This window comes from Pseudomonas sp. Snoq117.2, from assembly GCF_900110545.1.
GTDB classification, from domain to species: Bacteria; Pseudomonadota; Gammaproteobacteria; order Pseudomonadales; family Pseudomonadaceae; genus Chryseomonas; species Chryseomonas benzopyrenica.
In genome coordinates this window covers 1-55,704 of sequence record NZ_FOED01000002.1, presented here as the reverse complement: position 1 = coordinate 55,704, position 55,704 = coordinate 1, and the positions used below count along the sequence as shown (strand labels likewise).

Sequence of the window (55,704 nt, the reverse complement as noted above, 5' to 3'; positions counted from 1 at the left end):
CAGACGACTGGCGGTTTGCTGAAGTTGGCCTTGTAGGCGCTTGAGCCTACGAAGTCTTTGAATAATTTTCCATGTAGTTCGCCAAAATTTTCTGGGGTACTGAAGCCTTCTCTGTCCCTGTTGTGCTCGGAGAGCAGGATGCTGAAATCGTAATCACGCACATAGGACGAGAAGTTGTTTCCGGCTACGCCCTCTATGCGCTCTTCGGCGTGCCTGTCTAGGATGTTGGTCTTCAGGGTTTCGATCAAGGGGATAGTGGCTTCGCCACCTGTGCGGTCGAGCCTCACTGCGACGGAGATGATGTCGAGCTCGATGCTGTATCTGTCCCCTTGCGGATTGTCCCAGTCAGCCAGGGAGTTGAAGCGATTATTCATCATCTTCAATGTGTTTTTCAGGTTCTCCTGGCGATTGTCACCTCTCGCCAGGTTGGCGAAATTAGTGGTGATGCGGGTATTTTCCGAGGGGCGGTAGCGCTCGTCGAACGGTGTCTTTTTAATTAAATAATCGAAATTATGGCTCATCGCCAAATCGCTCCTTCTCAAACTTCAGGCAAAGAGCATCCGGTTGCCGGCATTGTCGTCATGATTCATTGCCGGAACTGGACTGACTAATATGAGCACTCAGTCTATTTCAGCGGTGACGCTATAGATAATGAATTGATTTCAAAAAAACTTTAGCGGGACTCATGATTAGGCGCAGGGCCGGATCGCCTGTGAAGCGCTTCGGCAGACACCCTCACTAGGCCGACGTTTTCTCGGCCGGCTGCTGCCACTCCCGCTCCACCATCCGCTTCGCCTTGGCTCTATTCCGGTGTCATAGCCGCCGCGGCTCGCTCTGGTCGCCTGCGTTATGCGGTGACCGAGCCCTGGGCCAGCTTGGTCTCCAAATTCAGGCGGCTACCAGGATCCGCTGCGCCTGGTTAAAGCCGAAGGGGAGGCCTTGGCGTAGGGAAAGGACCCGCCGCAGATGCGTTCCAACGCTGGGCGCCTTTGGTCATAGGCGCTCCGGCAAACCTCAGGTATCCATCCCTTGACCACCTTTACACAAGCCTACATGCCAATCCGTAGCTGCCCCGCCGGGCGAACGGCTAGCATGCGCATCCAGATCGTCCGACTGTTCAGGTAGCCCCGATGTCGCTGTCATCCGAATCCCCGCGCTGGACCTCGCGCATCCTGCTGGTGGATGACGATCCGTCGATCCGCGAGTTGATTTGCGGTTACCTGGCGCGCTTCAGCATTAGTGCCCGGGGCGTGGGTAACGGCCTAGAAATGCGTCGGGCGCTGGCGGGGGAGGCCTTCGACCTGGTGGTGCTGGATCTGATGCTGCCGGGGGAGGATGGGCTTTCCCTCTGTCGTTCGCTGCGGCGCGACAGTGGCATTCCCATCCTGATGCTGACCGCCCAGTGCGAGCCGGCGGATCGCATCATCGGCCTGGAGCTGGGCGCCGACGACTACATGGCCAAACCTTTCGAACCGCGGGAGCTGGTGGCACGGATCCAGTCGGTACTGCGGCGGACCCAGGAGGGGCAGGTGACCCAACGCAAGGCGCCGCGGACCAGTGTCAGCTTCGATGGCTGGAAACTGGATGGTGTCCTGCACCAGTTGCATTCGCCCGCCGGGGTGATGGTGCCCCTGTCCAATGCCGAGGTGCGGCTGCTTTGGGTCTTCATCGAGCAGCCGCGCCAGGTGCTGAGCCGTGAGCAGTTGCTCGATGCCACCCGGGGACGGGCGATCGAGGCCTTCGATCGCAGCATCGATCTGCAGGTGTCGCGGCTGCGCAGCAAGTTGGGCGACGATCCCCGGGCGCCGCAGTTGATCAAGACCGTGCGCGGCGAGGGCTATCTGTTCGATGCCAGGCAGATAGGGCACTAGCCATGCGCCGCCTGGATACCTTGTTCGCCCGGCTGTTCGGGGTCTTTCTGCTGGCCATCCTGCTGGGCCATCTGCTGGCCTTCTTCTGGTTTCGTCATGGGCTCGGCGAGCGTCCGCCACCACCTCCACCGCCCATGGCGGGCGAGGTCGCCTTCGATCGGCCACCGCCGCCTGGGCCTTTTCCCCATCGGGAGCCCGGCGTCTGGCAGCGCATCGAGTGGTTCCTCGGCGGCCCCTTGATCTTCCAGCTGGGCTCGCTGGTGATCGCGGCCTGGCTCGGGGCGCGGCTGCTGACCCGGCCGCTGCGCCAGTTGACCGAGACCGCCGAGCACCTGAGCCACAACCTCGACGGTTCGCCCATTCCGGTCACCGGCCCCTGGGAGACCCGGGAAGCCGCGCGGGCGCTCAATCGCATGCACCAGCACCTGCTCGAACAGCTCCAGCAGCGTGGGCGCATGCTCACGGCCATCTCCCATGATCTGCGCACGCCCCTGGCGCGGGTGAAGCTGCGCATCGAGGACATCGACGATCCACGCCTACATGCCCGGGTCAGCCAGGACGTGGACGACATGATCGAGTTGCTCGACGGCACCCTGAGGTATCTGCGCGAACAGCACCGCCAGGAGCGTCCCATCCTTTGCGATGTCCAGGCGCTGGTCGAGGCCATGGCCGAAGATGCGGCCGAGGAGGGCGCCCAGGTCGCAGTCCAGGGATGTTGCCAGCCACTGAAGGTGGCGCCCATGGCGTTGCGCTCCTGTCTCGGCAATCTGCTGCAGAACGCCTTGCGCTACGCCGGCCAGGCGGAGATCCAGCTGAGCGAACAGCCGGGGCGGCTGATCATCTCCATCCTCGATCGCGGCCCTGGGATACCGGCCCAGTATCGTGAGGCGGTGTTCGAACCCTTCTATCGCCTGGAGGGCTCGCGCAACAGATCCTCCGGGGGGACCGGGCTGGGGCTGGCCATCGCCCGGGAAGCGGCGGCGCACATGGGGGGCGAGCTGACGCTTGGCGAAACCCCCGGTGGCGGACTGACCTGTCAGGTGGTGCTACCGCGCCCCTGATGTATCGCCGGGCATACAAAGTGGCCAAATGGCCGACATCCAGGCGGCGGATACTGGCAAGTGCGGAACATCGATGTCCGCATTTCCCAGGAGAGATATTCATGATCAGCGGAATAGGCAGTGGCTACTCCAGCTACTACAGCAGTGCCAGCGCGATCAAAGGCACAGCTACGACAGCGTCCGGCAACAGCGTCAGCGGGGGTAAAGACGGCAACCCGTTGAAGAAGCTGTTCAGCAAGCTCGACAGCGATGGCGACGGCGCCATCAGCAAGAGCGAACTCACCGCCGCCGCCAGTGCGGCGAGCGATACCCAGACGGCTACCGACGAAAGCGGAGATATCGACATCGACAAGTTGCTCGGCATGCTGGACCAGGATGGCGATGGCAGCGTCGGCGAGAGCGAATTTGCCTCGGCCTTCGCACCGCCGCCGGGTGCACCTGGCGCTCCCCAGGGGCAGAGGGGCACGGAGGAATCCAGCGATTCCAGCGTCGCGGGGCTGGGCGGTTCAGCGCGCCCGCCCATGCCTCCACCGCCGCCCCAGGGTACGAGCGGGCAAGGGGACACCGAGGCCGAGGCTAGCACTGGGACGGCGTCGAGCCCCTATGCGCAACTGGTTCAGGCGGTATTGCGCCAGTACCAGAGCATTGGCAGCAACGGCACCAGTAGCGCCACGGGTAGTACCTTGAACGTCGCTGCCTGAACGTAGGTCGATAGCGCAGGGCAGGGCGGCCAGGGGCCGTCCAGTCTGCACCCACTCAGGCTTCACGCGACTCCTTTCTCCGCGCCGCTCCCCGTGAGGGGTGAACCCCTTACCCCTCGACACCAGGTCCCTGGGTGCCGTCAGCTGGCTGCATCCCGGGCTAATTTCTTAGCTGTTTCAAGATGTTGCCATCACGGCTTGGCTTTGGATTCTCGCGGAAATGTTATGATATAACGTGCGCCTTCATTGGCTTGGCCGAGACCTAGGTGTCAGCAGCGGGTATCGGCGTTTTCGCTTTGCTAAGGACTGTCATGCTTTCATCCCGCCCCCTCCGCACGGCCCTGACCGCTTCGGCCTTGGCCACCCTGGTCGCGTTCGTGCCGACCCTTTCCAGCGCTCAGGAACGCGTCTTCGATGTGGTTGGCCCCTTCGAGATCGGTGGTCTGGACCCGTCGATTTCCGGCTTCGTCTTCCAGCGCATGCAGATCGCCGAGACCCTGCTCGAAACCTATGGCCAGGGCAAGCCGATCGCTGGACTGGCAGAGCGCTGGACGGAATCGGCAGATGGCCTGACCTGGCGGCTCGCCATTCGCCAGGGGGTGAAATTCCATGACGGCAGCGACCTCACGGCGGAAGCCGCGGCCGCTGCGCTCAATGCGGCACGCGGCAAGCCCGGAGTACTCAAGCAGGCAGGCATGGAATCGGTCACTGCCGAGGGTAACGAGGTGGTGATCCGCCTGGCGAAACCCTTCAAGCCCTTGCTGGCCCTGTTGGCGCATTCCTCCACCAATATCCTGGCGCCCGCCGCCTATGATGCCGATGGCAAGGTGCAGAAGATCATCGGCACGGGACCGTACCAGCTGACCCTGCTGGAGCCGCCCCAGCGTCTGGCCGCCGAGCGCTTCGCCGGCTACTGGGGCACCCAGCCGGAGATCGCCAAGACCACCTACCTGGCCGCCGGCCGCGGCGAGACCCGCACCCTGATGGCTGAAAGCGGCGATGCCGAACTGGTGTTCCAGCTTGATCCGCCCAGCATCGCGCGACTCAAGCGCTCCAGCAATCTCAAGGTACTGATCGAGCCGGTTCCGCGGGTGGTGTTGCTGACCCCCAACTCCGGCGCTGGCGCCACCGCGCCGGTCGAGGTGCGGCAGGCGCTCAGTCTGGCCATCCAGCGTGAGGGCGTCGCCGCCGCCGTGTTACGCGCCCCGGGTACCGGTGCGACCCAGCTGTTCGCCAAGAACGTGCCCGCCTGGCATGACCCCGAGCTGGCGCCGCTCGCCTATGATCCGGCGGCGTCGCGCAAGCTGCTGGCCGGCCAGGGCTGGACTGCGGGAGCCGATGGCATCCTGCAGAAGGACGGCAAGCCGCTCAGGCTCAAGCTGCTGACCTATTCGGATCGTCCCGAGTTGCCGCTGATCGCTACCGCCCTGCAGGCGCAGTTGCGCGAAGTGGGCGTGGACGTGGAAGTCGCAGTGCAGAACTCCAGCGCCATCCCCGCCGCCCACAACGACGGCTCGCTGCAGCTGGCGCTCTATGGTCGCAACTTCGCACTGGTGCCCGATCCCCTGGTCACCCTGCTCAATGACTTCAGCCACGGTGGCGCCGAATGGGGCCCGCTGGGGTGGCAGAATCCGGCCTTCGATCAGGCCTTGGCCGCGCTGCTGGCCAGCGATGATCCGGCCGAGCAACAGCGTCAGCGCTACGCCGCCATGGCCCAGGTGCAAAAGGACCTGCCGGTGATCCCGGTGGCCTGGTATCGCCAGACCATGGCCGTGTCCAATGCCGTCCAAGGCGCCGCCATCGATCCCTTCGAGCGCACCTTTGGCCTGAGCAAGATGCGGTGGAGCCAATGACCCGCCTGCTCGCCTTTCGCCTGCTGCAGGCGGGCCTGGTCGCCCTGCTGGTCGGGGGGCTCACCTTCCTGTTCATGAACCTGCTGCCGGGCGACGCCGCCTACCGCATCGCCGCCGGACGTTACGGTTACGATCTGGTGGATACCGCGGCGGCCGAGGCCGTGCGGGCCGAGCTCAATCTGGATCAGCCGCTGCTGTGGCGCTTCTTCGCCTGGATCGGCGATCTGCTGACCCTGGATCTCGGCCATTCGCTGGTCTCCGGCAAGCCGGTGATGGATGTCGTCGCCCACGAACTGGGCAGCTCCATCCGCCTGGCCATTGGCGCCGTCTGCCTGTCGCTGCTGCTGGGGCCGCCGCTGGGGGTGGTAGCCGGTCTGCGTCCGGGCAGCCTGCTGGACCGCGGCCTGCTGCTGCTGACCACCGCGATCCGCGCGCTGCCGCAATTCGTCCTGGGCGTTATCTTCGTGCTGTTGTTCGCCATCTCCTGGCAGCTGTTCCCGGCGGCCGGGCACGGCACCTTCTGGCACAGCGTGCTGCCCACGCTGACCCTGGCCCTGGGGCTGGCCGCCGTGTCGTCCCGGGTCGCCCGGGATGCCACCGTGGAGGTCGCGGCCTCCGCCTATTACAGCTTCGGCCGCCTCAAGGGCCTGAGAGGCGCCGGGGTCTTCCTGCGCCACGGCCTGCGCAATATCGGCGTGCCGGTGGTGACCTACCTGGGCGTGCAGCTGGTGTATCTCATCGAAGGCGTGGTGGTGGTGGAGACGCTGTTCGCCTGGCCGGGCATCGGTCACGGCCTGGTCCACGCCATCGTTCAGCGCGACGTGCCCATGGTGCAGGGCACCGCCCTGGCGATGGGACTGCTGTTCGTCATCCTCAATACCCTGGTCGATCTCGCCAATCACCTGATCGACCCGCGTGGGAGAAACGCATGAATCTCGACGCTACCGCTGCCCTGGCGGCGCCTCCAGTGAAGTCTTCCGCGCGCGGACTGGGCCTGGCTCTGCTGGCCGCCATGATCGCCTTCGCCGTGCTCACCCCGCTGCTCTGGCAGGGCGACATCGCCCGCCAGGACTATATGGCGATCCTCGCGGCACCCACCAGCGCCTATCCCCTGGGCACCGATCACCTGGGTCGTGACATGCTGGCGCGGCTGTCGGTAGCCATCCGCTTCTCGCTGGGGCTGGCCTTCATCAGCGTCTGCACCGCCGCCATCCCGGGCGTGCTGCTGGGCATCCTGGCCGCCTGGAAGGGCGGGCTGGTCGACAAGCTGCTGGGCGGACTGGCCGAGTTGTTCCTGGCCCTGCCAGGTCTGCTGCTGGTCCTGCTGATCGTCGCGGTGTTTCCCGGTTCCTTCGTCGCCCTCTATAGCGCCGTGGCCCTGGTGCTGTGGGTGGAGTACTTCCGCATGACCCGCGCGCTGTCGCGCACCGTACTGGCTTCGCCGGCGGTAGCCGCTAGCCAGCTGCTGGGCTTCGGGCCGGTCTACATCGTGCGCCGCCATCTCTGGCCGCAACTGGCACCGGTTCTCCTGACCATCGCTGCCTTTGGCGCCGCCTCGACCATCATGGCCATCGCCGCCCTGGGCTTCGTCAGCATCGGCGTACGGCCGCCCACCGCCGAGCTGGGGCTGATGATCACCGAATTGCTGCCTTATTACGCCGAAGCGCCGCTGGTCATCGCCCTGCCGATCCTCGCGATCTTTCTGACCGTGCTGTCGCTGCTGCTCATCACCGGAGGACGCAAGCCATGACCGCCTTGCTCACTACCACGGCGCTGGAGATCCGTACCGCCGAGGCTCAGTTGGTGGAACCACTGTCCATCCGCCTGGCGCCGGGTCAGGTGTTGTCCATCATCGGCGAGACCGGCTCGGGCAAGAGTCTGTTCGCCCAGGGGGTGGTCGGTAACCTGCCGGCAGGACTGCAGGCCCACGGGCAGATCGGCCTGGCGGACGGCTTCAGCGAAGAGGGCCGCCAGGCCGGTCGCCGCGAGCATTGGGGCAGGGGGCTGGCGGTGCTGCCCCAGGAACCCTGGCTGAGCCTGGACCCGACCATGAAGGCCCTGTCCCAGGTCACCGAGACCTATACCCAGGTGGTTGGCCTCAGCCGTGCCGAAGCCCGCGCCAAGGCCAGCGCGGATCTGGCGCGCCTGGGTCTGGCCGGCGCCGAGCGCAAGTATCCCTTCCAGCTGTCCGGGGGCATGGCCCAGCGCCTGGCCTTTGCCGCCACCCATGCCGGTGGCTCGCCGGTACTCATCGCCGACGAGCCCACCAAGGGCCTGGATCGCGATCGCATCGACGAGGTGATCGACCTGCTCAAGGCCATGCTGGCCGAGGGCGGCAGCCTGCTCATCATTACCCACGACCTGGAAGTCGCGCGCCGGCTGGGTGGCGAGGTGATGATCATGCTCAAGGGGCGGGTGATCGAATCGGGCACGGCTGAGCAGGTACTGGGCCAGCCGCAGCATGCCTATACCCGCCAGTTGCTGGCTGCCGATCCCGCGCAATGGTCGAAACGTGCCGCGCGACCGCTCGCCGATGACGCCGTGGTCGCGGTGGAAGGCCTGTCCGCCCAGCGCGGCGGCAAGCAGCTGTTCGAAGAGCTGTCCTTTACCGTCCGGCCCGGCGAGATCCTCGGCGTGACCGGGCCGTCTGGCTGCGGCAAGTCGACCCTGGGCGACATCCTGCTCGGCTTGGCCGCGCCCAGTAGCGGGGCGATTCGGCGCCAGCCTGGTCTGAGTCGCTGCGCTTTCCAGAAGCTGCACCAGGACCCGGTGGCCGCTTTCGCGCCCTCGGTGACCCTCCGTCAATTGCTGGCGGATCTGGTGCGGCTGCATCGCCTGGAGGCGGCACGGATTGGCCGGCTGATGCAGCGCCTGCGGCTCGATGAGCGGCTGCTGGATCGCTTGCCCGGCAACATCTCCGGCGGCGAATTGCAGCGTTTTTCCCTGCTGCGCGTGCTCTTGCTCGATCCAGCGCTGATCTTTGCCGACGAACCCAGCTCGCGGCTGGATCTCATCACCCAGCAGGAGATGATCGAGCTGCTGGTCGAGACAGCTGAGGAGTCCGGAACCGTCATCCTTCTGGTCAGCCATGACGAGCACCTGGTGGAGGCCGTCGCCGATCGGCGCATCCACCTGGGCACCCACACCAGACCCCTGCAGGACCAAGCGCCGGCACGGGAGCAGGGCAGCCGCCTGGCTGAATCCCTGACCTGAGATCAGGGCCCGCACGGGGGTGCGGGCCTGCCAACAGACGTCGCCAAGGCCGTGGTGCGATGCCACTGCCTTCGTGCGCGCGTCTTTCCAACAACTAGATCACCCACACTCCGCAGAGGACTTCATGGAACGCTTGCGCTATCAGAAAGGATTACCCCGAGCCAGTCGCTGGTTGCACGGCAGGCGCCTGGCCGCGCCGCTGGCACTGGGCGTATTGGGCGGCTGTATGGGGCTGCTGACGGGCGAGGAGGCCAGGGCCGACGGCTTCCTGGACGACAGCAAGCTCACCCTGACCCTGCGCAACTATTATTTCGGCAGCGATCGCCGCAACGGCCGGGCCGATCAGAAGGATTGGACCCAGGGCTTTCTGCTCGACTACCAGTCCGGCTTCACCCAGGGCACGGTCGGGTTGGGCGTCGACGCGTTCGGCTACCTGGGCCTGAAGCTCGATGGCGGTCCCGGGCGCCGAGGAACCGGCAATCTACCCGTCCATGCCGGCAACCAACCGGCGGACGAGTATTCCCGCGCCGGCGCGGCGGCCAAGCTGCGTCTGGGACAGACGGTGGTGCGCTACGGTCAGCAACTGCCCACGGCACCGGTCTTCGCCATCAGCACCAGCCGCCTGCTGCCCCAGAGTGCCACCGGCTGGAGCATCCTCAGCACGGACATCTCCGGCCTGACGCTGGAAGCCGGACATTTCACCTCGGGTACCGATCAGGTCAGCACCAACCGGGACGGTGATCTCTGGGCCGGTTATGCCCGGCGCCGCGCGGATCACGTCGACTTCGCCGGGGGCAAGTACGCCTTGGCCAAGGGTGTCAGCCTGTCGCTCTACGCGGCCCAGCTCGACGACATCTGGAATCAGTACTACGGCAACTTCAACCTGGTGCAGCCATTGTCGGCGAGCCAGTCGCTGACCTTCGATGCCAACCTGTACCGGACCCTCGATACCGGTGCCGCCAACGCCGGTCCCATCGACAATACGGCGTACAGCTTCGCCGCAGCCTACAGCCTCGGTCCGCAGACCTTTACCCTGGGCTGGCAGCGGATCGATGGGGGTACGCCCTTCGACTACATCGGCATGGGCGACAACGGGCGCACCGGCGGCGGGCTGTTCCTCGGCAATGCCTCGATGTTCTCCGACTTCAACGCACCCGGCGAGCGCTCCTGGCAAGCGCGCTACGACCTCAACTTCAAGACCCTGGGCGTACCCGGTCTCAGCCTCATGACCCGCTACATCAACGGCAGTGACATCGATGGCAGCAACCTGCCCGTCACCAGCGCCTATCGCGGGCTGTACGGCGCCGACGACCGGGAGCGGGAGCTGAATCTGGAAGGGCGCTATGTCGTGCAATCCGGCTCGGCCAAGGGTCTGTCCATCCGGGTGCGCCAGGCCTGGCATCGCGGCTCGCTGTCCACCGGCGGTTCGGTCGATCAGCTGCGGGTGATCGTCGACTATCCGCTGCGCCTGCTCTAGCGCCGGCAATCGTTATTGTGAGGGGCGACGAACCGACCGCTAGCAGCCGGTTCGCTGTCGCCCGTCGCGCCTGGCTTAAGAGGACTCTGTTGCGCCGATAGCTCTAATAGTCACTTTATTAGGGATGCCCAACTCATGAGTCTGCGCAGTCTGAACGTCGCCCCCCGCGCCGTCCTGTTCTTTTCCGTGATCGTCCTGATTGTCTTCGGGCTCGGCGCCGTCGCCGTGGTACAGATGGGCAAGCTCTACGAGGCGGAACAGGACGTGGAGACCAGTTGGCTACCAGGTAATCAGTTGGCAGCGAAGATGGGCGGCGGACTGCTGCGTTTGCGTCTGGAAAGTCTGAGGGGCACCACCACGCCGGATCCGCAGCTGCGCGCCCAGACCGTCGCGGCCTTTCCCGGCTATCGCGATGCCTTCTTCATGGCGGTGAAAGAGTACGAGGCGACCCTGGCCAGCGACGAAGACCGCCAGTTGTACGCGGCCGTGGTCAAGGGGGCGGAAGGCTACCGGACCTTGCTGGAAGCCTTCGAGCAGAAACTGCGCACAGGTGACAACGAAGGTGCCATCGTCCTGATCAATACGTCGATACGCCCGCTCACCAATGCTCTGGAAAAGCACATCGCCGAGCTGAGTGCCTTCAACGAGCGCGGCGCCAAGGCCGCCGGAATCGCGGCAAAGGCCACCTTCACCACGGGCCTGTACTGGGTTTATGGCCTCATCGCCCTGACCGTTCTGGCCACCGTAGTGCTGGCCGCCCTGCTGATCCGCAGCATCACGCGACCGGTTGGCGAAGCCCTGCGCATCGCCCAACGGATCGCCCGCAAGGATCTGACCGAGCGGATCACCGTGGTCGGTCGTGACGAGGCGGCCGGCATGCTGCAGGCCCTGGCCCAGATGCAGGGCAATCTGCGCGACACCGTTTCCCATATCGCCGACAGCTCGACCCAGTTGGCCTCCGCGGCAGAGGAGATGACCGCCGTGATCGACGAAGCCAGCCGGGGTTATGTACGGCAGAACGACGAGGTCAACCAGGCGGCCAGCGCCGTAACCGAGATGAGTTCGGCGGTGGAGGAGGTCGCGCGGAATGCCGCCGATGCGGCCAGCACCTCGCTGCACACCCAGACCCTGACCAGCGAAGGCCTGGACAAGGTCACCCGCACGGTCCAGTCGATCGAGGCGCTGGCCCAGAACGTGGCCAGTACCAGTGAGCAGATCCAGGCGCTGTCGTCCCGCGCCCAGGACATCAACGCCGTGGTCGAAGTCATTCGCGCCATCGCCGAACAGACCAACCTGCTGGCACTGAACGCCGCCATCGAGGCGGCCCGAGCGGGCGAGCAGGGACGCGGCTTCGCCGTGGTCGCCGACGAGGTCCGGGCGCTGGCCCATCGTACCCAGCAGTCGACCCGCGAGATCGAACAGATGATCGGCGCCATCCAGAGCGATTCGTCGTTGGCCGTCAAGGCCATGGCCGAGAGTCAGCAACTGGCCGGGGAATCCACGTCGGTCGCCCAACTGGCCAATGTATCCCTGGAGCAGATCGCCGAGTCCATCTCCCAGATCAACGACCGCAATGCGGTCATCGCCACCGCCGCCGAAGAGCAGGCGCAGGTGGCCCGGGAAATCGATCGCAACATCACCAGCATCCGGGATCTGGCGACCCAAAGCGCGACCGGTGCCACCCAGACCGCCAGCGCCAGCGCCGAGGTATCCAAGCTCGCTACCGGCCTGAATCGCGTGGTTCGCGAATTCGCCGTCTAGGCAGGGTGCGGAGGCGGGAAGGGCTTGCAGCGTCCAGCTGCAGGTTCTTCGCTCTAATAGCTCGACTAATGAGGGCCGCAGCCTGTTCGCCGGTACCGGTGCACGCACTCCGGCAGCGTGGCTTGCCGCTGGAATGCCTGAGGCACAATCTTTAGTATTCGGTTACATCGCCTCTGTTATCGGGTAGAGAACGAATCGGCGCTTGGCCTGCCTAAACAGTGTCCAAACAACCCGGAGTCCTACCATGAACGCGAAGAAAATCTCTGCTTTGATGTTTGCTGGTCTGATCGCTGCCAGTGGCGCTGCATTCGCCACCGAAGGTGCAGGCAATCCGCCGAAAGCCAACAGTGCCGGCATGGGCACCCCGGCTGGCCAGAAGACCGGTGAAGGCGCAGGTGCTGCGACCGGTGCCGGCAAGACCACGCTCAATGAGCAAGGTCAGAAGCAGCAGCAGTAAGGGTCTAGGGCCGCTGGTGCGTCTGGCGGCCCCTAACCTCTGTCTAGAATGGAACTTTATAGGCCTCCTCTGTCCAACGGGGCCGAGCGCGTGGGTACAGGGGTTAGATGGTGAGTGCGGAACAGAGCAAGGTTGTCCTGGTCGTCGAGGATGAGCCGCAGATTTTGATGATTCTGGCGGATTATCTTGCCGAGCTGGGTTACACCGTCCTACAGGCTCCCTCGTCGCTCGAAGCCTTTCGTATCCTGGCCGGTCGGCCGCGTCTCGATCTGCTGATCACCGACTTTCGCCTGCCCGATGACGTCTCCGGCGTGATGATCGCCGAGCCCGCCCTCAAGTTGCGTCCCGACCTCAAGGTCCTGTTCATCAGTGGTTATCCCGCCGAAATCATCGATACCGGTTCGCCGTTGCTGGGCAAGGTCCCCTTGCTGACCAAGCCCTTCTCCCTCGAGCGTCTCCACCTGCAGGTGCAGAAGCTGCTCGGCGCCTGATCCGCTACTTTCCCATAGATCGTTTTTCCGCCAGGACAGTCTATTGATCAGGTGCGACCAGTTCGGTCGCCTCAGGTTGGGAGACAACGGCGTCCATGGCCATCAAGCATTTCACTCATCACGAAGCGATCTCGTCCGCCGTTCCGGCTGAACAGGGTTTTGAAGCGGTCATCGCCGTCAAGGCGCGGCGCGAAGATGCCCATCCGACCTTTCACAAGGTCGCGACGGAGCGTCACTTCGATCTCGCCTCCGAAGCGGAGGAGGCCGCCGATGCCGCGCTCAATCGCGTGACGGAGATCGGCGACGACGATGAACTCCTCTGGGACGAGCAGGCCGTCTGATGAAGAGAGACCAGGAGCGGGACGAAGAACCGCGACAGAGCCAAGAGTCCACGCCGGATGACCCGGAGCTGAGTCGCGAAGAAGAAGAGGACGTCGACGAAAACCAGTTGCCACGCGCCGTGGTGCTCCATGAGATCATCCGCACCCAGGGTGATCACGAATTGGAACGGACCATCGCGGCGTTGTTCTGGTCGGCGCTGGCCGCCGGCCTGACCATGGGGCTCTCGCTGATGGCGATGGGGCTGCTCAACGCCAATCTGCCCGAGGGCGGCTACAGCAAGGTCATCGCCAGCTTTGGCTATTCGGCCGGCTTCCTGGCGGTAATCCTGGCTCGTCAGCAACTGTTCACCGAAAACACCCTGACGGCGGTGCTGCCGGTGATGAGCGAACCCACCCTGCATAACTTCGGTCGCCTGGGCCGGCTGTGGGGGGTGGTACTGGTGGGTAATCTCCTCGGGACCATCCTGGTCGCCTATGTGATCCTCCATCTGCCGCTGTTCGATGCCAAGGCCGACGCGAAATTCTTGGAGATAGGAACCAAGGTGATGGAAAACGATGCCTCGGCGATGTTCGCCAAGGGCATCGTATCCGGCTGGATGATCGCCACCATGGTCTGGATGCTGCCGGCTGCGGAGCACGCCAGGATCTGGATCATCGTGCTCATCACCTACCTGATGGCTCTGGGCGACTTTACCCACATCGTGGTGGGTAGCCTTGAGGTGGCCTATCTGGTGTTCGCCGGGGAAGCGAGCTGGGGCGACTTCTGGCTGACCTTCGCCGGGCCGACATTGGCCGGCAATATCGTCGGCGGCAGCCTGATCTTTGCGCTGATCAGCCACGCCCAGGTGCGCAGCGACGCTTGAAAGCGAAAGGGCCGGCAAATTGCCGGCCCTTCGCGGTGATCAGGCAGTTGCTTCGATCACTCGTCGTCGTTGAGCTGACCCATGGCGGTGGTGTTGAAGCCGCCGTCGACATAGAGGATCTCGCCGCTGATACCCGACGCCAGGTCGGAGCAGAGGAAGGCGCCGGCGTTGCCGACTTCGTCGATGGTCACGTTGCGGCGCAGGGGCGTCTGACGCTCGTTGGCGGCCAACATCTTGCGGAAGCTCTTGATGCCCGAGGCGGCCAGGGTGCGGATCGGACCGGCGGACACGGCGTTGACGCGGGTGCCTTCCGGGCCGAGGCTGCCGGCCAGGTAGCGGACGCCGGCCTCCAGACTGGCCTTGGCCATGCCCATGACGTTGTAGTTGGGCATGGTGCGCTCGGCGCCCAGGTAGGACAGGGTGAGCAGGCTGCCGTTACGGCCACGCATCATCTCGCGACCGGCCTTGGCCAGGGCGACGAAGCTGTAGGCGCTGATGTCGTGGGCGATCTTGAAGCCGTCACGGGTGGTCACCGCGGTGAAGTCGCCGTCCAGCTGGTCACCAGGGGCGAAGCCGACCGAGTGAACGATGCAATCCAGACCGTCCCACTTCTTCGCCAGCTCGGTGAACACGGCTTCGATCTGGGCGTCATCGGCGACATCGCACGGAAAGCACAGCTCGGGATTAGAACCCCAGCCCGCGGCGAACTCTTCGACGCGACCCTTGAGCTTCTCGTTCTGGTAGGTGAAGGCCAGCTCGGCGCCTTCGCGGTGCATGGCGGCGGCGATGCCGGAGGCGATGGACAGCTTGCTGGCGACGCCGACGATGAGAACGCGCTTACCGGCGAGAAATCCCATGGTTTTTTCCTCTTCTGTGTTGAATCCCGGGCAGCCGCCAAGGGCTTAGGTCCGGGTTGGGCATGGCTCTGCGCAGGTCAGAGCGAGATCTGGCCTGGCTCCGCTAGGGGTCAGGCACGGGTGGGGCGGTAAGGTAGCAGGTCGATACCCGGGACAAAAGCGCTGGTTGACCGCTGCGGTGAGCGGTCGCGCCTCAGTTGAGGAACAGCGTCAGGGTCTGGCCGGGGGTCAGGGCGGAGGCCACGCGTGGATTCCAGTCCTGCAGCGCCTGCACGCCGATGTTGTAGCGCTTGGCGATCTGGTAGAGCGAATCGCCCGCCTTGACCCGGTAGTAGGTGGGCGCGGCCTTGGCGTTCTTGGTCGTCTTGACAGCTGCCTGGGTGGCCTTGACGGTATAGGATGCCGGCATCGCCACGGCCGTGGCGGTGCCGCTGCTGGTACCGTGCAGCTTCAGGGTCTCACCGACCTTGAGGCCGCGTTTGCCGAGATCGTTCCAGCGCTTGAGATCGCCCAGCTCCACCTCGTTGGCCCGGGCGATGGACCAGAGGCTGTCGCCGGTGCGCACCTTGTAGGTCCGTACCACGGGCTCTTCGGCCACGGCGATGGTTTCCAGGGGCGTGGTGGTCTTGCCGGTCTCGCGCCGTGGGATCAGCAATTCCCGGCCAGCGGCCAGGCGGCTGCTGCCACTGAGCTTGTTGAGGGCGACGAGTTGCTCGACGCTCACGCGATTGCGCTTGGCGACGCTGCGCAGGGTATCGCCGCGGCGAACCCGGTATTCCTGCCACTGCACCACGGCCTCGGGGGCGATGTCGGGCAGGGTCGCGACCAGGCGCTGGGCCTTTTCCGCCGGCACCAGCAGGTGCTTGGGGCCGTCCATGGTCACGCGCTGGGTGTAGGCGGGATTCAGGCGATAGAGTTCGTTGGCGTCCAGATCCGCCAGTTCCGCGACCCGGGCCAGGTCCAGGTGCTGCTTGATGTCCACCACTTCGAAGTAGGGCTCGTTCGGGATGGACTCCAGGGCCAGGCCGTAGGCGTCCGGATTGCGCACGATCTGGGAAACGGCGAGCAGCTTGGGTACGTAGTCCTGGGTCTCCGGCGGCAGGGAGGACAGGTTCCAGTAGTCGGTCGGCAGACCCAGTGACTGGTTGCGTTCGATGGCACGACCGACCGTGCCTTCGCCGGCATTGTAGGCAGCCAGGGCCAGTAGCCAGTCGCCGCCGAACATGTCATGCAGCTTGCTCAGGTAGTCCAGGGCGGCATTGGTCGAGGCGGTGATGTCGCGGCGACCGTCATAGAAGCGGGTCTGGCGCAGATTGAAATACTTGCCGGTGGTGGGAATGAACTGCCACAGACCGGAGGCCGCACTGCGCGAAAGGGCATTAGGATTGAAGGAGCTTTCCACTACCGGTAGCAGAGCCAGTTCCAGCGGCATGTTGCGCTCTTCGAGGCGCTCGACGATGTAGTGCAGGTAGGGCGCGCCGCGGCTGCAGGATTGGGCGAGGGCGGCTTCATGGCTCGCATACCAGAGGCGCTGGCGATCGATGCGCGGATTGGTACCGTTGTCGCCTGCACCCTGGAGCTGATAGCCGTCCCGCACCCGGTCCCAGATGTCGCCGCTGGTCGCCGCTGTGGTCGGCGCCTTGCGCAGCCATTCCGGGGGACGCTGCATCTTGCTTTGCGTCATGTGCAGATCGGCCTGATAGGCGCGATTCTCCGGCTGCGAGTTGCTTTGACAGCCGGCGAGAAAGACCGCGAGGCAAAGCGCCGAGACTTTGAAGGAGGTGGCCAGAACGTCTAATTCGCGGGTCTTCGGCGTCGCTGGCGGCATTGGTCTGGGCTTTCCGGGAGCTGGAGGATGGGCGATTCTAGGAACCGCATCCCGGGGGGTCAAGGAACAACCCCTTGGCCTGTGACCTGTACGACGACCGAAAACCGCGCGTTCCGGCGTGGTGACGGGGCCTGGGCAATAGGTGTCAGAACGTGTCCTTCCAGCCTCTCAGGGCGGCGAAATAGGTATCCTCCGACGCCTCCGCAGCCACTCCGCGCTCCTCCTGCAGGCGTTGGCGCACGCCGTTTTCGGCTGTGCGCAGAAAGGGATTGATGCGGCGCTCGCGCCCCAGGGTGGAGGGCAGGGTAGGCCGCTGGGCCTCCCGCAACCGCTGGGTCTCGGCCAGGGCCTGTTGGACCGTGACATTCTCCGGTTCCACGGCCTGGGCGAAGCGCAGGTTGCTCAAGGTGTATTCGTGGCCGCAGTAGATTTCGGTGGCGTCCGGCAGGCTGGCCAGGCGCTGCAGGGAGGCCAGCATCTGGCTGGGCGTGCCTTCGAAGAGCCGACCACAGCCCGCCGAGAACAGGGTATCGCCGCTGAACAGCAGGGGTCGTTCGCCAGCCACATAAAAGGCGATGTGGCCGGCGGTATGGCCGGGCACGCGCAGCACCTCGAACGCGATCCCCAGGACTTCCAGCCGCTGGCCGTCGGCCAGGGGCAGGTCGACCGCGGCGATGCGCTCGTCGGCCGGCGCGCTCACCCGGGCGCCGCTACGCTGCTTGAGCGCGGCGATGCCGCCGGTATGGTCGTTATGATGATGTGTGATCAGGATATCGGTCAGGCGCCAGTCGGGGTTCGCGTCGAGCCAGGCGAGTACGGGCGCGGCATCGCCGGGATCGACCACGACCGCCTGTCTTGTCGCCGCGTCCTTGATCAGCCAGATGTAGTTATCGTTGAAGGCGGGCAGCGGAAGGATGTCGAACATGGATGAGCTCTCGGGTCGGACTGCAGGCCGCTAGGGTAGCAGTGGGTGGTAGGGCATAGGCTTCAGTATGAGAGGACCAGACGATGCACGATGAATTCTCCGCCCAGGTCGATCCGCGCTGGCTGAAGTTGATGACTTCGGCGCGGGAGTGGCTGGCAGGCCCCCTGGGCCAGTTGCTGCTGGAGCAGGAGCGGGTGCTGATCGATGAAGAACTCAAGCGCCATTTTGGCAGCTATCTCGTCCATTACGGTCCGCACCCCACGGCACCGGCCAATTGCGGTCAGCTCAGGCACGCGGTGCGCATCGGGCCGCCGCTGGGCGATGTCGACATCGTCTGTGAGGAAGGCGCCTGGCCGCTGAGTGAGCATGCGGCCGACGTGGTCCTGCTGCAGCATGGCCTGGATTTCTCCCTGGCGCCCCACCGGCTGTTGCGCGAAGCGGCGTTGAGCGTCCGGCCCGGCGGCCATCTGGTCGTAGTGGGCATCAACCCCTGGAGCCTTTGGGGCGTGCGTCATTACCTGGCCCGGGATGCGCTGCGCAAGGCCCGCTGTTTCGGCCCCAGTCGGGTCGGCGACTGGCTGTCGGTGCTGGGTTTCGCGCTGGAGAAACGCCGCTTCGGGTGTTATCGTCCGCCGCTTTCATCCCCCAAGTGGCAACAGCGGCTGGCCTGGATGGAGCAGGGCGAAGCCGAACCCAACTGCGAACAAGCAGCGGGTGCGGGTTTCTATCTGCTCTCGGCGCGCAAGCTGATGTTCGGCCTGCGTCCGGTGCCCCAGGCGCGCAAGGAACCGCGTGGCAAGCTGGTGCCCATGCCGGTGGCCAAGATCAGCCGCCGCGAATCGAGTGAATCCAATGAGTGACGACATCGTCGAGGTCTTTACCGACGGCGCCTGCAAGGGCAATCCCGGCCCCGGTGGCTGGGGTGCCCTGCTGAAATTCAAGGGTGCGGAGCGCGAGCTCTGGGGCGGCGAAGCCAACACCACCAACAATCGCATGGAGCTGATGGCGGCCATCCAGGCCCTGGCGGCGCTCAAGCGCCCCTGCCAGATCCGCCTGACCACCGACTCCGAGTACGTGATGAAGGGCATCACCCAATGGCTGGTGAACTGGAAGAAGCGCGGCTGGCAGACCGCCGCCAAGCAGCCAGTGAAGAATGCCGAGCTATGGCAGGCCCTGGATGAGCAGGTGCAGCGCCATCAGGTGGAGTGGCGCTGGGTGCGTGGCCATACCGGCCATCCCGAGAACGAGCGGGCCGACCAGTTGGCCAACCGCGGTGTCGATGAAGTCCGGCAGGCCAAGCAGGCCGCCAAGGCGTAACCAGCCAAGAGGTTAGCGATGAGATATGTAGTTCTGGATACCGAAACCACCGGCATGCCGATGACCGATGGCCATCGGATCATCGAGATCGGTGGGGTGGAAGTCATCGGTCGGCGACTGACCGGGCGGCATTTCCATGTCTATCTCAATCCGGATCGGCAGATCGACGAAGGTGCCATCGCGGTCCACGGCATCACCGATGAATATGTCGCCGACAAGCCGCGCTTCGCCGAAATCGCCGACAGCTTCTTCGAATTCATCGAAGGCGCCGAACTGGTCATCCACAACGCGCCCTTCGATGTGGGCTTCATCAACATGGAGTTCGCCCGGCTGGGTGTCCATCCCGAGCGCGCCGACATCACCCAGCACTGCTCGGTGCTCGACACCCTGGTCATGGCGCGCGGTCGGCACCCCGGTCAGCGCAACAGTCTGGATGCGCTCTGCAAGCGCTACGGCGTAGACAACTCCAACCGTGAGTTGCACGGCGCCTTGCTGGACGCCGAGATCCTCGCGGACGTCTACCTGGCCATGACCGGTGGCCAGACCAGCCTGTCGCTGGCGGCCCACGGCCAGGAAGGCAACGGCGATGGCAACTACGTCATGCCGATCAGGCGCCTGCCGGCCGAGCGCCCGCGGACCCGGGTGATCAGTGCGACCAGCACCGACCTCGATGCCCATGCGGCGCGCATGGCGGCCATCGAGAAGAGCTGTGGCCGAACCCCGCTCTGGCTGGCGGGCGCTGGAACCGAATAACGCCTTCCTCCCTTCTCCCAAGCGCCCGGTCGGCCCCTGACCGGGCGTCCGCGTTCGTCTGAATAAGCTGAAAGACCTCACAATTTTCAGCTATCGTTCAACTAAGATGCTGCAGGCTGGTCATTTGAGCCCGCATGAAGCCTCGAATTTCGAATTGCGCGGAACTTTATTTCTCCCGCGAACTCGTATGACGATTCGGAATTATCGCTTCGCTTTTGTGGATTTACAGGTCTAGCGTTCCAGAGCAAGGTTCCCTGGCGTGGCGAGAGGTCAGATCCCCGTCCGCCTGGAATGATGAGGGTGGCCCGGTCAGGAAGACGCAGGTACCTAGGCTCCAGTTGGAATAGCAAGCCTTTCTTCCCGTTTTAAAATGGCGTTGGCGAGGTTGTAATGGCGCAGGAGGCGTAAGGCACCATGGTGACCGGAGCAAGAGCTTTGAGCTTGGTCCGCGAACAGCTGTTCGCGACCATCGAGGAAGCTGAATCCCATCTTGAACGCTTCATCGTCGAGCGGCACTGCAGCAGCCTGTTGCAGCGTGCGGTCGAGAGTCTTGGCCAGATTCGCGGCGCCTTGACGCTGATCGAACTGGCAGGCGCCCAGTTGCTCGCCCACCAGACCCTGCAGATCGCCAACGACATCCCTGCGGGTGCCGGTCCCGAACACGACGAGCACCTGATGGCGATCTGTCGTGGGTTGCATGTGCTGCGCCGCTATCTCGAACAGCTGCGCAGCGGCCAGGACGAGATGCCCGAACTGTTGCTGCCGGCGATCAATGCCCTGCGCCTGGCGGGCGGCGAGCCAGAACTTCCGGAAAGCTACTTCTTCAGCGTCCGTCTCGACCAACGCCCCCTGATCAGCGCGACCACGCGCCTGGGCCTGCGCGAGCGCCAGGCCCAGGCGCGCCGAATGCGTCAAACCTACCAGATCGGCCTGCTGGGCTTTCTGCGTGACGTCAACGGTGCGGCCAGCCTTAGACTGATGGCGAGAGCGCTGGAGCGCTCCGCCGCGTTGCTGCACGATCATGTCGGCGGCTACCTGCCGTGGGTTGCCGCGGCCACGGTCGAAGGCTTCGCCCAGGGTCGCCTGACCGCCACCCGTGAACGCAAGCAGCTGTTCGCCCGGGTCGATCGCGAATTACGTCAGATGCTGGGTAACGACCTGCACGAGCCGGCGCGTAGCACCCTCAAGGAACTCCTCTATCTCCTGGCGTTGGCTGGTGTCGAGGGCGCCCATCCGCAGGAGGTCATGAACGCCTACGGCTTCGAGCGCCTCGGATTCACCGATGCTCAGCTCGAAGCCGGCAAGAAGCGTCTCGCCGGTCCGGGCCATGGCGTGATGCATTCGCTGTCGGCCGCTATCCGCGAAGAGGTGGAAACGGTCAAGGATCTGATCGACCTCATCGAGGCCGAGCTGCGCACGGGCGCCGAGCAGCATCGCCTGCCGCGCTCCGATAATTTCTCCCGGCTGTATGTCCAGGTTGGCCTATTGGGCAAGACCCTGGAAATGGTCGGGCAGGAGAATGCCGGTCAGGTGCTGCAGCAGTGCCTGCCGAACATCTCTCAATTACGCGACAAGCCGCTCGTGCTCGAAGATCTCGCACCGCTGGCCGATGCCCTGTTGCTGGTGGAAAGCCTGCTGGGCCAGCCCGAAGGGCAAGGCTCGCTGATCGACGTGCCGCTGGAAGCCGAAGGCGTCCAGCTCAGTGTCGCCAACTACCAGTTGGGCGAGGCCCAGGCGCTACTGCACCGGGAAGCCTACAAGGGCCTGACCGATGCCAAGCGCGCCATTGGCGCCTTTCTCGATTCGCGGGGCGATACCCTGCACCTGGCCACCGTGCCGGCGCTGCTGGATACCGTCCGCGGCGCGCTGTTCTTCCTGGGCAATCCCCGCGCCGCTGAACTGGTCCGTGCCTGCACCGGCTATATCCAGCGCTGCCTGATCGAAGGTGGCCAGGCCTGCGAGCCGGCGACACTCGAGGTGCTGGCGGACGCTCTCAGCAGCATCGAGTTCTTTGTCGAAAGCGGTGGCACCGAGGGTCAGGACGGCACCCCGGAAATCCTCGATATCGCGGCGCAAAGCATTCGCGCCCTGGGCTGGACCTCGGCCGCGGCATGAGTCTCTGGCAACCTGGCTGGTTCCAGACCGCCCAACCCGCCGGCGGTTGGCTGGTCGTGCATAGCGGTCAGGCGTTTCTGACCGCGGGGGCGGAGGTGCTCTTCGCCCCGGACGATCCGCGCGTCCAGGGGTTCGCAGGTGAGCACCATGGTCTGGGTCAGTGGCAGGCCCAGCCGGTCACTCTGCTCGAAGTGGATACGCCGGCGGACGTCGAAGGCTGCGTCTGGCAGCCGCTGCGGCCGCTGATGCTGCAGTCGCCTCATGCGCTGTTCAAGTTGCTTGGCTACGCCAATCAGATCGGCACCTGGGCGCGGCAGCATCGCTTTTGCGGGCAGTGCGGTACTCGTACCTTCGCCCTCGATGGCCAGCGCGGCCTCAAATGTCCGAATTGCCAGCTCACCCAGTATCCACGGCTGTCGCCGAGCATGATCGCCCTGATCACGCGCGGTGATGAGGTGCTACTGGCGCGGTCGCCCCGCTTCGCGCCCGGGGTCTTCAGCACTCTGGCCGGCTTCGTCGAACCGGGCGAGTCGGCGGAGGCCTGCGTACACCGGGAGATCATGGAAGAGGTGGGCGTCTCGGTCACCAACCTGCGCTACCAGGGCAGCCAGAACTGGCCCTATCCGCATTCCCTGATGCTGGGTTATCACGTCGATTACCTGGGCGGCGACATCCGGTGCCAACCGGATGAAATCGAAGATGCCCGCTGGTTCCACCTGCGCGAGTTGCCGACGCTGCCGCCGGCCTTTTCCATCTCGCGCTTTCTGATCGATCGCTATCGGGTCGAGCGGCTAGGCGGCGCTGAACCAGTGCTGCCAGATTAGCTTGACGGTCAGCGCCAGCACGACGCAGATGAACACCGGGCGGATGAACTTGGCACCGCCGGCGATGGCGCTGCGCGCGCCCAGGTAGGCCCCCAGGGTCAGCGACAGACCCATGGTCAGGCCCAGCACCCACAGCACCTGCCCCAGGGCGATGAACATCACCAGGGCGACCCCGTTGCTGACGAAATTCATGGTGCGGGCCACGCCACTGGCCTTGAGCAGGTCCAGGGGGTAGAGCAGCAGGCTGCTGACCGTCCAGAAGGCGCCCGTGCCCGGTCCGAACAGGCCGTCGTAGGCGCCCAGCGTCAGCCCCTGCGGCCACTGGCGTCGCTGCGGTACGGACGCGTCGCTGAGTACCGGCGCCTTGGGTGTGCCACCGAACAGCAGATAGAGGGCGCAACTGAACACCACCACCGGCAGCAGCTGGTTGAGGAAGTCCGCGGAGAGATGGTGGGCAACCAGGGCGCCGATCCCCGCGCCGATGGCGGTAGCCACCAGGGCATGCCGCCACTGACGGGGATGGTACAGCTTGCGGCGGTAGAAGGTATAGGCAGCGGTGGCGCTGCCAAAGGTGGAGCTGAGCTTGTTGGTGCCGATCGCCAGGTGGGGCGGCACGCCGGCCATCAGCAGGGCGGGCACCGTGAGCAGGCCACCGCCGCCGGCGATGGCGTCGATGTAGCCGGCCAGGAAGGCGACCCCCGCCAGCAGCGTCAGGGTCATGGGGTCCAGGGTGAATTCGAGCATGGGGTAGGGCGCCAGGTGGAACGGGGGCGCCATCATGCATCAGACGCGCAGCCGTCACCACCTGCGGGCGATCCCGATCAATCCAGTGCGGGGAAGGGCAATCCGACGTAGTTTTCCGCAAGGGTCGTGCGACCCGCTCTGGAATCGAGCAGTGCCTGGAGTTCGGCGTCCTGCACCCGCTGGGTGAAGGCATCGGTATCCGGAAAGCGGTGCAGGGCGGTGGTCATCCACCAGGAGAAGCGCACTGCCGCCCAGATCCGCTTCAGGCAGAGCGCCGAGTAGCGTTCGAGGCAGCTGGCATCGCCGCTGCGATAGGCGCGTTCCAGCAGCAGGTGCAGATTGCGCACGTCGCCCAGGGCCAGGTTGAGCCCCTTGGCACCGGTGGGCGGGACGATATGGGCGGCATCGCCGACCAGGAACAGCCGGCCGTACTGCATGGGTTCGACCACATAGCTGCGCAGCGGGGCGATGCTCTTTTCCAGCGAGGGGCCGGTCACCAGCTGGGCCGCCGTCTCGGCCGGCAGGCGCGCCTTGAGTTCCGCCCAGAAACGCTCGTCCGACCAGTTCTCCACCGAATCCCCGGCTTCCACCTGCAGGTAGTAGCGGCTGCGGGTCGCCGATCTCATGCTGCACAGGGCAAAGCCGCGCGGGTGATTGACGTAGATGAGTTCATCGGCGGCGGGCGGCGTATCGCTCAGCAGACCCAGCCAGCCGAAAGGGTAGACCCGCTCGTATTCGGTGAGTACGCCGTCGGGGATGCTGCGGCGCGAGACACCGTGGAAACCGTCGCAGCCGGCGATGTAGTCGCAATCGATGCGCAGGGTTTCACCGGCGACCTGGCAGGTGACATAGGGGCGCTCGCCCTTGAGTTCGTGGGGCTGGACCTCGCAGGCCTGGTAGAAGGTAGGGGCGCCGCTGGCCTGGCGGGCGGCCATCAGATCGCGGGTCACCTCGGTCTGGCCATAGACGGTGACGCAGCGTCCGCCCAGCAGATCGTTCAGATCCAGGCGCTCGCGCTGGCCGTGGATGGCGAACTCCACGCCTTCATGCACCTGGCCTTCCTGTTCCAGCCGCTCGGCGACGCCGGCCTGGCGCAGCAGATCGACCGTGCCCTGTTCGAGCACGCCGGCACGGATCCGACTGAGTACGTGGTCGGCGCTCTGGCGCTCGACGATGACATTGTCGATACCCGAGCGGGTGAGCAGCTGGCCCAGCAGCAGCCCGGAGGGGCCCGCGCCGATGATGACGACTTGGGTGCGCATGGAGTCTGTCCTCTTGTCTGGCGTGATCGCCGTTTTGTTATGGGGCTCCGGTATTTTTGGACGGTTTTCGCCGGTATCGACAGCGACCTTTCCGATACTTTCTGGTACTTTTCAATGATTCGTGCGGCTATCGCCCAGGGACTGTCGATGACCACTGCCTTGCCACCCATCTTCAAGCTGTATGGCGAGGCCCAGGCCTGGCCGGCGCCGGACCTGCTGCACTGCGAAACCATCGAGAGTCGCAGTCGGCTGCATGCCTGGCATATCGAAACCCATCGCCATGCGGATCTCGCGCAACTGCTCTATGTGCGCACCGGCGGGGTGCGTCTGCAACTGGAAGACTGGCAGGGAGAAAGGCGCGGACCGCTGCTGGTGGTGCTGCCGGTGCTGTGCGTCCATGCCTTCGAATTCGAGCCCTCGGTGGAGGGCTTCGTGATCACCCTGCCGGTGCCCCAGCTGGAGCGCCTGAAGCAGCGCTGCCAGAGAGCCGGGCAGGGGCTGTTCCTCGGGGCCGAGTGCCTGGCCCTGACAGGGCCGGATGCCACCTGGATCGATCAGTTGGTCGGCCAGCTCGTCGCCGAGTACGAAGGGCACAAGCCGGGGCGCGAGGTGGTGCTCGAAGCCTTGCTCGACAGCCTGGCGATCTGGCTGCTGCGACAGCATCGCCAGGAACAGGGCGCGACCCTGCCACGGCGCGCCGAACAGCACCTGGGACGCTTTCTGGCCCTGGTGGAGCAGCACTATCGCGAGCACTGGAGCCTGGGGCGCTACGCGGCGGCGCTCGGGATCTCAGGCGTGCACCTGAACGGCCTCTGCCGGCAGCTGGCCGGCGCCTCGGCGCTGGCCATCGTGCACCAGCGCCTGCTGCTGGAGGCGCGCCGCACCCTGACCTACACCCAGGCATCGGTAGGCGAGATCGCCGACGCCCTGGGCTTTGCCGATCCGGCCTACTTCGCCCGGTTCTTCCGCCGTGGCACCGGCCAGAGTCCGCTCAACTATCGGCGTCTCGCGGGTCAGCCGCAGCGCTGACGGCCAGGCTATCGGCTGCCGCCAGGGTTTCGCCGACGCGTGCGGCCAGGGCGTCGAGATTGAAGGGCTTGGTGATCAGGGTCATGCCGGGGTCGAGATAGCCTTCCAGGTGCGCCCCCTCGGCGTAGCCGGTGGCGAACAGCACCTTGAGGCCAGGGCGGCGCTGTCGCGCGATCTCGGCCAACTGGCGGCCATTCATGCCTGGCAAGCCGACATCGGACAGCAGCAGGTCGATGGGGCGCCCGCTTTCCAGCAGCGGCAGGGCACCGCGGGCGTCTTCGGCCTGCAGGGTCGCGTAGCCCAGCTCCCTGAGCAGGTCCACCACCATCTGCCGGACCACGGGCTCGTCTTCCACCACGAGTACCGTCTTGCCCGCGCCCTGGGCCGTGACCGTGGGAGCGGCCAGCCGGGGTGGCTCGACATCGGCGCCCAGGTAGCGGGGCAGATAGAGGCCCACGGTGGTGCCCTGGCCCGGCAGGGAGTCGAGGCGGACATGACCCTTGGACTGCTTGGCATAGCCATAGATCATCGACAGCCCGAGACCGGTGCCCTGGCCGATGGGCTTGGTGGTGAAAAAGGGGTCGAAGGCCCGCGCCATGACTTCGGGCGGCATCCCGGTACCGTTGTCCGCCACCAGCAGCGCCACGTAGTCGCCCGCGCTCACGGCATCCAGGCCGTTGCCGCTGTCGGTCAGATAGACATTGTGGGTTTCGATGCGGATGTTGCCGCCATGGGGCAGGGCATCGCGGGCATTGATGACTAGGTTGAGCAGGGCGTTTTCCAGCTGGTGCCCATCGGTCAATGCCTGCCAGAGGCCCCCATCCAGATCGAGCTCCAGCACGATGTCACCGCGCAGGCTGCGCAGCAGCAGCTCCTCCATGGAACGCACGCAGTCGTTGACATGGATGGGCTGCAGATCGAGTGCCTGGCGCCGGGAAAAGGCCAGCAGGCGCTGGGTGAGGGCAGCCGCGCGTTGGGCCGAGGTCAGCGCCGAGTGCAGATACTGGTCGAACTTGTCCTGGCGACCGGCTTTCTGCTGCCGCTGCAGCATGTCGAGACTGCCCATGATACCAGTGAGCAGATTGTTGAAATCGTGCGCGATGCCGCCGGTGAGCTGGCCCACCGCCTCCATCTTCTGCGCCTGGCGCAGTTGCTCCTGCAGCTCCTGCTGCTCGGTGACGTCACGCCCCACGGCGTAGATGAGATCGTCCTCGGCGCTGGCCGTCCAGTCGAGGATGCGATAGCTGCCATCGCGGGCACGCACCCGCGCCCTGAGGCCCGCCGAGCCCTGCTGGCGGCCCAGGCAGCGCAGGGTATCGAAGACCTGGCGCTGATCGTCGGGATGGATCAGTTCGGTGAGCTGGACGCTGGCCAGATCGGTCTCCCGCCGTCCCAGCAGGCGGGCGGCGGCGCTGTTCACGGTCTTCACCTCGCCATCCGCCCGGCAGATCACCATCAGGTCATGGCTGATGCGCCACATCCGATCACGTTCGCGGGTGCGCAGCTCAATCTGCTGTTCCAGCTCCTGGCGCGAGCGGGTGAGGACTTCCCGCGCATCGACGATGCTCTGGATGTCGGTGCAGGTGCCGAACCATTGTTCGATGCGCCCCTTGGCGTCGCGCACCGGCTGGGCGCGGCCGAGCACCCAGCGATAGCGCCCCGAGCGGTGCCGCAGGCGGTATTCGATATGGTAGGGCTCGCCAGTGCTGAGGCTGTGATGCCAGACCTTCCAGGTCCGTTCCTGGTCGTCGGGATGAAAGACGTTGGCCCAGCCTTCGCCCTCCGTGGAGCCTTCCGGCACACCGGTGAACTCGTACCAGCGATCGTTGAAATAGAAGTGGTGGCCGTCGGGTCGCGTGGCCCAGACCATCTGGTCGATGGAATTGATAATGGCGCGCAGCTGCGCCTCGTTGCGGGCCAGTTCCTGGGCCTGGCGGCGATGTCCGCTGATGTCGATGAACAGCACCGCGAAGCGATCGCCAGGCAGCTTGTGGGCGCGCACCTCGTACCAGTGTTCATGCTGCAGGTGCAGCAGGATGTCGAACTGGATGAACTCCGCATCGCCATTCATGAAGTCGATGTAGGCGGGCAGCAGATCGGCCTCCAGTTGCGGCAGAGAGGCACGCAGGGTCCGCCCCAGGACCTGATCCAAGGGAATGCCCGTCAGGGTGGCAAAGACCGGATTGACCTCCAGGAAGAGGAAATCCTCCATTCGGCCACTGGCATCGCGGATCGCCTGGGCCATGTAGAAGCCCTCGCGCATGCCGTGGTACAGCTCCTGCAGCCAGATATCACGCTCGGTGATGGCAGCTTCGTTGAGCTTGCGTTCGGTGATGTCGTAGCACACGCCCAGGTAGCGATCACTGCCGTGGCTGGCCATCAACTGGCCGCGCCGACCGAGCCAGCGTTCTTCGCCGGTATCGGCGCGGCGGATGCGGTATTCGAGATAGTCCAGGGCGTCGTCGCCCGGCGTCGCGGTGAGGGTCCGCAGGCTGGCGACATCATCGGGATGCAGTTGCCGGACCAGTTCGTCGAGGGAATAGCTACGTCGAACCGGGAGGCCCCAGAGCTGGCAAAAGCCCGAGGACACCAGCAGCCGGGCTTCCCCCGGCAACAGTTCGAAGGTGCCGACACGGCCGACCTCCTGGGCCAGCCGCACCCGTTCTTCGGCCACCAGCTGTTCGGTGCGATCCTGCAGGACGTGCACGAAGCCGAGCGTTTCTTCGGCGTCCTTCAGCGCCGTGGTGGCGATTTCCACCCAGCGCGGCGTGCCGCCCTGAACCGCGATCCAACCCGCGCCCTGGCCATGCTCGTCAGCCAGGGCCTGGTGCTGAGCGGTGGTCAGGAAGGCGGCATCGCGGCCCGCCGTCAGCAGCTCGATGAAGCGCTGACCCTGGGCTTCGCCGGCTGACCAGCCACACAGCAGTTCGGCCCCCCGATTCCAGCGCTCGATGCAGCCCTGGCGGTCGGTGATGACCAGGGCATGGGAGGTCAACTGCAGGAGCGCCTGCTGTTCGAGCAGAGAGATCGGCATGCGGGGATTCCATTCAGCGAGCGGGCGTGTGGCGAGCGTTTCCTAGGGCTTGCTGAAAAGTCGCCGAGCGCAGGCACTTTTCAGACAACGCCTAGGCTTCGATACCCTCGCTCAACTGGACGTTCAAACTACGCAGGGCATTCCAGTACTCAGGATAGGTCTTGCCGACGCATTCGGGGTCCAGGATGCGGATACCGGCTATTTTCAGGCCTGCGAGGGCGAAGCACATGGCGATCCGGTGGTCGGCATGGGTCTCGATCACGGCATCGGTCCGGGTGCCGGCCAGGGCGGGATCCGCCGCCACCAGCAGGTCATCGCCCTCGACGCTGGCGAGCCCGGCACGAATGGCGTTCAGGCCATCGTGCAACGCTGCGACCCGGTCGCATTCCTTGACCCGCAGGTTGGCCAGGCCTACGAAGCGCACGGGCGTCTCGTTGAAGGCGGCCAGCACCGCCAGGGTAGGGATGGCGTCCTGCATCTGCGAACCGTCGATGACCGCCGGCAGCCGGGGGAAGGCGGCGATATGGTCATGGGCCTTGGCATCGGGCTGGGTAAAGGCGTCATCGGCCACGCCCAGGTCGATGGCGCCCCCGGTCAGGGCCTGGGCCGCCCAGAGATAGGTGGCGGCGGAAGCGTCCGGCTCGATGAAGTAATCGCGGGCGACATAGCCGGTCGGGGCCACCCGCCAGGTGGCGGCGTCCAGTTGCTCGACCTGGGCACCGAAGGCGCGCATCGCCTCGACGGTCAGGTCCACATAACCGCGGGCACCGATGTCGCTGCCGCGCAAGGCGACATCCACCGGTTCGCTGCCCAGCGCTGCCAGCATCAGCAGCGCCGAGACGTATTGGCTGGAAAGCCCGGCATCCACCTCGAAGCGGCGAGCGGTGAGACGTCCCTGACCCGTGACGGTCACGGGCGGGCAGCCGCTAGGGGCCTCGACCTGGATGCCGTTGGCGCTCAGGGTTTCCAGCAGGGGACCGATAGGCCGCTTCTGCATATAGGCATCGCCGGTGAGGGTGACGGCGCCATCGACGGTGGCGACCGCGGCGGTCAGAAAGCGCACCGCAGTGCCGGCATTGCCGAGAAACAGCGGTGCGGCCGGTTGCTGCAGGCGCCCGGAGCTGGTCACCACGAAGGTGGTGGCATCGGGCTCGTCCACGGTGACACCCATCTGCCGCAGGGCCTCGGACATGTGGCGAGTGTCATCGCTCTTGAGCGCGCCGGTCAGGCGACTGGTGCCCTTGGCCAGAGCCGCTAGCAGCAGGGCGCGGTTGGTGATGGACTTGGAGCCGGGTGGGGCGATCCGACCATGCAGCGCGACGTTGGGCGGGGTAACGGTGATGTAGGGTCTGGCGGACATGGGGGCTCCAAGCAACTTCGCGACGGCCGAAACGGCGGATCGTAACAAGGCCGCCATGATGCCATTTCAGGCCTCCCAGACCAAAGTGTCCATTTATTAATACCACCCCTATATGACTGATCAGCCTTGCCTGATACCTCCTATGTCACGAACAAGTCATCAAGGCGGGGTAGTGCTAACGGTTTTCCGCCAGAGGCCGCCGCCACCATGTCCCTTATTCGTCCCGATCGTCGTCGTGTTCTGCAAGGCCTGGGAGCCACGCTGCTGTTACCGGCCCTGGGCCAGCGGACCTGGGCCGCACCGGCAGGGCGCCCGGGCATACCCGATGGTGTCCAGGCGGGTGATGTCACCGAGGGCCGGGCACTGATCTGGAGTCGTACGGATCGCCCGGCGCGGCTACTGGTGGAGTGGGATACCCAGGAAAGCTTTCGCACGCTACGCAAAGCGGCGGGGCCGATCACCACGGCCGCCCAGGACTACACCGCCCGTATCGATCTGGCAGGGCTGCCCGCCGATCAACATATCTTCTACCGGGTGCGCTTCGAGGACCTAGACAGCGGTGCGCTCAGCGAGCCCATCATCGGCCACTTGCGCTCGGCCCCCAGCCAGCGCGGCGACATCCGCTTCGTCTGGGGTGGTGACACCGTTGGCCAGGGCTTTGGCATCAACCCTGACATCGGCGGCATGCGCATCTACAACGCCATGCGCGAGCGGCGCCCGGATTTCTTTCTGCACAACGGCGACACCATCTATGCGGACGGCCCCGTTCCGGCGCAATTGACAGTGGAAGAGGGACGCATCTGGCGCAACCTCACCACCGAGGCCAAAAGCAAGGTCGCGGAAACCCTGGACGAATTCCGCGGCAACTATCGCTACAACCTGATTGACACTCACCTGAAGAGATTCAATGCCGAGGTGCCCCAGGTATGGCAGTGGGACGACCACGAGACAACCAACAACTGGTCGCCGAGCAAGACGCTGGACGAGCGCTACCAGGTCAAGGACATCAATGTCCTGAGTGGTAGGGCACGCCAGGCCTTTCTGGAGTACGCACCCATGCGCGGCGTCTCGGCAGACGGGGCAGGGCGCATCTACCGCCGCATCGCCTACGGCCCCTTGCTGGATGTCTTCGTGCTGGACATGCGCAGCTATCGTGCCGGCAATGACAGGAACCTGGGTGACGAGGAGGGCGGTCAGGGTGCCTTCCTCGGTCAGGAGCAACTCGACTGGCTGAAGAAGAAGCTGCAGGCGTCCAGGGCGACCTGGAAAGTCATCGCGGCCGATATGCCCATCGGGCTGCAGGTCCCGGACGGCAAGGATGCGCAGGGCCAGGCGCGCTGGGAGGCCATCGCCAATGGCGATCCCGGAGCCCCCAAGGGGCGCGAGCTGGAAACGGCCGATCTGCTGAGCTTCATCGCAAGGCAGGGGATTCGCAATACCGTCTGGCTTACCGCTGATGTGCACTATTGCGCCGCGCATCACTATCACCCGGACAGGGCAGCGTTCCAGGATTTCGAACCCTTCTGGGAATTCGTGGCAGGCCCGCTCAATGCAGGCAGCTTCGGGCCCAATCCACTGGATGCCACCTTTGGTCCCGAGGTGGTTTTCCAGAAGGCACCGCCCCAGGCCAACACCTCGCCGCTAAGTAACTTCCAATTCTTCGGCGAGGTCGAGATCGACGGGAAGACCGCCGAGCTGCAGGTCACCCTGAGAGATCAGGACGGCCGTCCGCAGTTCAGCCAGAAGTTGCAGTCGGTCTAGATCAATACCACCCCTATACAGGTACTGCTGCTAGGATATCCCTCTGCAAGGTAATCAATAAGAAGGGTGAAGTTCGTGCAAATGCTACAATCTGGTAGATATCAGGCTGGAGTTGGCTATGCACGAAGACATCAAGAACGCGTTCGAAGACCTCAAGCTGAGCATCGCGACTTTCAACGAGCGCTGGCCAGGCAAGGTGGTGGCTGCCCGGGTCTGGCGGCTGCCTTTGTTGGCGCAGCAGCGAGTGCCGGATCACATCGCCGCAGAGGCTTTCGAGGGCAGCGCCGCGGTGGAGCTCACCCGCGACGCCTTGCTGGCTTTCCACCTGCAGCCAGGGCAGGCACCAGGCACCGTCAGTCGCTTGCCAGGCTATATCGCGCTGGCCGAGCCGTTGATGGAGGAGATCCTGGCCATCAATAGCTGCAAGGCGGCCTTCAGTGCCGCCATCGAGCAGACGCGTCTGGAGCTGGAACTGGCGCCCGAGGCGCGACCGCGCATCATGCGCAAGGCGCTGGGAGGGGCCTTCAATACCAAGCAGCTGATCCGCAAGGTGCACGGCTTTCCCGATCCGGTCCGCCAGCTGACCTTCACCTGGGCCGGTCATACCGCCGGAGGAGAGCGGGTAAAGGTGTCCAAGGTACGGGAACAACTGAAAACCCTGGCCATGGCGCGCGCCGACCGCGAGCGAATCGCCCTGGATCGCACCCCGGAATGGCAGGAACACCAGGCGCTCAATCGCATGGCGGATGACGACATCCTGGTCCGGCACAAGAAGATCGCCCCGCATCCACGGGCGATGCTCTGGTTCGGTGAGGAAAGCCGTTATGACGCCATGATCCACGCGAACCTGCCGGTCTTCGTGGTACCGACCGAGGACGGCATGCAGGTCGTCGATCTGCGCGATTTCGACCGTACCCAGCGCGGCGCGCTGCGACCCGACATCAAGCCGCGTCGTGAGGTCCTGGCCACGCGGCTGCTATACCTGCCCACCGACAATCCGGAACGTCCCGCCGCTCAGCGCAACAACGAGGCGACCCTCAAGCGCTCGACCTACAGTCGTTGAGGGTCAGTGGCGTTACCGAGGAGATGAATGTCGTAACCAGATCCTTCGCCGCCGAGTGAAAAGGTAACGAAATCCTCCGCAACAACTGCGTGAACGCCGAGCCCGAATCTATGAAACCTAGAAATTTCAATGGCTTATGAATGTTGGCACGGCGAGTGCTTTATTACTGGCACAAGAACAATAAGATGCGCCGCTAACCGCCCACAACAAGAACAAGACGGCCAAGGCTCGCGAACCGATCATTTTGGAACTCGCCAGAGCGACCAAAGTAATCTGTTCACTTCCCACCTCCTTGGTGGGGCGTACCAAAGATCGATGACGTTGACGTCCGACAACAAGAACAAGAGGACAGCAGACGTACTTGAACAGGGGAGCCTTAGGGCTCCCTTTTTTCATGCCTGCCAAAACGCTCCAATACCACTTGCAAGACGTCAAGCAGCCACATCTAGCCCCGCCTGCCTTAAGCCCATCCCCCCGTCCTGAGAAAGCGTTGCTCTTGGCCGGTGCTCCCGTCCTTGTTGGCCTATGCTCACAGGAAGGGCGTCGCCAGAGAGGCTGACGACACGGCTTGGCTGGAAAGGGGAGCGGGTACTGGTGAGTTTGAACGTGATGGTAGTGGGAGCGTATGGAAATTTCGGCTCCATCATCAGCCGCCGTCTGGCGCGAGTGGACGGGATCGAGCTTGTGCTCGCAGGGCGCGGAGCGCAGATAGCCCAGTTGGCGCAGGAACTAGGCACCCGATTTTGGCAGGGCGATGTGCTCGGCACTGACTTCGCCAAAGCGCTAAGCGCGTTCCAGGTCGGACTCGTCATTCACACTGCGGGGCCTTTTCAAGGGCAGGACTATGCGGTGGCCAGGGCCTGCATAGCCGCGGGCGCGCATTACTGTGATCTATCCGATGCACGGGAATTCGTCGCGGGCATCACCCAGCTCGACGAGTCCGCAAGGTCTCGCGGCGTGGCCGTGCTCAGTGGCTGCAGCTCTGTTCCTACGCTGTCCGCCGCCGTCATTGAGGCTTTTCTCGCGAAGGCAGGTGGCGGTTTTTGCGCGCACAGCCTGCGCTACGGCATCACGTCCTCTGCCAAGATGCCCGGGCTTTCCACCGTCCAGGGCGTACTCAGCTATGCCGGACGTCCCGTTCCCCAGCAACGCAATGGACGGCTGGAGCAGGTGCCTGGCTGGTATGGCCTGCAGTGGGTATCCATAACAGGCATGCGTGGTCGGCGTCTCGTGGCCAACGTGGATGTGCCTGACATGGCGGTATTTCCAGAGCGCTATGGTCTTCGTGACGTCTGCTTCAAGGCCGGTCCAGGTCTCGCCTTGGGCACCTTCGCCAATCATCTGTTGGCACGCGCCATACGGAGTGGACTCATCAGCCGACCTGATGGCATCGCCAGCAGGCTGCATTGCCTGGGCCGCCGGTTTGAGGCTTTTGGCAACGGTAAAAGCGCCTTCTATCTGGAGCTGGGCGGTGTCAAAGGTGAGCAACCATCGCGCTACCGTTGGGAGCTTCTGGCTACGCACGACAAGGGCCCGCAGATACCCTGCTGTGCAGCCATTGCCTTGGCTTGCAAGATGGCAACAGGCTTCCAGCCCACGCCAGGCGCTCGCGTCTGTGTGGGCGAAATAGATCTGCAGGAGTATCTGGAGGCGATAGGGCCTTCGTTCATCACGGTCACGGAGTGGTCGCGATGACCTATCTGGTACTGAAGTACCTGCATATCCTGGCCGCGGTGTTCCTGTTCGGATTCGGCATGGGCTCCTACCTTTATCTGATCGCTGCCACACGCAGTCGTATACCTCAGGTCATTGCCCAGGTCGCACGCATGGTGGTGTTCTTCGATACCTGGATCACCACACCCGCCGGCTTTCTGCAGTTGGGCACAGGCATCGCATTGGTCACGCTGATGGGATTGTCGGCATCCTCCGGCTGGGTATTCGGCTCACTCCTGGTATTTTTCGCCGTAGGAGCGCTCTGGTTGCCGGTGCTCTGGCTGCAGGGGCGAATGCTGAAGCTTGCACGGCAAGCCTCGGAGCGCGGCGAGGCGCTTGGCCCGGATTTTCAGCGAGCCTACAGACTCTGGTTCTGGATGGGTGTCGCCGGCTTCCTCGGGATGTTCGTCATCCTGCTGATGATGGTCACCAAGCTCTATCCCCATCAGCTGCTGGCGTTGTATCGCTAGGGATTCACGGTCCGAGTTTGGCGCATCCCGCGTCCTTGATCTATCGTGTGCGCAGCCCATCAGCCGCGGATACCTGTCCATGAGCCTTGCGAAGACCTTGCCTGCCCAGTGGCTGAACGAACCGACTCACTGGTCCGATACGGATGGTCTGCTGCACATCAGTACCGATAGCGAAACCGACTTCTGGCAGAAGACCCAATACGGCTTCGAGCGTGACAGCGGGCATTTCCGCGGTTATGCGGCCGGTGCGGATTTCACCGTGCAGGTACGGATCACCGGGACCTTCACCGAGCTGTACGATCAGGCTGGCCTGATGGTACGGCAGGGTAGCGATCGCTGGTGCAAGACGGGCCTGGAGATCAACGATGGCATCGCCCATCTGGGCAGTGTCCTCACCCTGGGGCATTCCGACTGGGCCCTGGGGCCGATGCCCGATGCCGTCCGCGGCTTCTGGCTGCGCATGACGCTGCATGGCGAGGTGCTGCGCCTGCAGTATTCCCTGGATGGCCTGAGTTGGCCGCTGTTGCGGCTGTGTCGATTCGCCAGCGAAGAGGGTGCGGACCTACGAGTTGGCCCCTATTGCTGCTCGCCGCAGCGCGAGGGCTTGGAGGTCAGCTTTGCCGACCTCCAGATAGGGCCGGCGATCGTCAAGGAACTGCACGACCTGAGCTGACCGAGCGGCGATCAGCTCATCCAGTTGCCGCCGTCGACGTTGTAGGTCTGGGCCACCACGAAGTCGCTGTCACTGGACGCCAGGAACAGCGCCATGCCGACCAGGTCCTCGGCGGTTCCCATGCGGCCGTAGGGCACGGCTTCGCCGACCAGGCGCTTCTTCTCGCCGAGCGGTCGCTGCTCGTAGTGGGCGAAGAGGGCGTCCACGCCTTCCCAATGCTCACCATCGACCACGCCCGGGGCGATGGCATTGACGTTGATGCGGTGCTTGATGAGGTCGAGGCCGGCCGACTGGGTCAGGCTGATCACCGCCGCCTTGGTCGCGCAATAGACCGCAACCAGTGCTTCGCCACGACGCCCGGCCTGACTGGCCATGTTGATGATCTTGCCGCCATGACCCTGGGCGATCATCTGCCGGGCAGCGGCTTGCAGGGTGAACAGGGGACCGGCCACGTTGATGGCGAACAGCCGGTCATAGCTTTCCCGCGAGATCTCGACGATGGGTGCCAGGTCGAACAAAGCGGCGTTGTTGACCAGGATGTCGAGCTTGCCAGCGGTAGCGACCACTTGGGAGATGGCCGTGTCGATGGAGGCCTGGTCGGTGACGTCCATGGCCAGGGCATAGGCGCGCTCGCCCAGTTCCTCGGCCGTTTCGCGGGCTCTTTCGATATTGATGTCGGCGATGGCCACCGTCGCGCCTTCTTTTAGGTAGGCCCGGGCGAAGGCCTTGCCGATACCGCGTGCGGCGCCGGTGATCAGCGCGCTCTTTCCTTGCAGTCTGTTCATGGTCTGGCTCCAATCGAGAGACTGACCGCGCGGTGCAGTGCGCGATCATGTCCTGGATAAAGGGACGTTACTTGAGATAGCCCGCGCGTTTCATTTCGCGGGTCGTCGAGGTCTGGGCCGCGTTAAGGGCCTGCTCGACGCTCATCTGGCCGGTGAGGGCGGCGGAGAACAGCTTGCCGACCGAGGTGCCGATGGCCTGGAACTCGGGAATGGTCACGTACTGGATGCCGACATAGGGCACCGGCTTGGCCGAGGGATGGGCCGGGTCGGCGTGCTGCATCATCTCCAGGGTGATCTTGGCGAAGGGCGCAGCGCTCAGGTAGGCCTGGCTGTAGGTGGACTGGCGAGTGCCCGGCGGGACGTTGGAGATGCCGTCCTGGTCGGCCACCAGTTGGATGTATTCCTTGGAAGTCGCCCAGGTGATGAAGGTCTTGGCCGCCTCCTTGTGCTTGGCGCTCGCCGGGATCGCCAGCGACCAGGCGTACAGCCAGGAGGAGCCCTTGTCGGTGACCTCGTGGGGCGAGGCGGCGAAGCCGACCTCATCGACCACCTTGCTCTGGCCCTTGTCGGTGGTGAAGGAGCCGGCGACGCTGGCATCCACCCAGAGCGCGCACTTGCCGCTGTTGAACAGCGCCAGGTTCTCGTTGAAACCGTTGCTGGAAGCCCCGGGTGGCCCGTACTTCTTCATGTTGTCGACGTAGAAGTTGGCCGCTGCCGTCCACTCGGGACTGGTCAGTTCGGGGTGCCATTGCTCGTCGAACCAGCGCGCGCCGAAGGCGTTGCCCATCAGGCTGAGCAGCGCGACGTTTTCCCCCCAGCCGGCCTTGCCCCTCAGGCAGAGACCGTATTGCTCCTTGTCCGGCTGGTTGAGCTGGCTGGCGAACGCGGCGAGTTGCGACCAGGTCGGCTTGTCGGGCATCTGCAGGCCGGCGGCCTTGAACAGGTCCTTGCGGTAGTAGGTGACGGTGCTTTCGCCATAGAACGGCAGGGCATAGAGATGGTTGTTGACCGACAGTCCCTGGCGGACCGCCGGGAAGATGTCTTCGACGTCATAGCTGGCAGGCAGGTTGTCGAGCGGCTCCAGCCAGTTCTTGGCCCCCCAGAGCGGGGTTTCGTAGGTGCCGATGGTCAGGACATCGAATTGGCCACCCCCGGTGGTGATGTCGGTGGTCAGCCGCTGCCGCAGCACGTTTTCTTCCAGCACCACCCAGTTGAGCTTGATATCGGGGTGCTGTTTTTCGAAGACCTGGGACAGCCGCTGCATGCGCACCATGTCGCTGTTGTTGACGGTGGCAACGGTGACCGATTCGACGGCCTGGGCAATACCGGTCAACCCGAGACCGGCCAACAGCAGCAAGGCGATAGGGCGCTTCATCTTCTTCTCTCCGTGACTGCCACGACGGGCAGCTTGTTGTTGTTATGAATGGCAGGCCGCCGATATAAATCTGATCTCGACAGGCCCGCTGGAGAGGATTACAACAGCAGGGCCAAGCCGCTGGCTAACCTGGCATTGACCAGTTGCCGATACATTTTTGACCTTGATCGCCGAGCGCAACCAGGTCAAAAAAGCATCGATAGCCAGGCCGACCGGTGTGGGCCTACAAGAACAAGCAGAGGTACATCATGAAGGCGACCGCCTTCCTCGAGGCGCGACCGGCAGAGCTGGAAGTGATCCTTGCCGCGCCCGACCAGAGTTTTCGCTGGTACGAGCACGACTATCCCTATGCCTTGGCGCGTTGGAATCACCATCCCGAGTACGAGATCCATCTGATCCGCCAGGGTAGCGGACGGCTACTGGCCGGCGACTATGTCGGGCCGTTCGCGGCTGGCCACGTGGCCATGATCGGGCCGGACCTGCCGCACGACTGGATCGGCGATCTGCCACCCGGCGAGGTGCTCGCCGGGCGCGATGTGGTCATCCAGTTCAATGGCGAGCTGTTGCGCTCGCTGAGCACCGTGGCTCCCGAGCTGGGCGACTATCTACCTTTGCTGGAACAGGCCAGGCGCGGCCTGGAGTTCAGGGCCAACACGGCCCGGCAGGCGGCTGAATTGATCGAAGCGATGGGCCAGGCCCAGGGCGCCGAGCGCCTGCTCAAGCTATTCGCTTTGCTGGGCCTGCTGTCGCGGGCGCCGGAAAGCGAGCGGATCGTCCTGGCCAGTGCCTGTTATGCGCCGGCGCTGGACGCCCGTAGCGCCGCCCGGGTGCACCAGGCCTTCGACTATCTGCTGAGCGAGCTCACCGAAGATATCCGGCTGCCGGTGATCGCCAGGCGCGTCGGCATGAGCGAGGCGGGGTTTTCACGCTTCTTCAAGAAGGTTACCGGCCACGGCTTCATCGAACTGGCGCGCAAGCTGCGCATCCAGCGGGCCTGTCGTCTGCTGCGGCAGGCGGAGCTGTCCATTGCCACCATCTGCTTCGAGGTGGGCTATTCCAATCTGTCCAATTTCAACCGGCATTTTCGCAACGAGACCGGACAGACGCCCAGCCAGTATCGCCAGGAGCAGATCGGGACGCGGCGTCGGCAGCCGCCTGGGTGAGAGCAGGTGAGGGTGGTTATGCCCTGCGAGGATCCTATAAAGGTAGGCGTAGCTGACGCTCGAGCATCAGCTACGCCAAGCGGAGCCTTATTCCGCGCTGGACGGCTTGGCCCAGAGATTGATATCGCCTTCGACCGCATGGGTATCGATCTCGGCCAGTTCCTCGGCGGTAAAGGTCAGGTTGTCCAGAGCTGCCACGTTTTCCACGATCTGCTCGGGCCGACTGGCGCCGATCAGGGCGCTGGTGATGCGCGGATCGCGCAGGGTCCAGGCCAGGGCCAGCTGCGCCAGGCTCTGGCCGCGGCGCTTGGCGATGGTATCCAGGGCGCGTACTCGGGCCAGGTTCTCGTCGGACAGATGGCCTTGCTGCAGCGACTGGCCACCGGGCTGATTAACCCGGGCCTCGGCCGGAACGCCATTGAGGTACTTGTCGGTCAGCAACCCCTGGGCCAGCGGCGTAAAGGCGATCACGCCACTGCCGATGTCCTCGGTCGCATCCAGCAGATCCTTTTCGATCCAACGATTGAGCAGGTTGTAGGCCGGCTGGTGGATCAGCAGCGGGATCTTCCAGTCGGCCAGCAACTTGGCCATTTCCCGGGTCTTGGTGCCCGAATAGGAGCTGATGCCGATATAGAGCGCCTTGCCTTGCTGGACCGCCGTGGCCAGGGCACTGGCGGTTTCTTCCAGCGGCGTGTGCTCGTCGAAACGGTGCGAATAGAAGATGTCGACGTAATCCAGACCAAGACGCTTGAGGCTCTGATCCAGGCTGGCCAGGACGTATTTGCGCGAGCCGCCACCTTGGCCATAGGGTCCGGGCCACATGTCCCAACCGGCCTTGCTGGAGATGATGAGTTCGTCGCGGTAGGCCGCGAAGTCTTCGCGCAGCAGCCGACCGAAATTGATCTCGGCGCTGCCATAGGGCGGCCCGTAGTTGTTGGCCAGGTCGAAGTGATTGATGCCCAGATCGAAGGCAGTGCGCAGCAAGGCGCGTTGACGATCCAGCGGCGTGGTGTCGCCGAAGTTGTGCCACAGGCCCAGCGACAGCGCCGGCAGCACGAGACCGCTGCGACCCACGCGGCGGTAAGGAATACGGTCATAGCGATCGGAAGCGGCTTGATAAGCCATTGAAAACTCCTCGGGATGGAATACGTGTTGGAAACCCAGGACATTCGCGCGTGGTGATACAGGCAGAGGCGCGACAACCAGAAAGAGCTCCGGGAAAGGACGCCATCCGATTAAAGCTGTCGACGGCGTCTTGTACAAACGGGCGCTGCGGAATTTGCGGTACGGGTGTGGCAAGCGGCGATCTAAATGCCCGAAGCCGTAATGCCAGGCAAAATGACCAGATCGCAGGAAATGGAAGAAAGCAGCCAACGTGAAAAGGCAGCCACTCGATGCAGCACTCCATAACCATAACTTCGCATAATGTATATTATGTTAAATTGGATATGGACGGGAGCTGGTCATTGCCCTTTGCCATCCAATTAGCCCACTGCCTTTCTCCCTTACTGCCAGACCAGGCTCGGCTTCGACTTCCCTACCCTGGCATCGTCGACCAGCTTGTTTTCAATTGCAGCAATTGCTGCTTGTGACGAATCTTCGCTGTGCGAACAAAACCGTCTTTGGCTTGCACCGCTGGACCTGTACACGGCTGCAGAACAATTTCTCGCCGGCATCCAGTGTCACCCGCACGCATCGCTGCTCAGCGTTTCTGCTAAAGGTCGTTCAGCGACGATCCTGAAGACGCGCCTGTTACCGACCGCGCCTTCAGGATCTTTTAGCTCACCGCTGAACGTTCTGGCTGATTGCCGCCAGTCATCCAGCCAAGGCCTGCTCCAGGCGCTGCAAGCGTTTCTGGTAGATCCGACGTGCCGCTAATGCATCTTCCAACGTTACGGCGACGAACCGCGCCTTCTGATTCGGCTGCAGCTGGCCGATCAGATCCAGGTCGCTGCTGATGACCGTGCCGATCATGGCGTAGCCGCCGCCCGACACCGCGTCTCGGTGCAGGACGATAGGTTCGAGGCCCGCCGGTACCTGGATCGATCCGATGGGATAACAGCTGTCGACGATATTGGACGGATCCGAGCCGGCACCAAAGGGTTGTTCGCGCGGCGTGAATGCCAGCGGTCGACCGCCCTTGAATCTATAGCCGATGCGATCAGCTTCGGAGCCCACCGTCCAGGTATCGGCGAAAAAGGCTTCGGCCCCGTCCGCGGTCAGGCGGTGATGATAGAGACCGGGTACGACACGCAAGGTCACTTCGCCGCCGCAGGCCGGTACCAGATCGCTCGGTAACCGAGTTCCAGGCTTGGCAGCTGCCGCTGGCGTTCCGATCGGCAATTCGTCTCCCGCGGCAAGACGTCGACCTTGGAAGCCACCGAGGCCACCCAGCGTATAGGTCGAACGACTGCCCAGCACCTCGGGCACATCGAAGCCTCCGGCCACCGCTAGATAGCCGCGGGCACCGGCCTTGAGGTAATCGAACTTGAGCACCTGGCCGGCCCGCACCATGAAGGCCTCGTCCAGCGGCATTTCGGCGCCGTCCAGGCGTGGCGTCATGCGCGCGCCGCTCATGGCGACCAGGGCGTCCTCGGCGAACTGCAGCTCCGGCCCGAGCAAGGTGCATTCCAGCGCGGCGGCGCCGGGTGCATTGCCCACCAGCAGATTGGCCGCGCGCAAGGCATAGCTGTCCATGGCGCCGGACGGCGGAATGCCCAGGTGATAGTAGCCTTCGCGACCGAGGTCCTGGATCGCGGTGGCCAGGCCGGGTTTGAGTACCTTGATCATGCCGGCTCCTCCATCAGGGTGCGTGGATAGCCGCGGGGATCGTCGAGAAAGGCGTCCAGGGAAAAGTCCACCGGACGGATATTCAGGGTGAAGCTACCCTCCTCTACCTCTGCCAGCATCCGGTCGTATTCCGCGCGGTCGATGGCGCGGAAACGGACGATGTCGCCGGGCCGGAAGAACACCATGTGGTCGTGCAGATAATCGAGGCGCTGCGCCGGATCGTAGATGGGCGCCGGCGTCACACCGAACATCTGGTAGCCGCCGGCGCCCCGTACCGAATAGATGCAGCCGAAGCAGCCGCCGTGGCCGAGGGTCTGCTTGGGCGTGTCGGTGCGGGGCCGCAGGTACTTGGGGACCTGCAGCTGCCGCTCGGGCTCCACCATCTGGAACATGAACGGCAACCCGGCGACGAAGCCCACCATGGAAACGAACCAGGGCGCGCCGCTGTGGGCCGCGATAAAGGCGTCGACGTCGGCCAGGCCGTTGATGCGCGCGGCGTATTCCAGATCGGTGGCGGTCGGATCCTGGTGGCGATCGCGAAAGCGCATCAGCGTCTCGTGGGTCCAGGGATCGTTGTAGAGCACCGGGATCTCGATCAGCCGCGTGGCCAGTTCGCGCTCGGCCACCGCCTGGTCTTCCACGCCCTGGACGGCGGCCAGCAGCCGGTCGGGCGGCAGGACATCGGGATCGAAGCGAATCTGGAAGGAGGCATTGGCCAGGCAGATGTCGTGGATGCCGGGCAACTGCAGCGCCTGCACCGCGCGGGTCATGGCCAGGCCACGGAAAAAGGTCTCCAGGGACATGCTTTCGGACAATTCGACGAACAGGTGCTCGTCGCCGCCAAAGCTGTAGCGGATCGCGGTCGTCATGCGGGAATCTCCTCGGCCAGCCAGTGTTCCAGGGTACCGGTGTCGAAGCAGGCTTCGATCACCCAGGGTTCGTCCAGCAGCCGTCGATGCAGGGATGCGGTGGTGGCCATGCCGGTAAGGCGCAACTCGTCCAGCGCCTGACGCGCACGGGCCAGCGCCTCGGTGCGATCGGCGCCATGGGCGATGAGCTTGGCCAGCAGCGAGTCGTAGTAAGGCGGCACCCGATAGCCGGCATAGAGATGGCTGTCGACGCGGATGCCCGCGCCACGCGGCCAGGCGAGCTGCTCGACCGTTCCGGGACTGGGGAAGAAATTGCGCGCCGGGTCCTCGGCGTTGAGCCTCAGCTCGATGGCCGCGCCCAGCAGATGGATGTCTTCCTGGCGCAGCCGCAGGGGTTCGCCACCGGCGATGCACAGCATGGCCTGGACCAGGTCGATGCCGGTGACCATCTCGCTGACCGGATGCTCCACCTGGATGCGGGTATTCATCTCGATGAAGAAGAACTCGCCTCGGGCTTCGTCGAACAGGTATTCCAGAGTGCCCGCGCCGCGATAGCCGAGACTTTCGGCCAGACGGACCGCGCTGGCGCAGAGGGTCTCGCGCTGGGCAGCGCTCAGCACCGGTGATGGTGCTTCTTCCAGAAGTTTCTGACGGCGACGCTGTAACGAGCATTCGCGTTCGAACAGATGCACCGCGCGCTGGCCATCGCCCAGGATCTGTACCTCTATATGGCGAGCGTGCTCGATGAAGCGCTCCAAATAGAGGGCACCGTTGCCAAAGGCGGCCTGGGCTTCACGTTGAGCGAGGGGAAATTCCCGCGCCAGTTCGGCGGCATCGCGGGCCAGGCGGATGCCCCGGCCTCCTCCTCCCGCCGACGCCTTGATCAGCAGCGGATAGCCCACCGTCTCGGCTGCCGCTATGGCCGCTTCTATATCGGCCGGTTCGGCGGCGGAGCCAGGCACCACCGGCACGCCAGCCGCCAGGGCGGTACGCCGCGCCTCGGCCTTGTCGCCCATGCGGCGAATGATGTCACCCGAGGGGCCGACGAAGATGGCACCGGCCTCCTCCACTGCATCGGCGAAGGCCGCGCTCTCGGCCAGGAAGCCATAGCCGGGATGGACCGCATCGGCACCGCTGTCGTGCAGCGCCCTGAGCAGCGCGTCGATGTTGAGGTAGCTGCGATCCGCCCGCGCTGGGCCGATCACCACCACGGCATCAGCCTGCCGCGCCGCCAGGGAATCCTGGTCCGCCTCGCTGCAGGCTAGCACCGTCTCGATGTTCAAGGCCTTGGCGGCGCGCAGAATACGGACAGCGATCTCGCCACGATTGGCGACCAGCAGACGGCGGATGCCGCCCCCTGTCGTGCTCACGAGTCGGCTCCGCTCAGGGTGGCCAGCAACTGACCCGGCTCGACCGGATCGCCGTCTTCGACCACGAAGGCCGCGAGGGTCCCGGCGACCTCGGCGTGGACCTCCGAGAATTGCTTCATCACCTCGACCAGGCCGATCACGGTACCGGCGGTGACGGTTTCCCCGACATCCACATAGGGCGCCGCATCAGGTGTGGGTTTGCGATAGAACGTCCCGGGCAGGGGCGAGAGCACCGAATGTTCGGCCATGACGATTCCTCTTCTAGGCGATGTTGTCGGAAAGGCAGGCGTAGCTAATAGGTGAAGGATCCGGCGTCTCGGGCGCCAGTATCGAACGCGGAACTAGTCGGCGCGGGGTGCGCGCACGGCGATGCCGGCGGCGTCCAGGCGCTGGCGAATGGCCTGGGCCAGGCCCAGCGCACCAGGGGTATCGCTGTGCAGGCAGATGGATTCGAAGGTCACCTCGACCTCGCCCCCCTCCACCGTGGCGACCCGCCCCTGTTGGCAGGCTCTTAGCACTCGCTCGGCCACCGCCTGGGGATCCAGGGCGCCCACACGCCGGACCAGCACGATGGAGCCGCTGGCGTCGTAGTCCCGGTCGGCATAGAACTCGCGTACCAGGGGCTGACCCAGCTCGCGACCGATGCGCCAGGTGGCGGAGTTGGGCAGGCAATAGAGCAGCAGCTCGGGTTCGAGCCGCTGCAGGGTCTCCACCAGCAGGCGGGCCGCCGTCTCGTCCCGTGCCAGGTGCATGAACAGCGCGCCATGGGGCTTGAGGTGTTGCAGGCGCAAGCCGTGCAAGCGGGCGAATTCACGCAAGGCGCCGAGCTGGTAGACGATATCGGCCACCAGTTCTTCGGCGGGCATCTGCAGCGGGCGGCGCCCGAAGCCCACCAGATCGCGATAGCCCGGATGGGCGCCGATGGCGACATTGCGCGCCTTGGCCTGCAGCACGGTGCGCTGCATGAGGCTGGGATCGCCCGCATGGAAGCCAGTGGCGATATTGGCCGAGCTGACCAGATCGAGCAGCTGGTCGTCCACGCCGTCACCCAGGGTCCAGGCGCCCAGGCCCTCGCCCATGTCGGAATTGAAGTCCACCTCGATCATTGCGGTATTCCCTGGCAGCGGTGCGTTGTCCTCGACCTTATGACTGCCCTGCCCCCTTGGGAAGATTTATTATCCAAGGTTCAACGTTCGGAAAAATCGATACCTCAGGACGATCCCTATGGCCCTAACCCTGCGTCAACTGCGCTACTTTGCCGCGACCGCCGAACTGGGTCAGATCTCCCAGGCCGCCATCCACCTGAACATCTCCCAGTCGGCGGTGACCAGCGCCATCCAGGAACTGGAGGGCCTGCTGGGTGCCAGCCTGTTCGTCCGTTCGGCCCAGGGGATGGCCTTGACCGACGCCGGTCGGCATTTCCTCAACCATGCCTACGGCATCCTGCGCGGGGTCGACGACGCCCTGAGCAGCGCCCTGCCCGACCACCGCGCCAGCGGCGAGCTGCGCATTGCCGCCAGCTACACGGTGATCGGCTACTTCCTCCCCCACCACCTGCAACGCCTGGCACAGCTCTATCCCGAGGTGACGGTGGCGGTGCACGAGCAGGAGCGCCAGGCCATCGAGGAAGCGCTGCTGGACAAGCGTATCGACATGGCGGTGGTGCTGACCGCCAACCTGACCCACGAGGACATCGTCTCCGAGACGCTCTTCAATTCCGAACGCCGACTCTGGCTGCCCAGTGGCCATCCCCTGCGCGATCGACCCAACGTCAGCTTGGCCGACGTCGCCCGCGAGCCCTACGTACTGCTCACCGTCGACGAGGCCGAACAGAGCGCCATGCGCTATTGGCGCCAGTCAGGCCTTGAACCCCAGGTGCGCTTGCGCACCAGCTCGGTGGAGGCCGTACGCAGCATGGTGGCCAACGGCAGCGGCGTGGCCATCCTCTCCGACCTGGTCTATCGCCCCTGGTCCTTGGAGGGCAAGCGCCTGGAAACGCGCACCCTGGTGGAGCCCATCACCCCCATGAGCGTGGGGCTGGCCTGGCACAGGGAGCATCCACTGACGCCGGCCATGCAGGCCTTTCGCAGCTACTTCCACAGCGCCTTTCTGGCGCCCCAGCAGCTGGGCGCACGACGGTGACTGTAGATATAAATCCTCACGATCGAAAGGATTCGATCTGAATAATAGCTTGGATAGCTAAAATCCTCACGACCTTGAGGATTGCACGGGCCATCCCTTTAGCGTTAGCCTGATCCTCACGCTCGTGAGGATAAATCATGCAGGTGCTACTCAAGAATGCCGCCGACCTTGGCGCCCTCGTCCGCCAGGCCCGCAAGGCCCAGGCCTTGCGCCAGGACGATGCCGCCGGCAGTCTCGGCGTCAGTGAAAACTTTCTCGGCAAGGTCGAGCGCGGTGGCGAAACCGTCCAATGGGGCAAGCTGTTCCAGGTGTTGGAAGGCCTGGGCGTGCGCCTGATCGTGGATCTGCCCCCCGAGGTGGAAGCCCAGCCGGATACCCGGACACTATGAGGCGTGAACTCCTGGCCTGGATCGACGACCAGTTGGTGGGTCGGCTGGCTGACGAGAACGGTATCTGGTCGTTCCAGTACGAGCCGGGTTGGCAGGCCTTCGGGCTCTGTCCGCAATTGCCCTTGCAGCGAGAGCCGCTGATCGATGGCAGTTCGCAGCGACCGGTGCAGTGGTACTTCGACAACCTACTGCCTGAGGAAGGCCAGCGGCAACTGCTTGCCCAAGATGCGCGCCTGGATGCCGCCGATGCCTTCGCCCTGCTGAGCTGGTACGGCGCCGAATCCGCCGGCTCCCTTACCCTGCTCGCCGAAGGTCAGCGCCTGCCGCCGGGAGATCGCCGACCCCTGAGCGATGCCGATCTCTCCCGGCGGATCCAGGCCATGCCGCAGTTGCCGCTGACCCACGAGGCGCACAAGCGCATGTCGCTGGCCGGCGCCCAGCACAAGCTGGCGGTGATCCTCGATGAGCAGGGGCTGCAGGAACCCGTGGGCGCCCTGCCCTCGACCCATATCCTCAAGCCGGACCATCCCCACGAGGCCTTCGCCCATTCGGTGATCAACGAGTGGTTCATCATGCGCCTGGCGGGTCTGGCCGGGCTGATGGTTCCCGCCGTCAAACGCCGCTACGTGCCCGAGCCGGTCTATCTGATCGAGCGCTTCGACCGCGTCCGTACCCCGGGCGGCTGGCAACGGCGCCACGGCATCGACGCCTGCCAGGTGCTGGGTCTGGATCGTCATTTCAAGTACCAGGCAGGTAGCGTGGAGCGCCTGGCCGAACTGGCCCGGCTGTGCGAGGCGCCCGCCGTGACCCGGACGCGGCTATTCACCTGGCTGGCCTTCAACGTGCTGGTGGGCAATACGGATGCTCATCTAAAGAATCTGGGCTTTCTGGTCTCACCGCGGGGGCTGGCCCTGGCGCCCTGCTATGACCTGCTCTGCACGGCGGTATACGAGAGCCGCGCTTTCGACCAGCAGCGCTGGCCGGACGCAACCACCCTCGCCTGGCCGATCCTCGGTGAAAACCGGCTGGCGGCCATCGACCGCGAGCGATTGCTGGATGTAGCCGAGGTGCTGGGTATCAAGCGCTCACCGGCTGCTGCCCAGTTGCAACGCCTGCGCCAGCGCCTGTCCCTGCAGGCTCAGCAGTTGCTGGAACAGACCGAGCGGGAAAACCAGGCCCTGGCCGGCGCGCGACCGGAGCTGCGGGCGGTCTTCGCCGGCGAGTTGCGCTGTCTGCGCGCGATCAGGGCGCTGATCGCCGAACAGGTCGAGCGGCTGGCTTGACGGCTACGCTCAAAGTGGCAACACCGCCAGCAGCTGCTCGCGTCTGAGCTGTTGCAGGCGGGCGATCAGCTCGCCCGTGGGCGTGCCGCTCGTGAACTGTTGCAGGCGCTGACCGGCGACCGATCCCAGCCATTCCAGCTCTTTCGAGCCCGCCGGCTCGACCGCCAGCAGCAGGCAGTCACCGCCCAGCCGGGACAACAGCCGTACGATCCGGCTATGCGGACCCTGGGTGAGCCACTCATCGTGCAGCCCGCCGACGTCCTCCAGCTGCAACACCGGGAGGTCGCTGCAGCCGGGCAAGCCGCTGCGCAATTCCGCCGTTACCGCGGGTTCGAGATCGCCATGCAGGATGACCAGCGCCACGGCCGGTCGGAGGTCGTCTACCGCTGTCCAGAATTGGCTCGTCATGCGGGACCTCCTGGTGATCGGTCGTGGCCTGGGTTCAGGCGAAGGCGTTGTGGTAGGCGTTGAGCGCCGGTGCGCCCCCGAGGTGAACATAGAGCACCCGGCTGCCCTTGGCGATCTCGCCACTGCGCGCCATGGCGATCAGCCCGGCCATGGATTTGCCCTCGTAGACCGGGTCGGTGAGCATCCCCTCCATCTGCGCGGTGTAGCGGATGGCCTCGACGGTGGGGCCATCCGGCAGGCCGTAGTCCGGTCCGCAGAACCGTGGCTCGATGATGACGTCCTCGTCGCGGATCTCCTGCTTCAGGCCGATCATCTCGGCGGTGTTGCGCGCGATCTTGGTCACCGCGGCGCGGGTCATCTCGGCGTCCGCCGCCGTGTCGATGCCGATCAGGCGGCGTTCCCGCTCCTGGGCGCGAAAGCCTACCACCATGCCGCCCTGGGTAGAACCGGTACAGGTGGCCGTGACCACGGTATCGAAGAAGAGGCCCTGCTCGCGCTCCTGACCGGCCAGTTCATCGGCGAAATGGGCATAGCCGAGGCCACCCAGGGGATGGTCCGAGGCGCCGGCGGGAATGGCGTAGGGCTTGCCGCCTTCACGCCGTACCTCGTCCAGCGCGCGCTCCCAGGTGGCCTTCACCGCGGTGGAATAGCCCTCGCCTTCCAGCAGCGTCTGGGCACCCATCAGCCGCGACAGCAGGATGTTGCCGACCTTGTCGTAGACCGGGTCTTCCCACTTGGTCCACTCCTCCTGGACCAGCCGGCACTTCATGCCCAGCACCGCGGCGACGGCGGCCACCTGGCGCGTGTGGTTGGACTGGATGTTGCCGATGGAGACCAGGGTGTCGCAGCCCTGCGCCAGCGCATCGGCTGCCAGCCATTCCAGCTTGCGCACCTTGTTGCCGCCATAGGCGAGACCGGAGGAAACGTCGTCACGCTTGGCCCAGAGTTCGATACCGAGGTCCTTCGACATGCGCTCCAGCTTGTGCAAGGGCGACGGGAAATAACCGAGCTTGACGCGGGAAAAACGCTTTTCGAGGTCCAGGGACATAGCAGCGACTCCAGTGATGAGAGAACGCCTTCCATGCTAGGCAAAGCTCTGGAAAAGGTGCTTTCGAATGATCGGCACAAAACCTGCTTTTCTTCTGGATTAGGTGTTTGAACGACAAGACCCTTCAGTCAGAATCCTCTTCCAAAGGAGAATCTTTCGATGAGCGAAAGCGCGGAACTCACTCCGGTCGAACGCAAGATCCTGAGAGCCCTGCAACAGGACGGCCGTCTGAGCAATGCCGAGCTGGCCCGCCAAGTGTCCCTGAGCCCCAGCGCCTGCTGGAATCACACGCGTAAGCTGTTCGACAGCGGCGTCATCACCGGCGTCAGGGCCCATGTGGACCCCAAGGCCGTGCAGCGGGAGACCGCGGTACTGGTAGGGGTGGTGCTGGACCGATCGACCCCGGAATCCTTCCAGGCCTTCGAAGCGGCCGCCCGCGCCCTGCCCCCGGTGTTGGAGTGCTACCTGGTGGCCGGCGACGTCGACTACTTCATCAAGCTCAGGGTCAAGGACATCGCCGCCTTCAATCGCCTGCACAGCGAGCGGCTGATCGCCCTGCCCGGCGTGCGCCAGGTGCGCACCTTTTTCGTGCTGAACGAAGTCAAGACCGAGGGGTTGTTGCCTATCTGATTCGGCGGGTGGCGCTTAGGCAGGGACAGGTGCCGAGCGGCGCCCGTTCAGGATAGCTGTCGGTTTCCGAAATTGTTGCGACATTTTGGAAATACCTAAACCGGAATCAGCCAATGACAGAAATCGACCCAAAGCTGACGGTTTCGGCAGGTTGTTTATGGCCAGAAGTGCCCTTCGCGCTTTCATTAACCTGGATCACGGTAAGTTAGCGTAAGCCAAGTGGTATTGTGGTCAGCCTTGAATCTCGCCGCTTCTATAGGAAATCTCAATATGAACGAGGCAGCCTAGTTGGCCGCAGCGAAGGACCTGGCTACCCGGTAACGCGCCCTGCTTCTGCAGTACGCCAGCACCCAGGTCGCCACTATGCAGGATGCCATAGACATGAAGATCGCCAGTGACGCTGAGGTCTAGGCATTCAGGTCCTGTAAGACCTACCGGGTACCGCTCAACCGCGTGGACAGCATCCGCGCCGTTCCAGCAGAAGGTGATTGGCTCATCAGCTCGGATCCGGCCGCAACGGATCGATACCTATCGGCGAATGGGTAGCCAGTCGTCGCGGTTATGGCCACGGACGGACAAGCGTCGCTGGTGACATGGTATTGCCCTGGAATATCTTCAGCGATCAACAAGCAGGGAAGCTAGCCATGCGGACCGTGGCCCACCACGTTAAGACCTTTCGACGGGAATTCCGACTCATACCTAGCTTCGTCTGGGGATCGCGAATCTTTATCCTCTTCGCCTCATCGATGTTGCTTGTCGTCCTGTCGATAGCGCTTTTCTTCTACCACCACGTCTATCTGCAACTTCCGACCTACGCCAATCTCTCCTATTGGACTCTCTTTTGGGAGATCCCGATGCTGCTGGGCCTCGCCCAGATCCTGATAGAGGTCGACCGGCGTCGCTTCGCCCGAAATCACCCGGGCAAGAGAATCTTGGGCATCCGGCAGGCCATGGCGGCAACGGATCGAGCGAAGCGGCGAATGATCTCCGAACAATTCGCTGGCCGAGAAGACTTTGCCCAGCTGGCCAAAGAGCTCATCGAACAATGGGAGTGGCGTCAGGCTCTTGAGCAACGCGCCGGTAGCCCCGCAACCCTTCGTACACGCCACTTTTTCAGCCTCCCGAGTGCAGGCAATTTCGCGACGTACTTGGGTGGGCTTCTCGCTGTGATAGCGGCAGTGGTCGTGGCCCTCATCGACAAGGAAACGTTCTATCCTGCGATTCCAACACTCTGGTCGGACTTCTCATTCGCCTACTCGGCATTGTTCCAGATAATCGTGGTACCGATAGCCACGTGCGTCCTACCTGTGGCGTGCATTCTCGATATGGTTACCGGACTAGGGCACAGAGCAGTCGAGCGCGCCAACGACGACTATCTCAGCGATGCCGGGTTTTACCGGTACATCAAGGAGCTGGTGCTACTGGAAGAGCAAAAGCAGCGCCGTGGCCTGATGACTACCACCGGGTGGGCATACTGGTCCATCCGCATTGGTACCGCGCCGCTTGGCGACGTACGCCGCTTGTGGCGAAACAAGCGCCGCTCGGTACGGCTGGCGAAACGTCGCCGGTCTAGCGGTTGATAGCCTACCCAGATGCGTTCTATGACCTCCATCGCAAGCGGCGTCGAGTGAATTTGTAGCTCACGGTCCCGGGTCTGCGACACCTAGGCAAGCAGTAGGTGCGCGCATACGAAGCTGGAGAGCACTGTTCCATACCTGGGGATTGAGGTTGATGACACATTAGAAATGGCGGAACAGACTGACGTTTGATCTTGTGTAGCGCCGGCTAAAGTTAGACCAGTCGCTAACTGGCCATTGGCTGCCATCCCCCGACCGCAGCTTTGGGTCGGATAGCGACGGCCCCGCAGCCGTCGCCAGGTCATGCGGCTAAACCTCTGTCTGTTCGGCCATCTCCAGAGCATCGTCCACCTCGATGCCAAGGTACCTGACAGTGCTCTCCAGCTTCGTATGGCCCAGTAAGAGTTGTACGGCCCTAAGGTTCTTTGTCCTGCGGTAGATCAGCGACGCCTTGGTTCGCCGCAGGGTATGGGTTCCGTACAAGGCTGGATCCAAACCAATCGCTGTCACCCAGGCTTTGACGATCCGTGCGTACTGTCGGGTGGAGATATGCTCGGAGTGGGCAAGCCTACTTGGGAACAGGAAATTCTCGCTTCGAAGCTTGGCATGGCGTATCCAAGCCTCCACCGCTGAGCGTGTTTGCTCTGTGATCTCAAACTGCACCGGACGATGAGTTTTTAACTGCATCACGATAGCTCTCGGTGAGACGTGCTCCCCGTGGGCTATGTCCCGCACGCGCAGTCTGGTGAGGTCACAGGCGCGCAGCTTGCTATCGATTGCCAGGTCAAAAAGAGCCAAGTCCCTGGTCTTCTCCGCAAGCTGGAGTCTGACGCGGATAGCCCAGATATCCCTAATCCTGAGCGGGGCTTTCTGACCAACGAGCTTTCCCTTGTTCCAAGGCTCGCGGCTAACGACTGTTATCGCTTTCATGGCTTGTTCTCCTCAGTGAGGGTGTACAAGCATGGGCCCGACCATGGGACGGAGCTATCCGTCCCATCAGCCGGCCACCGAGGTGGAAACGGCCAGAAACGGCCTTCAGTTTCGGATAACGACCCCGGTGACAGATGTGACCACTAGCAGGCTAGGCGATGACGCGTAGTACGCAATCAGATGACACGCGAAATCTAGAGGCTGGTTCGCTATCGCTTTTATTGCTGCAAAGCGGTGAGGCACATATCAGTGGACGCTTGGTCTCACTGCTCGCATGGACTGGCCCAATCTACCATAAAAGTAGATCTTCCTTTCACCGTCGTGAACCGCCCTTGCTTTACAAGTTTCTGCAGCTCTATTTCCGAGTCATCATCCATGACACACGGCTGACCGGAGCGCTAGCGCTTTAGGTTGGACGCCCGAGGGTTGTTCCATGTAATCAGGCGCTCGAGCAGATATGGTTCAGGGCAATCGTTTGCAAGCGCTGACTTGATCCCGGAGGGGAACTTGACATAGAGCAAGCACCATACCGTTGCCGGTGAGCCATATGACGGGGTTCCGCCGTTCAGATCAGAAAGATCCTTTTCAGTACCCCAAAAGCACAAAAGGCTCGCTTGTGCCGGCCGTTAAACAATGCAGAAAGTGGGACGATAACCAACTGTGGATCACGCATTGGAGAAAGCGTCATGGAAAGCTTCTTACCTATACCAGATAGCCCGTCGCGGCAATACCTGCTCTGCGTGCATCGCCACCTCAATGCCCGTCTCCATGAGCTTCACCGATTAAGGATGGATGACCCTAAGCTGGCTAAGATTCTCCGAGAATTCGAAGACCTCACTCAGCTCACCAAGGAATTGGTAGAGGAGGTAGCGATAAGACTAGCGACTGAGCACATCTCCCCTACATAGCAGGAAAGCTTCCCACTGAAAAAATTGCTTAACGCTTACGCTTGATCGAAGCGTACCTGGCGCAGGTAGCCTGGACGCATCGATCATATAAGGATGAAGCCATGCGTTATGAAGTTGAGCAGCTAAGGTTACATGCCTACGTCCAGGCGTTTTTCCCATCCGATTTCGAAGTGTCCCTTAGACGAAGCCTTCATGATCCGGATGATCGGGTCCTTATCGTTCGAAACCGCATTACCGGTAAGACAGCCTCTTATAAGGGGTCGGCATTATCGATCCTTGACATCTGCTCGATGGAATCCATTGCGGCCAGTATCCGCGGCGAACTTTGCCCGTAGGCCACTAAAACGCGTACATGGCTCACCGATTGCGCGCGACAGAGGATGGAGCGGAAAGGCGAAAGTAGAAGACTAGCAATGAAAAAGTCGGCGCTAGTGATGCCGCTACGAATTAGAAAGATAGAAGGCATGGGAAGGGCAGTGCCATCCATAGCGCGCTCGGACTAAACGCATCAAGCAGATCACTGCCAATGCCGCCATCCGCCCCATTTGCTCACAGGACTGGCGCCGGACCACCAAGGTTGCTTTGACTGCCCAGAAGACGCCAGCGCCTGCAGTGAAGGCGAACGTAATTGCGGCCGCCGCCAAGATTAGTCGCAATGGAGAGGTAGCCGCATTGCAGGAAGCTTACGGTGAAGTCAGGACAGATAGACCCAGCCAGTCTCAGACCGAGCAGCAGGAAGAAAGCTGGTTGGCTCTACGCCCGGAGCCCCGCTAGAAAGCGACGAGTATAGGTTGAGGCGATAAAGACCGCGTCCAGGGCTAGCAACACCGCTAGCTTCTCGTGGCTAACATATCGACTCCTACGAAATTGTAGATAGCCGCTCGCGAATATAATCGTCTTTATGGATTGTCTGTGCATCAAAGGAGATTGTGAGTGCGCGATTGTTGGAGGGCGAATAAAAGTGCGCGAAGATAGCGCCATCAGGAGCGGGTGGACTTACTAGCAACGTATAGTTAATGAGTTTGCGTGACAGTTTACTTGCTAATTGTTGCGAGTGGGCAAGCGTATAGTGAGGACTCATATGCATTACCTTGGTCTATTTTGAAGAAAATTTCTAGTGAGACACATTAATCAATATATCATAATCTTAAGTATGCTGCAGCTTCTCCAGCAGCCGATCAATAGTCGCGCGGCTAAACGAAGAATAGCACTTTTTAATATCAATCACATGCTGCCGCTGGGCGGACGCAAGACTCCTATTAAGCTTTTCAAGAATAGCAAATACATGAGGCTGCTTTAAACGCGGATGTTCAGGCAATTCCGAAGGTTCTGACCATGCTGTAACAATGGATATATTACTGCTTGCGCGGTGACTCTCATGCATGCTAGTTGTCTCTAAGCTTTTATGAGTCGCTCATCAAGCGATAATTGCGCTTTGGTAGCATGAGCCCACCACTCAACTCCGGAATGCGATTCTCTTCAATAGCAAGCCTAATTTTCAATTCTTCGACTAAATCAAGAACTCTCGCTGTAATGTACTCGAAGTGACGTAATTGCTGCTGAAAGTCAGGGCTTCTAACGTCCATAGCACGCAGGCGGTCAATTTTTTGTGACAAGAGGACATGAACGCCAAGTAAATAATCTCGATCAAGAGATGCAGGTATAGGAAGATAACGAGTCATCGACGAGCTCCCGAGCAGTACCTATTGCTGTAAAAGATATCGTGATAACGAGGAGCACGTTCTACCACTAGTCGCCGACAAGCAATGTCTCGATTGGTCATTTACATGTTGACAGGTGTAAATATTCTGCCCCCATGAGGCGCGGCGCGTTTTTAGGTCCTGATTGTGAAATTAGCGTGAAATACAGGTGAAATTTCCAGATTAAAAACTCTTCGAGCTAGCGCAGTTGCATCTACAGATCAGTTTGCCGCTCCCTGCAATCAGACAGGCGGGCGTATAGACCTCACTTGCATTTGCCGCGCTATTTCAGGTGGGCACAGCAGCTCTCCGCAGTGACTAAGTCGCCGGAGACGCCGCCGATCTTGGAAGTCAGCAGACGCCGGTGGTGGCCAGGGAATCAAAGTCATCGCAGATCCAAATGTCTGATCGACACAGGGAAGCACAGGTCCCGCAGCCAGCGGACGTGCTCAACTAAGGCAGGTCAAGAGAGACGGTGTTGGCGATCAATTGCGGGCCTGAACGGCAGCTATGGGTCGAT

The 55,704-nt window shown here is 63.5% G+C and carries 50 protein-coding genes and 2 pseudogenes (1 of these 52 only partly in view); 32 read left to right on the top strand and 20 right to left on the bottom strand.

Annotated elements, in window-relative coordinates; translation table 11 throughout:
* Positions 1 to 521, bottom strand: partial view of a DUF1852 domain-containing protein gene (locus BMZ43_RS06190; protein ID WP_093251137.1) — the 5' portion only. 463 nt of this gene lie to the left of the window's left edge; only the first 521 of its 984 coding nucleotides appear in the window; it begins with the start codon at positions 519 to 521; its stop codon lies beyond the left edge, outside the window.
* Between the two features lie 609 nt (positions 522 to 1,130).
* On the opposite strand from BMZ43_RS06190, the gene BMZ43_RS06185 reads away from it, so the two are divergent.
* From BMZ43_RS06185 to BMZ43_RS06125, 14 genes and pseudogenes are all read left to right on the top strand, one after another.
* The gene (locus tag BMZ43_RS06185) at positions 1,131 to 1,871 is read left to right on the top strand and encodes a response regulator (RefSeq protein ID WP_093251123.1); all 741 of its coding nucleotides are present in this window, start codon (positions 1,131 to 1,133) and stop codon (positions 1,869 to 1,871) included.
* A 2-nt stretch (positions 1,872 to 1,873) separates the two neighbouring features.
* Complete coding sequence (locus BMZ43_RS06180) at positions 1,874 to 2,932, top strand: ATP-binding protein (protein WP_093251120.1); 1,059 nt, start codon at positions 1,874 to 1,876, stop codon at positions 2,930 to 2,932.
* Between the two features lie 101 nt (positions 2,933 to 3,033).
* Positions 3,034 to 3,633: an EF-hand domain-containing protein gene (locus BMZ43_RS06175; RefSeq protein WP_093251117.1), complete on the top strand. Its 600-nt coding sequence runs from the start codon at positions 3,034 to 3,036 to the stop codon at positions 3,631 to 3,633.
* 311 nt (positions 3,634 to 3,944) lie between these two features.
* On the top strand, positions 3,945 to 5,486 hold the full coding sequence (locus BMZ43_RS06170; RefSeq protein WP_093251115.1) for an ABC transporter substrate-binding protein: 1,542 nt from the start codon (positions 3,945 to 3,947) through the stop codon (positions 5,484 to 5,486).
* The gene (locus BMZ43_RS06165; protein ID WP_064308691.1) at positions 5,483 to 6,418 is read left to right on the top strand and encodes an ABC transporter permease; all 936 of its coding nucleotides are present in this window, start codon (positions 5,483 to 5,485) and stop codon (positions 6,416 to 6,418) included. Before BMZ43_RS06170 ends, BMZ43_RS06165 begins: the two co-directional genes overlap by 4 nt.
* On the top strand, positions 6,415 to 7,236 hold the full coding sequence (locus BMZ43_RS06160; protein WP_093251109.1) for an ABC transporter permease: 822 nt from the start codon (positions 6,415 to 6,417) through the stop codon (positions 7,234 to 7,236). Before BMZ43_RS06165 ends, BMZ43_RS06160 begins: the two co-directional genes overlap by 4 nt.
* Entirely contained in the window at positions 7,233 to 8,699 is a 1,467-nt protein-coding gene (locus BMZ43_RS06155; protein ID WP_093251105.1) for an ABC transporter ATP-binding protein, read from the top strand. The genes BMZ43_RS06160 and BMZ43_RS06155 overlap by 4 nt, the downstream gene beginning before the upstream one ends.
* Before the next feature lie 172 nt (positions 8,700 to 8,871).
* Positions 8,872 to 10,176: an OprD family porin gene (locus BMZ43_RS06150; protein ID WP_371913861.1), complete on the top strand. Its 1,305-nt coding sequence runs from the start codon at positions 8,872 to 8,874 to the stop codon at positions 10,174 to 10,176.
* Between the two features lie 135 nt (positions 10,177 to 10,311).
* Positions 10,312 to 11,082: pseudogene (locus tag BMZ43_RS27215) on the top strand (MCP four helix bundle domain-containing protein); the annotation flags it as partial.
* Complete coding sequence (locus tag BMZ43_RS27210) at positions 11,074 to 11,937, top strand: methyl-accepting chemotaxis protein (protein WP_371913860.1); 864 nt, start codon at positions 11,074 to 11,076, stop codon at positions 11,935 to 11,937. The pseudogene BMZ43_RS27215 and the gene BMZ43_RS27210, both read left to right, overlap by 9 nt.
* A gap of 244 nt (positions 11,938 to 12,181) precedes the next feature.
* Complete coding sequence (locus BMZ43_RS06140; protein WP_037007037.1) at positions 12,182 to 12,394, top strand: hypothetical protein; 213 nt, start codon at positions 12,182 to 12,184, stop codon at positions 12,392 to 12,394.
* A gap of 107 nt (positions 12,395 to 12,501) precedes the next feature.
* On the top strand, positions 12,502 to 12,885 hold the full coding sequence (locus BMZ43_RS06135) for a response regulator (protein ID WP_017640236.1): 384 nt from the start codon (positions 12,502 to 12,504) through the stop codon (positions 12,883 to 12,885).
* Between the two features lie 95 nt (positions 12,886 to 12,980).
* Positions 12,981 to 13,226 (top strand): hypothetical protein, encoded by a 246-nt coding sequence (locus BMZ43_RS06130; RefSeq protein ID WP_017640235.1) that lies wholly within the window; start codon positions 12,981 to 12,983, stop codon positions 13,224 to 13,226.
* On the top strand, positions 13,226 to 14,089 hold the full coding sequence (locus tag BMZ43_RS06125; protein ID WP_093251094.1) for a formate/nitrite transporter family protein: 864 nt from the start codon (positions 13,226 to 13,228) through the stop codon (positions 14,087 to 14,089). Before BMZ43_RS06130 ends, BMZ43_RS06125 begins: the two co-directional genes overlap by 1 nt.
* Before the next feature lie 56 nt (positions 14,090 to 14,145).
* On the opposite strand, the gene fabI is transcribed toward BMZ43_RS06125, so the two are convergent.
* The 3 genes from fabI to gloB all read right to left on the bottom strand — a co-directional run bounded on the left by fabI (position 14,146) and on the right by gloB (position 17,699).
* Positions 14,146 to 14,946, bottom strand: coding sequence for an enoyl-ACP reductase FabI (fabI, locus tag BMZ43_RS06120; protein WP_017640233.1), 801 nt, complete (start codon positions 14,944 to 14,946; stop codon positions 14,146 to 14,148).
* Between the two features lie 193 nt (positions 14,947 to 15,139).
* On the bottom strand, positions 15,140 to 16,774 hold the full coding sequence (locus tag BMZ43_RS06115) for a lytic transglycosylase domain-containing protein (RefSeq protein ID WP_093251089.1): 1,635 nt from the start codon (positions 16,772 to 16,774) through the stop codon (positions 15,140 to 15,142).
* Positions 16,775 to 16,919: 145 nt separating this feature from the next.
* Positions 16,920 to 17,699 carry a hydroxyacylglutathione hydrolase gene (gene gloB, locus BMZ43_RS06110; protein WP_093251086.1) on the bottom strand — a complete coding sequence of 260 codons (780 nt, stop codon included), beginning with the start codon at positions 17,697 to 17,699 and terminating at the stop codon, positions 16,920 to 16,922.
* Between the two features lie 83 nt (positions 17,700 to 17,782).
* Between gloB and BMZ43_RS06105 the strand changes: the two genes are divergently transcribed.
* From BMZ43_RS06105 to nudC, 5 genes are all read left to right on the top strand, one after another.
* Positions 17,783 to 18,559, top strand: a complete 777-nt coding sequence (locus tag BMZ43_RS06105; protein WP_017640230.1) for a methyltransferase domain-containing protein — start codon at positions 17,783 to 17,785, stop codon at positions 18,557 to 18,559.
* Positions 18,552 to 19,016, top strand: coding sequence for a ribonuclease HI (gene rnhA, locus BMZ43_RS06100; RefSeq protein WP_017640229.1), 465 nt, complete (start codon positions 18,552 to 18,554; stop codon positions 19,014 to 19,016). Before BMZ43_RS06105 ends, rnhA begins: the two co-directional genes overlap by 8 nt.
* Before the next feature lie 18 nt (positions 19,017 to 19,034).
* On the top strand, positions 19,035 to 19,769 hold the full coding sequence (gene dnaQ / locus BMZ43_RS06095; RefSeq protein ID WP_093251082.1) for a DNA polymerase III subunit epsilon: 735 nt from the start codon (positions 19,035 to 19,037) through the stop codon (positions 19,767 to 19,769).
* Positions 19,770 to 20,183: 414 nt separating this feature from the next.
* Entirely contained in the window at positions 20,184 to 21,884 is a 1,701-nt protein-coding gene (locus tag BMZ43_RS06090) for a FimL-related protein (protein WP_064308700.1), read from the top strand.
* Positions 21,881 to 22,708 (top strand): NAD(+) diphosphatase, encoded by an 828-nt coding sequence (gene nudC / locus BMZ43_RS06085; protein ID WP_017640225.1) that lies wholly within the window; start codon positions 21,881 to 21,883, stop codon positions 22,706 to 22,708. The genes BMZ43_RS06090 and nudC overlap by 4 nt, the downstream gene beginning before the upstream one ends.
* On the opposite strand, the gene BMZ43_RS06080 is transcribed toward nudC, so the two are convergent.
* A complete protein-coding gene (locus BMZ43_RS06080; protein WP_093252762.1) occupies positions 22,676 to 23,452 on the bottom strand; it encodes a TSUP family transporter in 777 nt (258 codons plus the stop codon). The two genes, nudC and BMZ43_RS06080, sit on opposite strands and share 33 nt — an antisense overlap.
* Positions 23,453 to 23,529: 77 nt before the next feature.
* Positions 23,530 to 24,714, bottom strand: coding sequence for a 4-hydroxybenzoate 3-monooxygenase (gene pobA, locus BMZ43_RS06075; RefSeq protein WP_093251076.1), 1,185 nt, complete (start codon positions 24,712 to 24,714; stop codon positions 23,530 to 23,532).
* A 114-nt stretch (positions 24,715 to 24,828) separates the two neighbouring features.
* On the opposite strand from pobA, the gene BMZ43_RS06070 reads away from it, so the two are divergent.
* A complete protein-coding gene (locus tag BMZ43_RS06070; RefSeq protein WP_093251071.1) occupies positions 24,829 to 25,743 on the top strand; it encodes a helix-turn-helix domain-containing protein in 915 nt (304 codons plus the stop codon).
* Here the strand turns inward: BMZ43_RS06070 and BMZ43_RS06065 are convergent.
* Both BMZ43_RS06065 and aroA read right to left on the bottom strand, forming a co-directional pair.
* Positions 25,706 to 28,777 (bottom strand): hybrid sensor histidine kinase/response regulator, encoded by a 3,072-nt coding sequence (locus BMZ43_RS06065; RefSeq protein ID WP_093251068.1) that lies wholly within the window; start codon positions 28,775 to 28,777, stop codon positions 25,706 to 25,708. The genes BMZ43_RS06070 and BMZ43_RS06065 overlap by 38 nt on opposite strands.
* A 91-nt stretch (positions 28,778 to 28,868) precedes the next feature.
* A complete protein-coding gene (gene aroA, locus BMZ43_RS06060; protein ID WP_093251062.1) occupies positions 28,869 to 30,137 on the bottom strand; it encodes a 3-phosphoshikimate 1-carboxyvinyltransferase in 1,269 nt (422 codons plus the stop codon).
* Between the two features lie 207 nt (positions 30,138 to 30,344).
* Between aroA and BMZ43_RS06055 the strand changes: the two genes are divergently transcribed.
* From BMZ43_RS06055 to BMZ43_RS06035, 5 genes are all read left to right on the top strand, one after another.
* Positions 30,345 to 31,898: an alkaline phosphatase D family protein gene (locus BMZ43_RS06055; RefSeq protein ID WP_093251060.1), complete on the top strand. Its 1,554-nt coding sequence runs from the start codon at positions 30,345 to 30,347 to the stop codon at positions 31,896 to 31,898.
* 118 nt (positions 31,899 to 32,016) lie between these two features.
* The gene (locus tag BMZ43_RS06050) at positions 32,017 to 32,961 is read left to right on the top strand and encodes a DNA replication terminus site-binding protein (RefSeq protein ID WP_093251058.1); all 945 of its coding nucleotides are present in this window, start codon (positions 32,017 to 32,019) and stop codon (positions 32,959 to 32,961) included.
* 594 nt (positions 32,962 to 33,555) lie between these two features.
* The gene (locus BMZ43_RS06045; protein ID WP_093251056.1) at positions 33,556 to 34,656 is read left to right on the top strand and encodes a saccharopine dehydrogenase family protein; all 1,101 of its coding nucleotides are present in this window, start codon (positions 33,556 to 33,558) and stop codon (positions 34,654 to 34,656) included.
* On the top strand, positions 34,653 to 35,144 hold the full coding sequence (locus BMZ43_RS06040; protein WP_093251054.1) for a DUF2269 family protein: 492 nt from the start codon (positions 34,653 to 34,655) through the stop codon (positions 35,142 to 35,144). The genes BMZ43_RS06045 and BMZ43_RS06040 overlap by 4 nt, the downstream gene beginning before the upstream one ends.
* A 79-nt stretch (positions 35,145 to 35,223) precedes the next feature.
* Positions 35,224 to 35,817: a DUF1349 domain-containing protein gene (locus BMZ43_RS06035; protein WP_093251050.1), complete on the top strand. Its 594-nt coding sequence runs from the start codon at positions 35,224 to 35,226 to the stop codon at positions 35,815 to 35,817.
* Between the two features lie 11 nt (positions 35,818 to 35,828).
* On the opposite strand, the gene BMZ43_RS06030 is transcribed toward BMZ43_RS06035, so the two are convergent.
* Both BMZ43_RS06030 and BMZ43_RS06025 read right to left on the bottom strand, forming a co-directional pair.
* Positions 35,829 to 36,602, bottom strand: a complete 774-nt coding sequence (locus BMZ43_RS06030) for an L-iditol 2-dehydrogenase (RefSeq protein WP_093251047.1) — start codon at positions 36,600 to 36,602, stop codon at positions 35,829 to 35,831.
* A gap of 67 nt (positions 36,603 to 36,669) precedes the next feature.
* The gene (locus BMZ43_RS06025; RefSeq protein ID WP_093251044.1) at positions 36,670 to 37,977 is read right to left on the bottom strand and encodes an ABC transporter substrate-binding protein; all 1,308 of its coding nucleotides are present in this window, start codon (positions 37,975 to 37,977) and stop codon (positions 36,670 to 36,672) included.
* A gap of 248 nt (positions 37,978 to 38,225) precedes the next feature.
* Between BMZ43_RS06025 and BMZ43_RS06020 the strand changes: the two genes are divergently transcribed.
* On the top strand, positions 38,226 to 39,140 hold the full coding sequence (locus tag BMZ43_RS06020; protein WP_093251038.1) for an AraC family transcriptional regulator: 915 nt from the start codon (positions 38,226 to 38,228) through the stop codon (positions 39,138 to 39,140).
* A gap of 87 nt (positions 39,141 to 39,227) precedes the next feature.
* Here the strand turns inward: BMZ43_RS06020 and mgrA are convergent, their stop codons facing one another.
* From mgrA to BMZ43_RS05990, 6 genes are all read right to left on the bottom strand, one after another.
* Positions 39,228 to 40,265, bottom strand: coding sequence for an L-glyceraldehyde 3-phosphate reductase (gene mgrA / locus BMZ43_RS06015; RefSeq protein ID WP_093251036.1), 1,038 nt, complete (start codon positions 40,263 to 40,265; stop codon positions 39,228 to 39,230).
* A gap of 690 nt (positions 40,266 to 40,955) precedes the next feature.
* Entirely contained in the window at positions 40,956 to 41,930 is a 975-nt protein-coding gene (locus BMZ43_RS06010) for a 5-oxoprolinase subunit C family protein (protein WP_064308711.1), read from the bottom strand.
* Positions 41,927 to 42,799 carry a 5-oxoprolinase subunit B family protein gene (locus BMZ43_RS06005; protein WP_064308712.1) on the bottom strand — a complete coding sequence of 291 codons (873 nt, stop codon included), beginning with the start codon at positions 42,797 to 42,799 and terminating at the stop codon, positions 41,927 to 41,929. Before BMZ43_RS06005 ends, BMZ43_RS06010 begins: the two co-directional genes overlap by 4 nt.
* Complete coding sequence (locus tag BMZ43_RS06000) at positions 42,796 to 44,169, bottom strand: acetyl-CoA carboxylase biotin carboxylase subunit (protein WP_064308713.1); 1,374 nt, start codon at positions 44,167 to 44,169, stop codon at positions 42,796 to 42,798. Before BMZ43_RS06000 ends, BMZ43_RS06005 begins: the two co-directional genes overlap by 4 nt.
* Positions 44,166 to 44,417, bottom strand: coding sequence for an acetyl-CoA carboxylase (locus BMZ43_RS05995; protein ID WP_064308714.1), 252 nt, complete (start codon positions 44,415 to 44,417; stop codon positions 44,166 to 44,168). Before BMZ43_RS05995 ends, BMZ43_RS06000 begins: the two co-directional genes overlap by 4 nt.
* Before the next feature lie 93 nt (positions 44,418 to 44,510).
* Positions 44,511 to 45,275 carry a 5-oxoprolinase subunit PxpA gene (locus BMZ43_RS05990; RefSeq protein ID WP_064308715.1) on the bottom strand — a complete coding sequence of 255 codons (765 nt, stop codon included), beginning with the start codon at positions 45,273 to 45,275 and terminating at the stop codon, positions 44,511 to 44,513.
* 118 nt (positions 45,276 to 45,393) lie between these two features.
* Between BMZ43_RS05990 and BMZ43_RS05985 the strand changes: the two genes are divergently transcribed.
* The 3 genes from BMZ43_RS05985 to BMZ43_RS05975 all read left to right on the top strand — a co-directional run bounded on the left by BMZ43_RS05985 (position 45,394) and on the right by BMZ43_RS05975 (position 47,983).
* Positions 45,394 to 46,311, top strand: a complete 918-nt coding sequence (locus BMZ43_RS05985; protein ID WP_064308716.1) for a LysR family transcriptional regulator — start codon at positions 45,394 to 45,396, stop codon at positions 46,309 to 46,311.
* Positions 46,312 to 46,448: 137 nt separating this feature from the next.
* Positions 46,449 to 46,700 carry a helix-turn-helix domain-containing protein gene (locus BMZ43_RS05980; protein ID WP_064308717.1) on the top strand — a complete coding sequence of 84 codons (252 nt, stop codon included), beginning with the start codon at positions 46,449 to 46,451 and terminating at the stop codon, positions 46,698 to 46,700.
* A complete protein-coding gene (locus BMZ43_RS05975; protein ID WP_064308718.1) occupies positions 46,697 to 47,983 on the top strand; it encodes a HipA domain-containing protein in 1,287 nt (428 codons plus the stop codon). Before BMZ43_RS05980 ends, BMZ43_RS05975 begins: the two co-directional genes overlap by 4 nt.
* Positions 47,984 to 47,992: 9 nt before the next feature.
* On the opposite strand, the gene BMZ43_RS05970 is transcribed toward BMZ43_RS05975, so the two are convergent.
* Together BMZ43_RS05970 and BMZ43_RS05965 are read right to left on the bottom strand one after the other, a co-directional pair.
* A complete protein-coding gene (locus BMZ43_RS05970; protein WP_064308719.1) occupies positions 47,993 to 48,391 on the bottom strand; it encodes a hypothetical protein in 399 nt (132 codons plus the stop codon).
* Positions 48,392 to 48,425: 34 nt separating this feature from the next.
* Positions 48,426 to 49,433, bottom strand: coding sequence for a 1-aminocyclopropane-1-carboxylate deaminase (locus tag BMZ43_RS05965; RefSeq protein ID WP_201785584.1), 1,008 nt, complete (start codon positions 49,431 to 49,433; stop codon positions 48,426 to 48,428).
* A gap of 165 nt (positions 49,434 to 49,598) precedes the next feature.
* On the opposite strand from BMZ43_RS05965, the gene BMZ43_RS05960 reads away from it, so the two are divergent.
* The 3 genes and pseudogenes from BMZ43_RS05960 to BMZ43_RS26015 all read left to right on the top strand — a co-directional run.
* Positions 49,599 to 50,069, top strand: coding sequence for an Lrp/AsnC family transcriptional regulator (locus BMZ43_RS05960; protein WP_064308720.1), 471 nt, complete (start codon positions 49,599 to 49,601; stop codon positions 50,067 to 50,069).
* Positions 50,070 to 50,662: 593 nt separating this feature from the next.
* Complete coding sequence (locus BMZ43_RS26460) at positions 50,663 to 51,649, top strand: hypothetical protein (RefSeq protein WP_177344779.1); 987 nt, start codon at positions 50,663 to 50,665, stop codon at positions 51,647 to 51,649.
* Between the two features lie 105 nt (positions 51,650 to 51,754).
* Positions 51,755 to 51,838, top strand: a pseudogene (locus tag BMZ43_RS26015) (integrase); the annotation flags it as partial.
* Between the two features lie 117 nt (positions 51,839 to 51,955).
* Here BMZ43_RS26015 and BMZ43_RS05950 read toward each other — a convergent pair.
* The gene (locus BMZ43_RS05950) at positions 51,956 to 52,576 is read right to left on the bottom strand and encodes a tyrosine-type recombinase/integrase (protein ID WP_093251033.1); all 621 of its coding nucleotides are present in this window, start codon (positions 52,574 to 52,576) and stop codon (positions 51,956 to 51,958) included.
* Between the two features lie 2,311 nt (positions 52,577 to 54,887).
* A complete protein-coding gene (locus tag BMZ43_RS26010; RefSeq protein ID WP_143075235.1) occupies positions 54,888 to 55,166 on the bottom strand; it encodes a hypothetical protein in 279 nt (92 codons plus the stop codon).
* Positions 55,167 to 55,704: the final 538 nt, after the last annotated feature.

What these genes read in the sequence shown, in the direction of transcription:
- BMZ43_RS06090 (WP_064308700.1), top strand. Translation starts at nt 20,184, where the DNA reads ATGGTGACCGGAGCAAGAGCTTTGAGCTTGGTCCGCGAACAGCTGTTC.
- BMZ43_RS06140 (WP_037007037.1), top strand. Translation starts at nt 12,182, where the DNA reads ATGAACGCGAAGAAAATCTCTGCTTTGATGTTTGCTGGTCTGATCGCT.
- BMZ43_RS05995 (WP_064308714.1), bottom strand. Translation starts at nt 44,417, where the DNA reads ATGGCCGAACATTCGGTGCTCTCGCCCCTGCCCGGGACGTTCTATCGC.
- BMZ43_RS05960 (WP_064308720.1), top strand. Translation starts at nt 49,599, where the DNA reads ATGAGCGAAAGCGCGGAACTCACTCCGGTCGAACGCAAGATCCTGAGA.
- BMZ43_RS06165 (WP_064308691.1), top strand. Translation starts at nt 5,483, where the DNA reads ATGACCCGCCTGCTCGCCTTTCGCCTGCTGCAGGCGGGCCTGGTCGCC.
- BMZ43_RS06155 (WP_093251105.1), top strand. Translation starts at nt 7,233, where the DNA reads ATGACCGCCTTGCTCACTACCACGGCGCTGGAGATCCGTACCGCCGAG.
- BMZ43_RS06050 (WP_093251058.1), top strand. Translation starts at nt 32,017, where the DNA reads ATGCACGAAGACATCAAGAACGCGTTCGAAGACCTCAAGCTGAGCATC.
- BMZ43_RS06070 (WP_093251071.1), top strand. Translation starts at nt 24,829, where the DNA reads ATGATTCGTGCGGCTATCGCCCAGGGACTGTCGATGACCACTGCCTTG.
- BMZ43_RS06005 (WP_064308712.1), bottom strand. Translation starts at nt 42,799, where the DNA reads ATGACGACCGCGATCCGCTACAGCTTTGGCGGCGACGAGCACCTGTTC.
- BMZ43_RS06055 (WP_093251060.1), top strand. Translation starts at nt 30,345, where the DNA reads ATGTCCCTTATTCGTCCCGATCGTCGTCGTGTTCTGCAAGGCCTGGGA.
- BMZ43_RS06105 (WP_017640230.1), top strand. Translation starts at nt 17,783, where the DNA reads ATGCACGATGAATTCTCCGCCCAGGTCGATCCGCGCTGGCTGAAGTTG.
- BMZ43_RS06115 (WP_093251089.1), bottom strand. Translation starts at nt 16,774, where the DNA reads ATGCCGCCAGCGACGCCGAAGACCCGCGAATTAGACGTTCTGGCCACC.
- BMZ43_RS05980 (WP_064308717.1), top strand. Translation starts at nt 46,449, where the DNA reads ATGCAGGTGCTACTCAAGAATGCCGCCGACCTTGGCGCCCTCGTCCGC.
- BMZ43_RS06030 (WP_093251047.1), bottom strand. Translation starts at nt 36,602, where the DNA reads ATGAACAGACTGCAAGGAAAGAGCGCGCTGATCACCGGCGCCGCACGC.
- fabI (WP_017640233.1), bottom strand. Translation starts at nt 14,946, where the DNA reads ATGGGATTTCTCGCCGGTAAGCGCGTTCTCATCGTCGGCGTCGCCAGC.
- BMZ43_RS06185 (WP_093251123.1), top strand. Translation starts at nt 1,131, where the DNA reads ATGTCGCTGTCATCCGAATCCCCGCGCTGGACCTCGCGCATCCTGCTG.
- BMZ43_RS06160 (WP_093251109.1), top strand. Translation starts at nt 6,415, where the DNA reads ATGAATCTCGACGCTACCGCTGCCCTGGCGGCGCCTCCAGTGAAGTCT.
- BMZ43_RS05985 (WP_064308716.1), top strand. Translation starts at nt 45,394, where the DNA reads ATGGCCCTAACCCTGCGTCAACTGCGCTACTTTGCCGCGACCGCCGAA.
- BMZ43_RS06130 (WP_017640235.1), top strand. Translation starts at nt 12,981, where the DNA reads ATGGCCATCAAGCATTTCACTCATCACGAAGCGATCTCGTCCGCCGTT.
- BMZ43_RS06125 (WP_093251094.1), top strand. Translation starts at nt 13,226, where the DNA reads ATGAAGAGAGACCAGGAGCGGGACGAAGAACCGCGACAGAGCCAAGAG.
- BMZ43_RS06020 (WP_093251038.1), top strand. Translation starts at nt 38,226, where the DNA reads ATGAAGGCGACCGCCTTCCTCGAGGCGCGACCGGCAGAGCTGGAAGTG.
- BMZ43_RS06040 (WP_093251054.1), top strand. Translation starts at nt 34,653, where the DNA reads ATGACCTATCTGGTACTGAAGTACCTGCATATCCTGGCCGCGGTGTTC.
- BMZ43_RS06065 (WP_093251068.1), bottom strand. Translation starts at nt 28,777, where the DNA reads ATGCCGATCTCTCTGCTCGAACAGCAGGCGCTCCTGCAGTTGACCTCC.
- gloB (WP_093251086.1), bottom strand. Translation starts at nt 17,699, where the DNA reads ATGTTCGACATCCTTCCGCTGCCCGCCTTCAACGATAACTACATCTGG.
- BMZ43_RS06035 (WP_093251050.1), top strand. Translation starts at nt 35,224, where the DNA reads ATGAGCCTTGCGAAGACCTTGCCTGCCCAGTGGCTGAACGAACCGACT.
- BMZ43_RS06080 (WP_093252762.1), bottom strand. Translation starts at nt 23,452, where the DNA reads ATGCTCGAATTCACCCTGGACCCCATGACCCTGACGCTGCTGGCGGGG.
- BMZ43_RS26460 (WP_177344779.1), top strand. Translation starts at nt 50,663, where the DNA reads ATGGTATTGCCCTGGAATATCTTCAGCGATCAACAAGCAGGGAAGCTA.
- BMZ43_RS06170 (WP_093251115.1), top strand. Translation starts at nt 3,945, where the DNA reads ATGCTTTCATCCCGCCCCCTCCGCACGGCCCTGACCGCTTCGGCCTTG.
- BMZ43_RS06180 (WP_093251120.1), top strand. Translation starts at nt 1,874, where the DNA reads ATGCGCCGCCTGGATACCTTGTTCGCCCGGCTGTTCGGGGTCTTTCTG.
- rnhA (WP_017640229.1), top strand. Translation starts at nt 18,552, where the DNA reads ATGAGTGACGACATCGTCGAGGTCTTTACCGACGGCGCCTGCAAGGGC.
- BMZ43_RS26010 (WP_143075235.1), bottom strand. Translation starts at nt 55,166, where the DNA reads ATGACTCGTTATCTTCCTATACCTGCATCTCTTGATCGAGATTATTTA.
- dnaQ (WP_093251082.1), top strand. Translation starts at nt 19,035, where the DNA reads ATGAGATATGTAGTTCTGGATACCGAAACCACCGGCATGCCGATGACC.
- aroA (WP_093251062.1), bottom strand. Translation starts at nt 30,137, where the DNA reads ATGTCCGCCAGACCCTACATCACCGTTACCCCGCCCAACGTCGCGCTG.
- pobA (WP_093251076.1), bottom strand. Translation starts at nt 24,714, where the DNA reads ATGCGCACCCAAGTCGTCATCATCGGCGCGGGCCCCTCCGGGCTGCTG.
- BMZ43_RS05990 (WP_064308715.1), bottom strand. Translation starts at nt 45,275, where the DNA reads ATGATCGAGGTGGACTTCAATTCCGACATGGGCGAGGGCCTGGGCGCC.
- nudC (WP_017640225.1), top strand. Translation starts at nt 21,881, where the DNA reads ATGAGTCTCTGGCAACCTGGCTGGTTCCAGACCGCCCAACCCGCCGGC.
- BMZ43_RS05950 (WP_093251033.1), bottom strand. Translation starts at nt 52,576, where the DNA reads ATGAAAGCGATAACAGTCGTTAGCCGCGAGCCTTGGAACAAGGGAAAG.
- BMZ43_RS06010 (WP_064308711.1), bottom strand. Translation starts at nt 41,930, where the DNA reads ATGATCAAGGTACTCAAACCCGGCCTGGCCACCGCGATCCAGGACCTC.
- mgrA (WP_093251036.1), bottom strand. Translation starts at nt 40,265, where the DNA reads ATGGCTTATCAAGCCGCTTCCGATCGCTATGACCGTATTCCTTACCGC.
- BMZ43_RS27210 (WP_371913860.1), top strand. Translation starts at nt 11,074, where the DNA reads ATGCAGGGCAATCTGCGCGACACCGTTTCCCATATCGCCGACAGCTCG.
- BMZ43_RS06135 (WP_017640236.1), top strand. Translation starts at nt 12,502, where the DNA reads ATGGTGAGTGCGGAACAGAGCAAGGTTGTCCTGGTCGTCGAGGATGAG.
- BMZ43_RS06175 (WP_093251117.1), top strand. Translation starts at nt 3,034, where the DNA reads ATGATCAGCGGAATAGGCAGTGGCTACTCCAGCTACTACAGCAGTGCC.
- BMZ43_RS06025 (WP_093251044.1), bottom strand. Translation starts at nt 37,977, where the DNA reads ATGAAGCGCCCTATCGCCTTGCTGCTGTTGGCCGGTCTCGGGTTGACC.
- BMZ43_RS05970 (WP_064308719.1), bottom strand. Translation starts at nt 48,391, where the DNA reads ATGACGAGCCAATTCTGGACAGCGGTAGACGACCTCCGACCGGCCGTG.
- BMZ43_RS05975 (WP_064308718.1), top strand. Translation starts at nt 46,697, where the DNA reads ATGAGGCGTGAACTCCTGGCCTGGATCGACGACCAGTTGGTGGGTCGG.